Annotated in this window: 24 protein-coding genes and 1 tRNA gene (2 of these 25 cut by a window edge); 16 read left to right on the top strand and 9 right to left on the bottom strand. The window is 44.4% G+C overall.

Translation table 11 applies throughout. The annotated features are described in order from the left end of the window. Positions 1-1,203: the 5' portion of an EAL domain-containing protein gene (locus QNM18_RS18710; RefSeq protein ID WP_284138112.1), read on the bottom strand. 1,284 nt of this gene lie to the left of the window's left edge; 1,203 of the gene's 2,487 nt are visible here — the first part of the coding sequence; its start codon is at positions 1,201-1,203; its stop codon lies off the left edge, out of view. Positions 1,204-2,144: 941 nt separating this feature from the next. Here QNM18_RS18710 and QNM18_RS18705 point away from each other — a divergent pair. The 10 genes from QNM18_RS18705 (at position 2,145) to QNM18_RS18660 (ending at position 43,379) form a co-directional block, all read left to right on the top strand. Next, the gene (locus QNM18_RS18705; protein WP_284138111.1) at positions 2,145-12,164 is read left to right on the top strand and encodes a non-ribosomal peptide synthetase/type I polyketide synthase; all 10,020 of its coding nucleotides are present in this window, start codon (positions 2,145-2,147) and stop codon (positions 12,162-12,164) included. 2 nt (positions 12,165-12,166) lie between these two features. After that, the gene (locus tag QNM18_RS18700) at positions 12,167-22,057 is read left to right on the top strand and encodes a non-ribosomal peptide synthetase (protein WP_284138110.1); all 9,891 of its coding nucleotides are present in this window, start codon (positions 12,167-12,169) and stop codon (positions 22,055-22,057) included. Further along, the gene (locus QNM18_RS18695) at positions 22,054-34,131 is read left to right on the top strand and encodes a non-ribosomal peptide synthetase (RefSeq protein WP_284138109.1); all 12,078 of its coding nucleotides are present in this window, start codon (positions 22,054-22,056) and stop codon (positions 34,129-34,131) included. The genes QNM18_RS18700 and QNM18_RS18695 overlap by 4 nt, the downstream gene beginning before the upstream one ends. A 46-nt stretch (positions 34,132-34,177) precedes the next feature. Next, a complete protein-coding gene (locus tag QNM18_RS18690) occupies positions 34,178-35,146 on the top strand; it encodes a TauD/TfdA family dioxygenase (RefSeq protein WP_211013012.1) in 969 nt (322 codons plus the stop codon). 143 nt (positions 35,147-35,289) lie between these two features. Beyond that, the gene (locus tag QNM18_RS18685; RefSeq protein ID WP_247687548.1) at positions 35,290-36,612 is read left to right on the top strand and encodes a serine hydrolase domain-containing protein; all 1,323 of its coding nucleotides are present in this window, start codon (positions 35,290-35,292) and stop codon (positions 36,610-36,612) included. Positions 36,613-36,828: 216 nt separating this feature from the next. Continuing rightward, entirely contained in the window at positions 36,829-37,392 is a 564-nt protein-coding gene (locus tag QNM18_RS18680; protein WP_211013014.1) for a YcjF family protein, read from the top strand. A 79-nt stretch (positions 37,393-37,471) separates the two neighbouring features. Then, positions 37,472-37,648 (top strand): hypothetical protein, encoded by a 177-nt coding sequence (locus QNM18_RS18675; protein ID WP_023400712.1) that lies wholly within the window; start codon positions 37,472-37,474, stop codon positions 37,646-37,648. 140 nt (positions 37,649-37,788) lie between these two features. Then, on the top strand, positions 37,789-39,393 hold the full coding sequence (locus tag QNM18_RS18670) for a cyclic peptide export ABC transporter (RefSeq protein ID WP_023400711.1): 1,605 nt from the start codon (positions 37,789-37,791) through the stop codon (positions 39,391-39,393). After that, positions 39,390-40,592, top strand: a complete 1,203-nt coding sequence (locus QNM18_RS18665) for a prohibitin family protein (RefSeq protein WP_284138108.1) — start codon at positions 39,390-39,392, stop codon at positions 40,590-40,592. Before QNM18_RS18670 ends, QNM18_RS18665 begins: the two co-directional genes overlap by 4 nt. Positions 40,593-40,775: 183 nt before the next feature. Continuing rightward, entirely contained in the window at positions 40,776-43,379 is a 2,604-nt protein-coding gene (locus tag QNM18_RS18660) for a CHASE domain-containing protein (RefSeq protein ID WP_284138107.1), read from the top strand. A 144-nt stretch (positions 43,380-43,523) separates the two neighbouring features. Here the strand turns inward: QNM18_RS18660 and QNM18_RS18655 are convergent. From QNM18_RS18655 to cutA, 6 genes are all read right to left on the bottom strand, one after another. Further along, positions 43,524-43,600, bottom strand: a tRNA-Ile gene (locus QNM18_RS18655). A gap of 198 nt (positions 43,601-43,798) precedes the next feature. Continuing rightward, the gene (accC, locus tag QNM18_RS18650; protein WP_023400706.1) at positions 43,799-45,139 is read right to left on the bottom strand and encodes an acetyl-CoA carboxylase biotin carboxylase subunit; all 1,341 of its coding nucleotides are present in this window, start codon (positions 45,137-45,139) and stop codon (positions 43,799-43,801) included. Between the two features lie 20 nt (positions 45,140-45,159). After that, on the bottom strand, positions 45,160-45,621 hold the full coding sequence (accB, locus tag QNM18_RS18645; protein ID WP_284138106.1) for an acetyl-CoA carboxylase biotin carboxyl carrier protein: 462 nt from the start codon (positions 45,619-45,621) through the stop codon (positions 45,160-45,162). 19 nt (positions 45,622-45,640) lie between these two features. Beyond that, positions 45,641-46,102: a type II 3-dehydroquinate dehydratase gene (gene aroQ / locus QNM18_RS18640; RefSeq protein WP_284138105.1), complete on the bottom strand. Its 462-nt coding sequence runs from the start codon at positions 46,100-46,102 to the stop codon at positions 45,641-45,643. Between the two features lie 216 nt (positions 46,103-46,318). Further along, positions 46,319-48,151, bottom strand: a complete 1,833-nt coding sequence (locus QNM18_RS18635) for a protein-disulfide reductase DsbD (RefSeq protein ID WP_284138104.1) — start codon at positions 48,149-48,151, stop codon at positions 46,319-46,321. Beyond that, the gene (cutA, locus tag QNM18_RS18630) at positions 48,151-48,471 is read right to left on the bottom strand and encodes a divalent-cation tolerance protein CutA (RefSeq protein WP_036976846.1); all 321 of its coding nucleotides are present in this window, start codon (positions 48,469-48,471) and stop codon (positions 48,151-48,153) included. Before cutA ends, QNM18_RS18635 begins: the two co-directional genes overlap by 1 nt. A 241-nt stretch (positions 48,472-48,712) precedes the next feature. On the opposite strand from cutA, the gene QNM18_RS18625 reads away from it, so the two are divergent. From QNM18_RS18625 to QNM18_RS18610, 4 genes are all read left to right on the top strand, one after another. After that, positions 48,713-49,246: an FxsA family protein gene (locus QNM18_RS18625; RefSeq protein WP_211013019.1), complete on the top strand. Its 534-nt coding sequence runs from the start codon at positions 48,713-48,715 to the stop codon at positions 49,244-49,246. A 169-nt stretch (positions 49,247-49,415) separates the two neighbouring features. Then, positions 49,416-49,703: a co-chaperone GroES gene (locus QNM18_RS18620; RefSeq protein ID WP_023400700.1), complete on the top strand. Its 288-nt coding sequence runs from the start codon at positions 49,416-49,418 to the stop codon at positions 49,701-49,703. Between the two features lie 60 nt (positions 49,704-49,763). Continuing rightward, positions 49,764-51,413, top strand: a complete 1,650-nt coding sequence (gene groL, locus QNM18_RS18615; RefSeq protein WP_211013020.1) for a chaperonin GroEL — start codon at positions 49,764-49,766, stop codon at positions 51,411-51,413. A gap of 630 nt (positions 51,414-52,043) precedes the next feature. Further along, the gene (locus tag QNM18_RS18610; protein ID WP_284138103.1) at positions 52,044-52,511 is read left to right on the top strand and encodes a hypothetical protein; all 468 of its coding nucleotides are present in this window, start codon (positions 52,044-52,046) and stop codon (positions 52,509-52,511) included. On the opposite strand, the gene QNM18_RS18605 is transcribed toward QNM18_RS18610, so the two are convergent. Together QNM18_RS18605 and QNM18_RS18600 are read right to left on the bottom strand one after the other, a co-directional pair. Then, positions 52,512-53,069 (bottom strand): DUF4879 domain-containing protein, encoded by a 558-nt coding sequence (locus QNM18_RS18605; protein ID WP_284138102.1) that lies wholly within the window; start codon positions 53,067-53,069, stop codon positions 52,512-52,514. Between the two features lie 594 nt (positions 53,070-53,663). Further along, positions 53,664-55,808, bottom strand: coding sequence for a winged helix-turn-helix domain-containing protein (locus tag QNM18_RS18600; protein WP_284138101.1), 2,145 nt, complete (start codon positions 55,806-55,808; stop codon positions 53,664-53,666). A 279-nt stretch (positions 55,809-56,087) separates the two neighbouring features. Between QNM18_RS18600 and QNM18_RS18595 the strand changes: the two genes are divergently transcribed. Next, complete coding sequence (locus tag QNM18_RS18595) at positions 56,088-56,918, top strand: alpha/beta hydrolase (protein WP_284138100.1); 831 nt, start codon at positions 56,088-56,090, stop codon at positions 56,916-56,918. Positions 56,919-56,964: 46 nt separating this feature from the next. Further along, positions 56,965-57,671: the 5' portion of a serine hydrolase domain-containing protein gene (locus tag QNM18_RS18590; protein WP_284138099.1), read on the top strand. The gene runs 505 nt beyond the window's last position; only the first 707 of its 1,212 coding nucleotides appear in the window; it begins with the start codon at positions 56,965-56,967; its stop codon lies off the right edge, out of view.

Below are 57,671 nucleotides of genomic sequence, written 5' to 3'. Positions count from 1 at the left end.
AAGCGCTAAAAAGCGATTAGGTAAGTTGGTCAGAGTATCGTAAAATGCATGTTTAAGTATCACTTCTTCTTGGCGTTTTTTGTCTGTGATATCACGTACTGCAATGACGAGTTTGTCCGATTGAGGAATTGCGTTCAGCCGCGCTTCAAAGTGCTTTGTACTGCCCGTATTGTCCAGTTTATACTCGATTTGTGTAAGTTGGCTACTCTGCTCAATGGTTGAGATTGCTTTGGCAAAATGCTTGGCTGCATGCGATGGTAAAATATCGACTAGTTGCTGCCCTACAAATTGTTTTTCTGGTACAGGCAGATTATCGTCCCGACCATAATGACACTCTAAGATTTTGCTTTGTTTATCGATGATAAAAAAGATATCAGGCAGTGCTGAAAATATACCCTGCAATACGCTGTGCCTATCAAGCGCATTTTGTTCCGCGAGTTTTTGCCGTTTAAAACCGATATCTAATGTATGTGCAGCACGCGCAAGGTTATTAGCTAGATGTTTTAGTTCGCCATCTCCCTTAATTTGATGTTCGGCAATGAACTCAAAATCACTCAGTTTATTGCTGATCTGGGTGAGCTCAGATATAGGCCGATGAATAAAATAATAGGTGACAAGCAAAGCCAAGACCGAAATAAAAACAATCGCGAAAATAATAAACCATGCATTGTGATTGTAATGGGTAAGCAGTAGTGAAAATGTCTCTGTGAGATCAAATTGACTGTAGATAAAATAAAGGTGATCAGAATCCGCATTACCTGTGTTTTGCTGTGGTGCTGAGAGCGCTTGGTATGTAACTAGCATGTTTGTTTGCGAGTCGAAGAAATATCGGGGGGCTTTGGTCTTTTGCTGGTGGACTACTTGCGCAAGTTGAGGAAACAGTGTGTTAGCGCTTAAGCCAATTTGGCGTTTGTCAGTGCTATCACGCACAATAAGCTGTTTGTCAATAACGGCAACTGAGCGCAGTGAGTTTACTAATACACGGGGGTCACCAGTTGTGAAAAAGCCTGACGAGGTATTACTGGTTGCTGTATTTGCTATGTTTGCGGTGATTTGTGTTGAAGCGTGTACAGTTTGCTCAATTATAAAATCTTTTTTAATTTGATAGCTGAATACGATGAGCACAGAAGCAAACACTGCGGCTGAGATAGTCGAAAGGAGAGTTAACCAAACCTTTAGGTTGATTGAGTATGCTTTATCCATTTCTAGTCCTTCAATACCGCGCACCTTGTTGGCAACAAACAGCCTGTGACTCAAGAATTAATCCGTTAATGATGGCTGCTCGGGTTATTTATCAAACTCACTGGCTACAACCATAAGCTGCAAACACAACCTGATCATGCCAGTTTGTCGCAATCCTAGATTCAGTATAGTTTAATTCGAAAGATATCAATGGCCGATCTTTGTTTAAATAGCTGATAGATTGGTGTCGTTGCACCGTGGTAGGAATGTAGTTAGTAACAAAGCGAGTTTCTTTATCCGCAGTTAGCCGTCAAATAGCTTTAATACATCTCTGGTAGTCTGCTCATTCACATTGAGTTAAAGAATTAAAAAACATACTTTTTCACACCGAGAGATACGGCTGTTATTCGTATAAAAGGGCGCATCATATTAGCTGTGCGAATGCTTAATGCTCGATAAAGTTTAGGGTTTACGCAGGGTTATATCTTGTTCATTTGTTAATTTTTAGTAATTTTGATTTATTTTTTTATTTTGTGTGATAGCATCTTTATGATAGTAATAAATTAATAAAGAATATTCTGAATTTTAGGTAATGAGTTTCGTTGTCTGGTTGTCTTGCCTGCATGAGTAGCATTTTCTTTTATAAGTACTCAATATAAATCATTAGTTTATGATGTTTGAGTGGTAGTAAAAGGTGTAGTCTATTAACTTAACTTGCAGTGTTTAGTGGTTAATTAACCTTCAAATATTTACGCGCCTTAGAGCGTTTACATAGATTATATTTAATCTGTGTAGCACCTCTCTCGGTTCGTTGTGAATTTTAAATTGATTAGTTTTTTTCAATTTTTGTGGTTAGAGCTAGGATTGCTGCAGCGGCCTTCATTGCATAAATATAAAAGCCTAAAATTGCGCCTAGCTCCTAACTGAGAGATCACTTAATCACTCTTTTTTGTGGGCATGGCATGAAAACAGACTTAGTGACTACGTTAGTTACATTGGCAAACACGCGTGGTGATGACACTGCGTATCAATATTTCTTCTCTGACGACCTTCCTAGTCAAACTTTGACTTATAAACAACTTGATAATCGCGCTAGACAAATAGCATCGCAATTGGACAAGCAGTTCGAGCGAGGTGATCGCGCGTTACTTCTGTATAATTCTGGGTTTGCATTTATTGAAGCGTTTTTCGCCTGTTTATATGCTGGTATTGTTGCTGTACCTGTTTACCCTCCGAAAAAAAATCAAAATATAACTCGGCTGCGCAGTATCATTGAAGATGCTGGAGCAAAAGGTGTGTTAACTAGCAAAAAAGTCAATGAGATTGCACGGCCGCTTTTTGAGTCAGAATCAAGCCTTACAGGTTTATCGCTATATACGACTGATGCTATAGAAGCTGATCCAAGCAGTTGGCAGCCTATTGCAGTGAGAGGTCAGGATCTGGCTTTTTTACAGTACACGTCAGGATCAACAGGTTCACCCAAAGGGGTAATGGTGAGCCATGATAATATCACCGACAACGAAGAGATGATGAAAATTGCGTTTGGCCATAGTAGCGAAACGCCCATAGTCAGCTGGTTGCCTCACTTCCATGATATGGGACTGATTTTTGGCATATTGCAACCCATTTATATCGGTGCGCCAGCTTGTTTAATGAATCCCACCTACTTCCTGCAAAAGCCGTTACGCTGGCTTAAATTATTAAGTGAATTCAAAGGTGTGACATCAAGCGCTCCAAATTTTGCCTATGACCTCTGTGTGGACACGATTAAGGAAGAGGAATTAGAAACTCTTGATTTGTCACATTGGCAGTCAGCACTCAATGGTGCAGAACCTGTACGAGCGAAGACATTAGAGCGCTTTTATAACAAGTTTAAACGTTGTGGATTACGCAAAGGGAGTCTTTCCCCATGTTATGGGATGGCCGAAACAACCTTGTTTGCCAGTGGTGGTGCGTTGCTTGAATCACCAAAAGTACTCAGTCTAAATAACGAAAAAATGCTTGAAGGGCTGGCTAAAATACAGGAACACATCATTGATAATCGGGACAAGTCTGCTATTCCTGAATATCAGGCTGTTTCGAGTGGACATACTTGGTGTGATCATGAAATCGCCATTGTTTCGCCGGATACATTCCTGCGCTGCCAAGATGGAGAAGTCGGTGAGATCTGGGTTAAAGGTGCCAGTGTTGCAAAAGGTTATTGGAATAAACCAGAACTCACAAAAGAAGTTTTTCATGCACAGATTGCTGAAGAAGGGGATGGGCCGTACTTGCGTACCGGCGATCTCGGCTTTTTGCACCAGCAATCGCTGTTTGTCACGGGTAGATGTAAAGATGTCCTGATTTTCCGTGGCAAAAACTATTATCCGCAAGATATAGAGCTAACAGTGAGTGATTCGGATGACGCGTTAGAAAGTAATGGTGGCGCAGCCTTTTCAATTCATGCACAGAGCGAAGAGCGCTTGGTGATCGTGCAGCAAATAAAGCGCACGGCAATACGTAAAGTGAACAAAGCACTCGTGATAGAGAAAATTATCAGCGCGGTTGTTGAGCACCACGGTATTGCTCCCTATGATGTTGTGTTAATTAAGCCTGGTCGGCTGTGTAAAACTTCGAGCGGCAAGGTTCAGCGCCAAGAAAATAAAGCGCACTATGAGCAAGCTCGCTTTGAAGCATTGGCAGCCTTTAGACCTGAGAAAGAACAACAGTCTCAAGTATCTGAAGCCCCTGTGACAATCCACCCAGATGCGGCATTGTCTACTGCAGTTTGCAAGTTGCTGCAAAATATCATTGCAATGGAAGTTGGCATTGAAAGTACCCAGTTAGATATCGATGCATCATTTTTGTCATTGGGTGTTGATTCAATGAAAGCGGTGCGTATTTCTGGTGAATTGATGGAGCTGCATGGTATTGAATTGGAATCAACCATCTTGTACGAGTACCCGAATATTGCACAATTAGCAGGCTACTTGTGCCAATTTGATGAAGTAAAATCTCTACTAGATAGCAGCGGTGAAGGGCATCCAGCGCAAAAATTTGAGGCCGAACTACAGCCAAATTCAGAAATCACTGACTCTCAAACACAAGCTGTGGAGCAAGCGCCACAGCAGGAAACTGACATTGCGATCATTGGTATGGCTTGTCGCTACCCAGAGGCCAGTGATCTAGACTCATTGTGGCAAATATTGATGGATGAACACGACGCCATCACGACGCCCAGCGATGCCCGTCAGCAGCTTTGCCCACAGGTCAATGCCAATCGCTTTGGGGGATATGTAGAAGGTATCTCTGAGTTTGATCATGCCGTATTTGGTATTTCGCCAAGTGAGGCGCAGCACATTGATCCGCAACAGCGGCTGCTACTAGAAAACACATATCATGCCATTCAATCTGCAGGCTATATGCCGTCCGAGTTAGCAGAACAACGGATCGGTGTGTACGTAGGGATCTCACAAAGTGATTATTTTTCTGAATCTCAACAAGCAGAAAAAAGCAGCGCGTACCTAGGTACTGGAACGGCACTCAGCATTGCGGCCAATCGTTTATCTTACTATTACAATTTTACAGGCCCGAGCTTGGCAATTGATACCGCCTGCTCTTCTTCTCTGGTTGCCTTGCATCACGCAGTGCAGGCCATTCGTGCGGGAGATATAAAGCAAGCGTTGGTTGCTGGGGTGAATTTAATCTTGAACGACGATGTATCGCAAGCATGTGATAACGCACAAATGTTGGCTAGCGATGGCAGATGTAAGACTTTTTCTGATAGCGCCAATGGCTATGTACGCAGTGAGGGGGTAGGTTCAATATTAATCAAACCACTCTCGCAGGCCATAGCTGACAAAGATCCTATCTATGGCGTGATCAAGGGCAGTGCAGTTAATCAAGATGGTCGCAGTAACGGAATTACAGCACCGAATGGACGTGCTCAACAGCAAGTCATAAAGGCGGCGCTAGCGCATGCGGGTGTAGAGGCGCAAGACATCCATTATGTAGAAGCACATGGAACCGGTACTGAACTTGGGGACCCCATAGAAGTCTCAGCGTTGCAACAAGTATACGGTCAACAGCGTCAAAATAAACTTATTGTAGGCTCAGTTAAAGCCAATATTGGTCATTTGGAGTCGGCCGCAGGGTTAGCGGGTTTAATCAAAACTATGCTGTGTATGACGCATCAAAAAATACCGGCTCAGCGCTATAGTGAGAAATTAAATAGCCATATAGCTTGGGACAAATGTGCCATCACGGTCCCCAAAGAAGCTACGAATTGGCCTGTTTATAAAAACAAATTGGCGCTAGCAGCTGTGAGCTCATTCGGTTTTGGGGGGACGAATGCGCATGTCATATTGGCACCATCGGCACAAAGGACGAAGCCGAACCGCCCAGCAGAGCAAGCCAACTTTTATGTGTTGCCGCTATCAGCAAAATCACCACACGCACTATCACGGTGGGCGCATCAATATGCTGAGCAGTTGCAAACCCTAACGAGTGAGCAATTTGATCGCTTAGTTTATCAGGCAGCGACAGCGCCTGTTTTAAAAGGTGTAAAAAAGGCTTTTTATGGCACTGATCGTGAGGCTTTAGTGCAGCAACTCACGTTGTGCGCCGAGTCAGATATTGAGCAGAGAAATACAGCTCAGTATCAATCGGTAACAAAGGTATTTTTGTTTACAGGACAAGGTTCACAATATCCGGATATGGGTAAATCACTGTACGCGTCACAAGCGGTATTTAAAGCAGCCATTGACGAATGTGAAACTTTGTTGTCGCCATATTTTGATGAACGTTTAACAGAGGTTTTGTATCAAGATCAACACGGTCAATTATTAAATCAAATTCGCTGGACTCAGGTCGCTATTTTTGCGGTTGAATATGCGATGGCGAAGACGTTACTCAGTTTAGGTACCGTGCCAGACGTACTTATTAGTCACAGTGTCGGAGAATATGCGGCTGCATGTATTGCGGGTGTGATGTCTTTGGCTGATGCAACTAAGCTAATAGCAACCCGCGCACAGCTGATGCATGAGTTGGACGCGGGCGGTAAAATGATTGCGGCCAGATGTACTAAAGAGCGTGCTCATGCATTGATTGCTGCATATTGCCAAGATGCTGCTATTTCTGGATATCATGGTGAAGCGGGTGTGGTGTTTTCCGGTAGTGATAATGCCATTGCGCAAATTTCAGAAGAGTTAGCGCGTTTAGAAATTCGCGTGAAAGAGCTTAACACTGGGGCTGCGTTTCATTCGCCTTTAATGCGCCCTATGTTGGATGAGTTTGCAAAAGTGCTGGACACCATCACATTACACAAACCTACTGTGAAGTTTATTTCGTCAGTTACCGGAAAAGCAGAAGATACAAGGCTGACTCAACCTGAATATTGGTGCGAGCAAATTGTTGAGCCGGTGTGTTTTGATGCGTGTTTGAGCGAGCTGGGTGAGTTGGCGTCAATGTGTGTTGTGGAGCTTGGCCCTAAACCAATTTTGAGTGCTTTGGCACAAGAAAACCTTCCACAACTCGAGGGCGCTTATCTACATGTGCTGCATGATAAAGGGTGTGATCGCGCTCGCCTTGGAAATAGTATCGCAACATTTTATGAGCTTGGAATGGAAGTTGAGTGGGCGAAGCTTTATCCCTCACAATCTCACCATGACACTTTCCGAGAACCTCTTCCGCTTTATCCATTCGATCAACATACTCATTGGGTTGGGGCGACTGATACGGTCGTGCGACACAATCCAGTGCAGACGCAAGTAGCGAGCAATGATCTGCAAAGAACACAAGCGATTGAAGAGTTTGTATTGTCGACGTTGGCAAAAGAATTAGGTATGTCGACCGTGCAGATAGACCCTCACTTGGCACTCTTAGAAATGGGGGTGGACTCGTTAATGATTATGCGGGCGGTGCGCATCTTTGAAAAACAATTCGATTTAGAATTTAGTGTCAGGCAGTTTTATGAAGAGCTAAGTAATGTCACTAACTTAGTCGACTACATTGCACAGCACAGTGATTATTTAACCCAAGTCTCAGTTGATGAACAGAGCGAGCCGAGTGTATCTGTGCAACCCAGTGACAGTGTCGCGACTACTACGACACACGTTGAAAGTAATGTGATCGTGAGTATTTGCCAAGCTCAATTGCAAGCTGCAGCGAGCGTGAGTTGTGAAACCGCTCAGCAAAGTGTATCTGAAGTAACTGCGCAGCAGCTGTCTTGGCTCAGTCAACATCCTCAGAACACCAGGCTCAAAGTGGAAGCTGAAGCTAGCAACACTGAAGTTGATAAACTAAACAGTGAGCCACCAAAGAGCAGTTCAAAAGTAAAGGCAACGTCGGCAATACTGCCTGGTTTTCAAAGTAAACAATTGCATCATAGCGCAGGCACCAAAGCGATGCGCCAACACAGTGAGACATTGAGCGCACAATATTGCGAAAAGACCGCAACGTCTAAGCAGTTGATTGCTCTGCACCGTGCACAGCTTGCGGATTGTAGAGCCTCTGCTGGGTTTAGATTATCCAGCAAAGAAATGCTGTACCCCATTTATGCGCAGCGCTGTGAAGGATCTCGTATTTGGGATATTGATGACAACGAATATATCGACATCACCATGGACTTTGGTGTGAACTTGTTTGGTCACAAACCTGCTTTTATTACTGAGGCACTTTCACAGCAGTTAAATAGTGGCATTCAATTGGGGCTTGCCAGTCCGTTGGCGTGTGAAGCTGCTTCACTAATAAGTGAGCTGACAGGGCTCGATCGTGTGTCTTTTTGTAATTCGGGCACCGAAGCCGTGATGACGGCACTGAGGCTGGCCCGAAACAAAACCAAGCGACACCTTGTTGTACAGTTTGAAGGCGCGTATCACGGCCATTTTGACGGCACGCTGGCTGCTGCAGCCCCAGGAAGTGATGGGGTAGAGCCCATGTGCTCAGGTGTGCGTCAGGGCGCAATTGATGACAATTTGGTGCTCAAATACGGTGATGAGTCAGCACTGGAGCAAATTAAAGCCAATGGTCATAACATTGCGGCAGTACTGGTTGAGCCTGTGCAAAGTCGACACCCAGCTCTGCAACCCTTTGAGTTTTTGAAGCAACTTAGAGCGCTTACACAGTCGCTTGGTATTGCATTGATTTTTGATGAGATGATAACTGGGTTTAGAGCACATCCAGGCGGCGTGCAAAGGTTGTTGGGGGTGCAGGCAGATATAGCAACTTATGGAAAAATTGTTGGTGGTGGACTGCCAATTGGTGTGGTGGCAGGAAGTGCCGAGTACCTAGATGGCATTGATGGGGGAATGTGGCAATATGGTGATAATTCATTCCCTGAGGCTGATACCACATTTTTTGCTGGGACCTTTTGCAAGCACCCGCTGAGTATGGCCAGTGCAGTGGCGGTACTCAAAGAGATCAAACGTCAGGGTACTGCGCTTCAAGCTGCGCTTGAGCACAAAACCAGCTACTTGCGTGACACTTTAAACGTATTTTTTGCACAACATGATATTCCTATCTCTATCACATCATTCTCTTCACTGTTTCGTTTTCAGTTTAGTCAAAACCTCGATGTCTTTTTCTACGAGCTACTTAACCGAGGTGTGTTTATTTGGGAAGGACGAAATTGCTTTATCAGTGCATCGCACAGTGATGAAGATATTGAATTTGTTATTGATGCGGTAAAAGGCAGCGCTCTGGCGTTAAAAGGTGCTGGTTACTTCGGCCAGCAACACAGTGTAGTTGTCGAATCTGACGAGTTAGACAGAGTAAATCGAACAACAGATCCGGTTGCATTAACTCAGGGCCAAAAGCAGTTATTAGCTTTGGCGCTGCGCAGCGACAATGGTGCACTGGCATACCACCTTCAGGCCAGTATTGGATTGTCGGGAACACTTGATATTGAAAGGCTCAAACGTGCAGTGCAACATGTGATGCAGGCATTTCCGCAGCTTAGTTTTGGTGTTGATATTAATGAGTTGATGCATGTTGCACGCGCAACGCCCGAACTGGAATTATGCCGCACTGAGCATCCGTTGACTTTGCAAAATGCCCAGCGACAGTTGACAGAATTACGCTACCGGCACTTTGCGATTGAGCGTGATGCTTTATGTCGTGTTTGTTTGCTCAGCGATGGTGATCAGCAGCATTATCTAAGTGTTATTGCGCACCATATCGTCTGTGACGGCATCTCTTTGCAAATAATCTTGGCAAGTGTTGCACAGTATTACAGTGATGGGGAAGGCGCCCTATCAGTGGGTGCGCCTGATTATGGTGCATATGTACAGGCGTTAGCTAGTTATGAAAATTCTGCAACTCAGCAAAAAGATGAAGTGTATTGGCATGCGCAGTTAGCTGGTAGTGAGCAGCTCGCGTTGCCACTTAAGCGCGCAGCTAAAGCGCAGTCTAACTTGCAAACAAAGTCGCTGAGATATGCCCTGTCAGAGCACGCTATACAAAACCTGCAAGGCCTTGCTAAGTCTCAAGGGTGTGGGTTATTTGCAACCTTGCTAGCTTGTTATATGGTCTGGTTGCAAAGGTTGTCTCAGCAAAATCGTATAGCTGTGAATATTCCAGTTTCAGATCGTCAGTTATTGTCACCGGAATTTGATGCTGATGTGTTGGATGAACAGCTTGTGGGCTATTGCACAAACATGCTGCCACTCCAGCTAGACATTGATTTGAGTTTGACATTTGGCGCGCTGCTCTCGCAAGTACAAGCGCAATTATTGACTGCATTGGAGCACCAACATTATCCCTATTCACAATTGTGTGAGCAAGCTTGGACGCTACCCAATACAGTTTTTAACTTTGACCGCGTGCAAACCCTGCCCAAGTTTGCAGGGCTAGATCTTGCCCCCATCGCCAACGAGACGCACTTTGGTCAATTTGACCTGTCATGCAATATCTTAAATATAGGTGAGCAGTGGTGGCTTGAACTCGATTATCAAAGTGATCGATTCGATGAGGAGATGATCGGCAGTTATGCCCGTACTTGGCTGGCAATGACAGAGTTGATAACGATCGACCAAACACTCAGCAGTGATGTATTGGCATTACATAAATGTGAAGTACACCATGCTTTGAACAGTCGCCAGTTGGCAAAGTCACACTCGTTTTCAGATGATGCCTCGCTCATCGAGCTGTTGTCCGAGCAAGTCTCACAAACCCCGCAGCGAGTAGCGGTACAGGATGATATCTGTCAGCTCAGCTACCAAGGCTTGGCAACACAATCTAATCAGTTGGCCAACTATTTAATTCAACAGGGTATTGGCAAAGGTAGTTTGGTTGCGGTGGCGATGTCTCGAAGTGCGAAGCTGGTGGTGACATTGTTGGCGGTATTAAAGACAGGCGCTGCTTACTTACCGATTGATGTGAGTTATCCGCAAGCTAGAGTGAAAGAAGTTTTGGCTGATTCGCAAGCCAATTTGTTGCTGTGTGACGCACCGTGTGCAGAAATAAAGACCATGACTGACGCACATACTCACTGTATTGACATTGATTTTGAAACTGAGTCTATTGATTCATGCCAGAGTACACCGCCAAGTCGCAGTGTCGAGTCTGAACAGCGCGCATATGTCATATATACCTCGGGTTCAAGTGGTCGGCCTAAAGGGGTGGAAATAACGCATGGTGCATTGAGTAACTTTTTGGTTTCAATGCAAAACAAACCAGGCATAGCGCAGCACGATCGCGTCCTAGCAATTACTACAACGGCATTTGATATTGCTGCCTTGGAGCTATTTCTACCGCTAATTTCAGGCGCTTCGGTGGTTGTCGCCAGTGAAGCGGTATGTAGTGATCCGCTTGCTATCGCTGAATTGATTGAACGAGAGCAGATCTCTTACATGCAAGCGACACCGACACTTTGGCAACTGCTTATAAAAGCTGCACCAAGTTGTGTATCGAATCTGACGGTGCTCTGTGGCGGAGAGCCTTTGGACAAAAGCTTGGCAGGCAGCTTATTAGCTCAGGACGCAAACGTTTGGAATATGTATGGTCCTACCGAAACTACCATTTGGTCTAGTGTGGCATGTATAACCGATGAGCATGACATTACGATAGGTGACGGGATCGCCAATACTGGACTGTTGGTGATGCCTGAGCAGAGCAGTGATGATAGCGTGCCGTTGCCCACTGGGGTTTGGGGCGAGCTATGGATAACAGGTGCAGGTTTAGCACTGGGTTACCTTAATCGCAAGGCGCTTACTGCACAGAGTTTTGTCTCTCACTCCGTGTATGGTCAAGTGTTGCGTTGTTACAAAACGGGTGATCGAGCGAGGCGTTTACCAGACGGTCGGATAGAGCTTCAAGGGCGGCTCGATAGCCAGGTGAAGCTGCATGGACATCGTATTGAATTGGCAGAAATTGAGTATCAGCTGCGCAAATTGCTGGGTCAAGATGATGTACGTGTGCTGGTAAAAACCACCGAACAAGGCAGTGCGCATCTATGTGCATTTTGTTTATCGGGCACACGTCAGGATGTGCAGTGGGAATACAGTGCAATTAGACAACATTTGATGATGAAATTACCCAGTTATATGGTGCCTGAGTATGTTAGCTGGTTGAGTCAATGGCCTCGAACACCAAATGGAAAGATAGATACTCAAGCCCTGTTATTACCGCAACTTTCGACTGAACAAGAAGTACGCTATCGCGCACCTGAAACAGCGCTTGAAAAGTCTCTTCATGAGTTCTTTGTGGCATTGCTTCCTGTCGAAAAGTTGAGTGTGGATAGTAGCTTTTTTGATTGCGGTGGTAACTCTGTATTGGCTATGCAGCTCGTTTCGCGGGTAAATCGAAACTATTCGGTACGCTGTACTGTGGCAGACATATTTGATTTTAGCAGCATCTCATTGCTGGCTCAGCGCCTTACTGACCTTCAAAGCTCAGCACAGACTGGCCCAGATGCAACTCAGGTGGAAGTTATAAGTGACATAGTTAGTGGGCGTGATATTAGCGCGGCTTTTGATGATCAATCCATGACAGAGATGGACTTATAAAAATGGAAAATTCAGCGATTAAAACTTTGTTGGCCGAGTTGGATGGCCAAGGGATTTTTTTATATGTACAAGATGGGCGTTTAAAGCTCAGAAGCCGGCATAATGACATTCCGGCACAAAAGTTAGCGCTGATAAAGGAGCACAAGCAAGCACTTATTACTTATATGCAACGGCATCACCAAAAGCTAGGCAAACTATCCCGATCTCAACAAAGGATTTGGTTTATCGAGCAATATGAAGCACATTTATGTGCCTACAATATGGCTGGGCTCTTGCGGTTATCAAAAGCCTACAGTGCAGAGCAGGTTGAACAGGCTATAAATGCGGTATTGCAGCGCCATGATGTACTGCGAAGCCAATTTAAACAGCAAGGCGATGAGGTTGTACAGCTGGTTAACCCGGAAGCCAAGCTGATACTTCAGCAACAGGGTGCACCTGAGGCAGACGACTTTGCGTCAGCGTCATCCTTGATACAAGATGAGCTGTCATATCAATTTGACTTGGAACATGATTTGCTGGTTCGGGCACGCTTACTGGTGGATCAAGGGCAGGGCCACTGGCTATATGTGTGTATGCATCACATTGTTGCAGATGGTTGGTCTATTCGTCTCTTTACCCAATCTCTCGTTGACGAATTGGCGGGCTTGGCAAGCGAGCCCATGACATTGCAGTATTTGGATTTTGTTCACTGGGAAAACAAGTATCAGCAAAGTGATGAGTACCAGCAACAGCTCAACTATTGGCAGCAAAAACTGACTGGCCTTGAAGTATTCGAATTACCGACCAGTCAGCCCAGAGGGGTCCACAAAGAGTATCTCGGTGCACATGCTGAGGCGCTGATACCACAACCAAAAGCTGCGCGCTTTAGTGCGCTATGCAAGCAATTGGGCGTGACGCAATTTGCGGGTTTTTTGGGAATATTTTACGTACTGCTATACCGCTATGGACAAGCAAAGGACATCACCCTTGGAGTCCCTGTTTTGAACCGTACCCAGCCTGAGTTTGAGGATGTGGTAGGGTGCTTCATCAACACATTACCATTGCGTTTAACCCTGACAGAGCATTTATCTTTGCAACAAGTTTTAACCGCGACCCACGAATTAGTCAAAGAGGGATTGCGGTATCAAAGTGTTGCCGTTGAAGAGATCATCGACGCGTTAGATATCACCAAATCAACGGCACATTCGGCATTGTTTCAAATTCTCTTTAACTACAATGGTATTACTGGTCAAACCGTTGGTAACGACACCGTAAGCAGCGAACTGTTTGCACTTGATAATCACACCGCAAAGTTTGATCTCACTTTAAATTTGAATGACTGTGCAGAAGGTGTACAGCTTAGTTTTGATTATGCCAAACACTTATTTGATCCGCGTTTTATTGAACAGTTGAGGGAAGACTATCTTGCTCTAGTCGATGCTGCATATGACTCCTCACTGCAAGTGAGCAGTCAAGCTATTCTGCACTCCGCAGCAAGTTTAGCTTTGGCGCCAAGCGCCGATGGTGAAGAGCAAAGCTTAGGCACAGTATTAGACGCACTTTATCAAAATGCACAGGAATACAGTGAACACATTGCATTGATCCAGCCTAGTCTAGCATTTGAACATCAGCCTATTTCGATGACATATGCCGCATTGATCTCGCAGTTAGAATACGTCGCAGCGAGGTTACATGGATTAAATCAGCAAACTTCTACCCCAATCACCTTGTTGGTAAACAGGAGTATTCAAAGTTTTGTTTGGATGTTAGGTGCGATGCGTGCAAGGGTTGCCTACTTGCCCATTGATGATGCGACTCCTGCTGCGCGGGTTGCGGAGATCATGGCTCAAGCGGACAGTCAGTTGTTATTGTGTGCCAGTGAGCACTTGCCAGATATGCAAGTTCTTAAAAATAAGGGGATAGATGTTTTAGATCCGATTGCCCTGCATAAATTGAGTACCACTCAGGGCCTACCAGCTATGCCGTTAAGTTCGGATCTAGCTTATGTGATGTTTACCTCAGGCAGCACAGGTAACCCTAAGGGGGTGGTGATTTCGCATCATGCACTGATTAACTATGTCTCAGGCGTATCTGAACGTATTCATTTCGATCAGAGCACCTGTTCGGCAGTTGTGACTGGGCTTGCGACGGACTTAGGCCTGACAGGCGTCTTCCCCGTTTTATCTGGTGCGGGCTGTGTGGTGCTGTGTGATAGCGTTGAGCCCGAGCTGCTGGTACAAACTTGTGTCGCACATGACGTGAATTTGGTTAAATTAACCCCCTCTTTGGCTAATGCGCTGCTTCCTTGGTTGCAGGCTTCAAAACCTGCAATATCTCAGTGGGTGTTAGGCGGGGAGTCACTCACTGAGGCATTGACACAACAGCTACAATCTCTGAATAAAGAGGCGAAGATTTTCAATCATTATGGGCCGACGGAAGCTTGTATTGGTGTTTGTACCTATGAGGTATTAGAACACAGTGAAGCACTATGTATCCCGATTGGTAGGCCATTTAAACATGTACAGTTTGCTGTTTTGGATCCACAGCAGCAGCCAGTGCCGCAAGGCGTGCCCGGCGAGTTGTACATTGCTGGGGATAGTCTTGCAAATGAGTACATCAATGATCCACAAGAAACCGCTAAGGCATTCGTGTCTTTACCCTGTGATGCGGAGCATCAGAGACGTTATTATCGGACTGGCGACTGCGTTAAGCTCAATTTTGACGGCCAGCTTGAGTTTATTGGGCGGTTCGACAAGCAGTCTAAAATAAATGGCTTTAGGGTAGATATTGCTGAGATTGAAAGCAAGTTGCAGTCTCTGGATGATGTGCATTTGGCTGCCGTAATTTACCGTGAAGTAGCCCAACAAAATACCTTAGTAGGATATTTTGTAGCGAATGCTTCGGATACAGATTTGGCTCAGTGCGAGCAGCGAATTCGTCAGCAGCTCAAGGCATGCTTACCGGGGTATATGATCCCTGCGTATTTAATTCGCCAAGCCACTTTACCAAAACTTAGCAGTGGCAAAATAGACCGTAAACAACTTCAACACCGACAGCTCGTGGTGGCTGCTCCGACGCGTCAGCCAGAGAGCGCGTTACACCATAAGCTAATCAGTATTTTTGCGTCACTCACTGGATGCACTGGTATTGGTATCGACCATAGCTTTTTTGCAATTGGCGGCCATTCACTGCTTGCTATGCGCTTACTCAATGAGATCAAAGCGCAGTGTGCTGTGTCGCTCAGTTTGAAGCAGGTTTTTGCTAATCCAAGTGTGGCTGAGTTAGCCATGTGTGTTGAAGCTCAAGAATCTTCAATTGATACCACACCACTACATCACGTGGCTAACCAAGCTCAATCCCCGCTTTCTTTTGCACAGCAGCGGATTTGGTTTATTGACCGAATGCAAGGTCACAGCCAGCAATATAATCTGCAAGGCGCTTATAAAATTTCGGGTGAATTAGACCACCAGCGCCTTGAGCGTGCATTTAGGTCAGTAATAAAAGCCCATGCGATGTTACGTTTTACGTTTCATCAGGATGAACGGGGAGCTGCCTATCAAAAAGACAATATAGCGCGCGAATTCTCACTACAATATCGGGACATGTCGACTTCTGTGGCAGAACAACAACAAGCGAATATCGACCAATTTATTCGAGCAGATGCGCAGCAAAGTTTTGAGTTAGATAGTGATTTAATGCTTCGAGCTGCGTTGCTGCGATTAAATAGTAATGAGCATGTGTTGCTGATCACCATGCATCACATCGTCTCCGACGGATGGTCAATAGCGGTACTGGCAGAGGCGCTGAGTCAAGCATATCAAACCGGGGCTGGGCAAAATGAACGGCTGCCTGAATACAGCTATATTGACTATATTGATTGGCAGCAGCGGTTATCTCAAACTGAGCTATGGCAACAAAGTTTAAACTACTGGCGCGATGAACTAAAAGAGCTGCCTCAATTACATTCACTGCCAACCGATAGAGCTAGACAAAACCAGGTGATTCAAGGGGGCGAGCTCGCTTGCTTTGAGATACCACGGCAAATGCGAGAGGAGGTACGCTCATTTTGTCAGCAAACCGACAGCACATTGTTTCAGGTACTCAAAACGGCGTTTAGCCTGTGGATGAGCAGAGCACAACAGCAGCGGGATATTATTTTAGCAACCCCTGTATCAGGGAGAGAATTAAAAGCTTTTGAGCCACTGTTAGGTAACTTTATCAATACTCTGGTATTGAGGGATAAATTCACGCCAGAGACGCAATTTGACGCAGCATTGGCGGCGAGTAAAGAGCAGTTTTTAGAAGCGCAAGCGCACCAAATGGTGCCCTTTGATGTATTGGTTGAGGCGTTAGATGTGCCTCGAAGTCTTTCGATTCATCCACTGGCTCAAGTCGTTTTTCGAGTCAACAACGAAGTGAATGAAGCTTTGCAACTGCAAGGGCTAGACGTCCAATTGCTGCCACAAGGTCCACGCAGCGCCAAACTAGATTTGGAAGTGAGTATTATAGATGGGCAGCAACAATGCAGTATTGAGTGGCTTTATGACACTGCGCTGTGGGATAGCGCCAGTATTGAAGCTTTTCACCAGCAATATCTTTGCGTATTACGCCAATGTATTGAGCTGCCAAGTATTGCATTGTCGCAATTAGCATTATGGCATGATGATGCCCAACAAAAGTTTATTCGCGCGACCGCGCCTATCGAACTGGTAGACCCAACGGTTTCTTCGTGGGCAGCTCAGTTTTCCAACATAGCAGCTCAACAGCCAAATAAAACAGCTATAAGTTTTGCGGAGCAAAACTGGAGTTACGCCAAAGTTGAGCAAATAGCGAATCAGTTGGCGCACTGTCTATTGGAGATGGCGTTTGAGCCACAAACTCGTATTGCATTAGCGCTACCAGCTGGGCCTTTGGTGCCCATCGCCATGTTAGGGGTGCTTAAAGCCAATCATATTTATGTGCCATTACATCATGAAACACCCCCCCAAACCTTGCAGCATATTTTTTCAGATGCTGATGTGATGTTGACTTTAGCACTAAGCGAGGATGCAGAAAGGCTCATTGAAGCAGGTAGTGACTTTTTATTGCTGGACGATGCACTAGAGCAAGAGTCATTGCTCTCAGCCTATCCAAGTAGCGCACCAAACCAAGCTGATTTGCCTCTGTGTGCAGAACCAATTGCGGCGCAATGTTGTTACATCATCTATACCTCAGGATCGACAGGGCAACCTAAAGGCGTGCCTATTAGTCATGGCAATCTGCATGGCTACCTACACCATGCCATCAGTAACTACGCAATAATGGCACCGCTTACATGTGTTATGAGCACACCAATGGCTTTTGACGCAACGGTCACAGCTATCGTTCCAACGCTAATCAGCGGGGGCGAATTAAGTATTTTGTCGCAAGGAGCAACATTAATTACGGCGCTAATAGATAAGCTGTGGTCACCTAGGGCCACCTTATTTAAGTTAACCCCCGCTCATTTACGTGCTGTATTAACACTGACGAGTGAGGCGGCAATTTGTGAAACGGCCCATCGATTAATAGTGGGTGGCGAGGCGCTGAGCTCGGACGTGGTAGTTAAGCTGAAAGGGAAGCTGCCTAACATTCATATTGTGAATGAGTATGGACCGACAGAAACTACCGTGGGAGTGAGTGTGTTTGAGATCCCGCCAAATATGCCTGCTGAAGTATTGTCTGAAGCCCCTGATGTGCCAATAGGTTTACCAATTGATGGCGTGACTATGCTGGTGGTTGATGAGTTTGATCAACCTGTTGCGCGCAATATGCCAGGAGAATTGTTGATCGCCGGCAATATGGTGAGCACAGGCTATTTAAATCAGCCAGAATTAACAGCAAGCAAGTTTTCTAGGCGCGGTATTTTAGGGGCCCATTCTCAGCCCGTATACCGCTCTGGAGATCGAGTGAAATGGCAATTAGATGAATGTGGAGAGCCAGCTTATCTGCGCTACCTTGGGCGCGCTGATGAACAAATTAAATTGCGAGGGTACCGCATCGACTTAGACGCTATTGCGGATATTATTTTGGATGTAGAGGGGGTAGCCGATTGTGTGCTGACAGTAGATGACACTACGCAAACGTTAGTGGCACATATTATGTGGCAACAGGCGCCAAGTATGTCTGAGCGACAATTGCGACATCAGCTTTCGGAGCACCTCCCTGCGTATATGTTACCCGCTGTATTTCATGTAGTTACCGTGATGCCATTAACGCGAAATGGCAAAGTGGACAAAGCGGCATTAATGGCTGCACTTGAATCTGAGTTGCAACAAAAAAAGAACGTTGATACGGCTTCAAGTAGACAGCATGTACAGTTAACGGCGTTACAGCAAACGCTATTTACGCTCTATCAGCAAATTTTACCAGCGACCCAAATAGGGATAGAAGATAGCTTTTTTGAACTTGGCGGCCACTCGTTATTGGCCATCAAATTAATAAGCCAAATTCGACAACAAATGCAGCTGGATATTACCTTACCTCAATTATTTAAAACCCCGAGCATAGCAGCACTTGCAGAGGCATTACCGAAATTTGAAAGGCTCACAGTGGACGATGACATACCTGTTGTTTCACGCTCAATAACACTGCCTTTGTCTTTTTCTCAGCAGCGATTGTGGCTGATCGATCAATTACAAAATGGCAGTACGCAATATCAGATGCCCGCCAGTTTTACTTTTTCAGGGGATTTAAACCTAGCGGCGTTTGGCACAGCTCTGAAGCGCGTAATTCAGCGCCATGAAGTGCTAAGGACTATTGTATTGCCCGGCGCCAGTGGAGAGTCACCAGAGCAGCTAATTAGAGAGCATGTAGAAGTACCGTTGGTCGTTGAAGATATCTCAGCACTAACCCCTTCAGAGCAGCAACTGCGAGAAGCTCAGATCAAAGCGACATTATGCCAAAAGCCCTTTGATTTAAGCCAGGACGTTATGCTTCGTGTGGTTGTGGTGAAACGGGCTCAAAGGGAATATTGGGTGCACTTTAATATGCATCATATTGCCAGTGATGGTTGGTCTATGGCGATATTAGTGAATGAGATCATCGCATTTTATCGTCACCACAGTGGTGAAAATAAGTTTGAATTGCCGCACAAACTGACCCAGCCACTGGCTGTGCAATATGCCGATTTTGCTCACTGGCAAAGAGGGTTTTACACACCACAAAAACAGCAAAAAGCAATCAATTACTGGCAATCTCAATTGACAGATAGCCCGACCTTGCATCAGTTGCCGTTAGATTTTGCTCGTCCAAAGGTTCAGCAATTGGCTGGTAAGCGGTTAACGTTGAGACTTGATGCTGCAACAACTCAAGCAATTAAAGCACACTGTCAAAATGAGTCGGTGACCTTGTTTATGTGGTTACATAGTGTCTTTGCACTCTTGATAATGCGCTATAGCGGCGTAAATGATGTGGCAATTGGCTCGCCTGTGGCTGGCCGCGTTCAGCGCCAGCTCAATGATTTAATCGGCTTTTTTGTCAACACTGTTGTTATTCGCGCACAGGCAGATCACACGATGACGTTTAATCAATGGCTAGCGCAGCAAAAAACGGTGATCCTTGATGCCTTCGCTCACCAATCATTGCCTTTTGAACAAGTTGTTGAGGCGCTAAAACCACAGCGCAGTTTAAGCCATCAGCCACTGTTTCAGATTTTATTTGCACTGCAAAATAACGATGTTGTGGATGTGGCTCTTCCGGACCTACATATTGAAGAAGAGTGCGATGATACGCCTAATATGAAGTTTGACTTGGAGGTGAACGCCACGGAGCAAAGCGGAGAGATTGAAATTGAGTGGCGCTACAGTAGCGCGTTATTTACAGCGCATACCATTCAGTCAATGGCAGAGGCATATACCGTATTGGTGAATGCGGCGCTGTCGAGCTCAGATCAACTTGTCAGTCATTTGGATATTTTAACGGAAGAACAAAAACGTAAGCTGACGAAAAAGCCTGAGGCGGCGTGTGAGCATGATGTGCCCGTGTGTGTACATGAGCGCTTTGAAAATGTGGCGTACATGCACAAAGACCGCATTGCAGTAACCGACGCACATGGTCAGTCTCTCAACTATGGTGCGCTATGGAAACGAGCTGGATGTTTTGCACATCACCTGCTAGAGAGTGGCATCACGGCGGGCGATAAATTAGCTGTTTGTTTACCACCTAATGTGGATATGACAGTGACGCTGTTGGCTGTGCTTAGAGCTGGTTGCGCATATGTGCCGGTGGACCCAAAACTCCCCGCTGCACGGATGCAGTATATTATGCAAGACAGTGGAGCGACAGGGCTTATCACCAGTGATTGTTTACTGCGTGAATTGGCCAATTTATCGGACTCTGTTGCGCAGTCTCCTTTAACTTTGTTCTCAGTGAGTGACAGTGCAAGTTGGCCTGAAACGGTCAGTCAAGAGCGGTTACCTATTCCTCATGTTGATGCATTGGCCTACGTAATTTATACCTCGGGTACGACAGGGCAGCCTAAAGGTGTGCAGATCAGTCATCAGAACCTACATTACTATTTATCTTTCGCTATTCGTGAGTATACCAATGGCGCATTAAACCGCGCTGTCGTCAGTACCCCAGTTGCTTTTGATGCGACTGTGACATCTCTGTGGGGTGGACTGTTAGCTGGGTTAGGGGTCGAGCTGCTAGAAGACAATGATACTATGCTGGTTGAACTGGCTAAGCGCCTTTTTGATCACGAGTCTTGTCTGTTCAAAGTAACCCCTGCGCATCTTCAAGGTGCGTTGGAAGTGGCCAACCGGCTGTCTCTTAAGCGCCAATTTAATGCCCAGCACCACGTGATTGTGGGTGGAGAGGTGCTCCCGTGTAGTTTGTTGAGCGAGCTAGATACTTTTCTGCCAGAGGTGCAATGGGTAAACGAATACGGTCCAACAGAGGCGACCGTTGGCACGAGTATTTATCGATGCAACGGTAAAACTATTGCGCAGTTGAGAGCAGCCTTACTGCATGATGTGCCAATTGGACAAGGCATGCCATACAGTCACTGCGTGATACTTGATGAATTCCATCAGCCAGTGCCCGTCGGTGTGTTAGGAGAATTATATGTATCAGGGAAAGGGGTGACGATGGGGTATTTGGGTCAGTCACACCTTAATCAAGATAAATTTGTCAACTTAACGCTCGCGACGTCAAGTCGAGAGGAGCGCTTCTATCGCACAGGAGACAAGGCGAAGTGGCAGTGGGAAGCTGCGTCTCGGAGTTTACAGCTGGTCTTTTGTGAACGCGCAGATGAACAAGTAAAGCTGCGCGGTTATCGAATTGAATTGAGCGAGATTGCCCACCACTTAAAACAGCAAACTGGGGTGCGAGAAGCACGGGTACTACTTAATGATAAAAGGGATAACTTAGAAGCCTATTTGGTTCTCGAAAACACACCAAATGATATGGAGCAACAACCACAATTAATGGATGAAGTTTGCAGCATGGCCTATAGCGAAGAGCTCGCTTTACAGTTACCTGCTTATATGTTGCCCCATCGATATATTCAAGTGCCCCATTTACCTTTGACAAGCAACGGCAAGCTTGATGTTGCGCGGCTGTATGCGTGGGCGCAGCAATGCCGTGAAACGCAAAGCATTATCGCGCCAAGCACTGAGCTGGAAAGTGCATTACATACCATTTTTGCTCAAGTGTTGGACGTTGAAACATTTGGCATTACCGATAACTTCTTCACCCTTGGCGGTCATTCACTATTGGCCGCACAATGTGTCGGCTTGATGCAAGAGCAATTGAATATTACTGTGCCGATGCAGGTCTTATTTGAACGCCCAAGCATTGCCGCTTTGACCAAGTGGGTTAGGATCCATACTGCTTATGAGCAAACTCAACGTACTGATAACGAAAGTGATTCGTCAGAGGAGATGTTCCTGTGATAAACACTCAGTTACAAGAGATAGAAGAATTAATCACACAAGCGTTGGATGCTGGCGTTACCTTGTACGAAAAAGATGGCAAGTTAGCGTTTCGTCAAAAACAGGGGTTTCCCGAACAGTTGAAAGCCAAGGTGGTTGCCAATAAAGCCAATTTAGTCGCATATTTTCAAAAGCAGGCACAAAGAGACACCGCCACTGCGCCTGAACTGATCCCGCGGGCAGACCGCAGTGGACGCTTGCCACTCAGTTTTGCACAAGAGGGGTTGTGGTTTATTGAGCAGCTGCAAGGCGGTCGACAGTATTATATGCCTGCCTCTTTTTGTTTAACTGGTAGCCTCAATATAGAAGCGATGAAAAACGCCATTGAGTTAGTAATACAGCGACATGAAAGCTTACGTTGTCGCTTTGTTGCAGGGCCTGAATCCAGTGGCAAACCTTATATTGTTATCCAAGATACAGAAAGTGTACCGTTCGAATATGTGGATTTGAACCTCCTCGCTGCCCCAGACAAAGAGAGCCACAAAAATAAGCACATCGAGGCGTTTTGTAAGCGGCCTTTTAAGCTCGATAAAGACTGCTTGATCCGAGTTTTGGTTGTGTCTGATGTGCAGCAGCACAAACTCTTTTTCAATATGCATCATATTGTGTCCGATGGTGCTTCTATGACTAATTTAGTCGCAGAAATTGCAGCTATCTACAATGCGAATGTTAGCAATACATCGCCTGAGCTACCGATCCTTGAGCGGCAATACTTAGACTATGCTGCATGGCAACAATCACATTTAAATGACGATTACTTTATACCGCATATCAACTACTTTAAATCGCAGTTAGCAGGACTAGAGCCGCTACAATCTTTACCGAGCGATAAACCAAGGCAAGCGATACAAACTGATCATGGAGCGAGATATATTCAGCATTTGCCCGAGTTATTGAGTCAGCGAATTATCGCCGTGTCAGCGGCACAGCAAAGTTCGTTGTTTATGTGGTTGATAAGCAGCTTTATGCTATTTGTTGCTCGTATAAATCAGCAGTCAAGCGTTGTTGTTGGTACGCCTGTGCTAGGTCGAGATCACCCTGAACTAGAGCACCTTATAGGGATGTTCGTTAATACTTTGGTGATGCACGCTAAAATTGACAGTAATCTGTCATGTGAGCAGTGGTTTGCCGAGCAAAAAGCGCGAAACTTGGCGTCGCTTGAATATCGGGCTCTGCCCTTTGACAAATTGGTAGAACAACTCGGCCAAAGCCGAGATTTGAGCCACCATCCGCTAGTACAAATTTTGTTTTCATTGACCCAATCTCAACCCAGTCAGCTAGAGTTGAACGGTCTTGAAGTCAGTGAGTCCAAAGACGGCAATGCGCAACCTGTGGCCGTGAAGTGCGATTTGGAACTACATGCCCAGTTAGATGGCCAAGTGTTGAGCTTAACTTGGAAGTATGACAGCGATTTGTTCCACTTTGAGACGATTCAAAATTGGGCGAACAGTTTTGCTGTGATGTTAGAGGCCATTGTACAGAATCCAGCTATGGCTGTCGGATCGCTGCCACTGCTAGACGCTCAACACATGCAACAGTTACTGTCTCAGACGCAATGTCATGAGGTGAGTTGGCCACAACAGCACAGTATTGTGTCACTTTTTGATTACCAAGTTGTGCGTTGTTCAGAGCGTATTGCAATTACCGACGGCAAACAAGCTCTCACTTATGGTGAACTTGATCAGCGAGTTGACGCCCTCGCCTGTGCTTTGGTAGCACAAGGTATTCAGTCTCAGCAGCTACTGCCTGTGAGTATGATTCGCAGCAATGAGATGGTGATCTCTTTACTTGCCATACTAAAAGCGGGTGGGGCCTATGTGCCGATTGACCCAAGTTACCCTCAAGAGAGAATAGATTATATCTTGGCGGATGTAGGCAGCGAGTTATTGCTGTGTGACAGACAAACAGCCGTGCAGTTTTCTCATTTAGATGTGACATGTGTGGTTGCTGAAGATGCGATATCAGCGTATTTAAATTGTCGCTACGACGCACCTGTGATCAGACCTGAACAACTCGCATATGTCATTTATACCTCTGGCACCACAGGTAAGCCAAAAGGGGTGCAAATAGAGCACCGTCACGTGGTTCGCTTGCTGTTTACAGAGCCAAGTTTATTTGATTTCAATGAATTAGATGTATGGAGCTTGTTTCACTCTTTTTGCTTTGATTTTTCTGTGTGGGAAATGTATGGCGCACTGCTGTTTGGCGCAAAGCTGGTGGTGGTAGATCAGGCAACGGCTAAAGATACTCAAGCGTTTGCTCAGCTATTGTTAAAAGAACAAGTCAGTGTTTTAAATCAAACTCCAAGTGCGTTTTATGTATTGCAAAGTTGCATGCAGCGATTGCTGGATGAAACTCGCCAGACAGCTGCACTGCGCTACGTCATTTTTGGCGGTGAAGCACTACAGCCAAGTAAAATTAGGCCATGGCGTAAATTGCTGCCCAGTTGCCAGTTGATCAACATGTATGGGATCACCGAAACCACTGTGCATGTGACTTTTAAACAATTAAGTGACGATGATCTAACACTTGGACAAAGCAATATCGGCCAACCTATTTATACCACTTCCTGCTATGTGTTAGATGATAAACAGCGACTATTGCCTCAAGGAGCTGTGGGTGAGTTATATGTTGGTGGGGAAGGGGTTGCACGAGGTTATTGGCAACGTCCAGAGCTGAATCAGGCGAGATTTTCAGAGTTGAGTCTAGCCGCAGGACACTGTGAGCGTCTCTACCGTTCGGGAGATTTGGTACGCTTATCTCCAAATGGCGAAATGACATACATTGGTCGAATAGACGACCAAGTAAAAGTCAGAGGTTATCGTATTGAATTGGGGGAAATAGAAAATCAGCTGAGGTTGCACCCATGGGTTGATGAGGTGGTGGTAATACTTAATCAGCATCCTGTGCAAGGCGCCTATATCGCGGCATTTATTACCGAGCATCAAGGTGCTGAGTTTACTGATTTGAGGTCTCAGTTAACTGCTTTTCTAAAAGAGACGCTCCCTGATTTTATGCTGCCGACGACCTTGTCGTTGTTACCGCGTATTCCACTGACAGCCAATGGCAAAGTGGATAAAAAAGCATTGCGAGCGCAGCATCAATGGGAAGACAGCAAAGTTGAATTTGAGGTGCCAGTTACTAAAGTGCAATGTCAAGTCGCAGCGGCTTTCAAGTCAGTGTTGCAATGCCCGCAAACCATCGGGTTACACGATGACTTTTTCACCCTAGGTGGTCACTCTTTGCTTGCTGTTGAGCTGAGCCATTGTTTGCAGTCTCAGTATGCGCTGGATGTATCTCTGAGCGATATTTTTCAATATCCGAGTGTCAAAGCACTGGCCAATTCGGTCAACGAAAAGCCATTGTCGTCTCAGGAGACTGAGACATTAATATCACCCACACATCAAACTACAGGCCCCTTATCTTTTGCACAGCAACGTTTATGGGCGTTAGATAATTTGCAAGGAAGGTCACATAATCACGCTTTATATCATGTGCCTATGTCATTCTCACTGCAAGGTGAGTTAGATATTCCCGCTTTTGAGCAGGCCTGGCTTCAGGTGTTAGAGCAACATCCTATATTAAGAACCCTACTGATTGTGGACCAAGCAGGTGTGCCGAAACAGGTTATTCAGCCATGCAGAAAAAGCCCATTGGTTGTGCGTGATGTCAGTGGTCAATCGCCGCAGCAAATTGAGGTGGCTTGGCTTAAATTACAGCGTGATGATGGTCAATGTGCTTTTGATTTAGAACACGATCTGATGCTTAGGGTATTGCTATTGAAAACAGCTCCTACTCAATTTAAGTTGCGTATTAATTTGCACCACATAGCCTGTGACGCACAGTCTTTACGTCGTCTTGTTCAAGATCTCGCCCAAGCATATCAACAGGCACGAGGAGGGAGTAAACAGGTTGTCGGCATGGAAAACGAAGCTGCGCTTACATATGTGGATTATGCTGTTTGGCAAAGAGCGCATTTGCAAGGTCTCGCTGGTGAGTCACATAGAGAGTTTTGGCAAGCGCATTTGGCAGGAGCACCTAAAGTTCATAGCTTGGCACTCGATGGGGCAAGAAGCAACCAATCATTGCGGCTGGGGGCTCAGTATGAGAGTTATTTTGACAGGTCGCTATGCCAACAGATAACAGCCCAGTGTCAGTCATTGGGCGTTAGTCATTTTATGTGGTTACACACGTTATTCTCTTTGTGCGTAGCACGTATTAGCCAGGTTTCAGATGTGGTCATTGGCTCGCCGTTTTCTGGCCGCGAGAATGCACAGTTGAAGCATATTGTTGGCTTTTTCATTAATGTACTGCCTATCCGCACGCAGTTTACTGAGAAAATGTCTTTACACGATGTGCTGGCGCAACAAAAAGCGCACATTTTGGCAGTTCACACTCATCAATCGTTACCGTTTGAGCAAATTGTGGAATTGTGTGAGCAGCATAAAGATCTAAGTCACCACAGTCTGTTTCAAATTAGTTTCGCTTTTGATCCCAAAGAAGACAGTCAGTTATTGCTGGATGGACTTGAGGCCTGTTCACTTGAACAACCGCAAACCCACGCGAAATTTGAATTAGAACTGACATGTAGCGAACAGTCTGATGGGATCCGATTGAATTGGGTATTTGATTCCGAGCTATTCAATTACAGCAGTATAAAAAACTTAGCAGATGCTTTTACGACCTTTGTGCAGTCGGCTGTGACAGATATTATGCAGCCGATAGTTGATATACCTTTAGTGGCGGGTAATCGCTGGCGTGAGCATATGCTGTGTGGAGAGACACACGCAATTAATTCCCCCAGTATTTTAACACCACTTTGGGCGCATCAAAACTCTCAATTGGCCGACAAAGTGGCGCTAATTGACCCGCAAGGCAGTAGCACGAGCTATGGTGAATTACTGTGTTTTGCTGAGCAGCTGGCAGCGTATTTAGTGTCTGCTGGATTGCAAGCACAAGAGCGAGTTATGGTGTGCTTGCCAGCAGGTAGTATATGGGTAAAGGCGATGCTGGCGGTGATGAGAGCTGACGGTTGTTATGTGCCTGTTGACCCTGAATACCCCTTGGAGCGACTTCGTTATATTGCGCAGGATAGTCAGTGTAAGTTTGTACTTACAAACTCTAAATATTCTGATTTATTGAAGCTCTCAGGCATTGAAACACAAGCGCTTATCAATTTAGATACATTGAATTTAGACGCCTTTAAAGAATGCGCGTCGCGACCACTGCCAACTAATTCAGAGCAACTTGCCTATGTGATTTACACCTCGGGCACAACAGGTCAGCCTAAGGGAGTGATGAATAAACATCGAGGTTTGATGAACCTGTGTCAGTGGCATCAGCGCACCTTTTTGGTGAACGCACAATCGGTTTCGACACAGACAGCCAGTGTCGCGTTTGACGCTGCGGCTTGGGAGGTGTGGCCCTATTTGGTATCGGGGGCGACCTTGTTGTTCGTAGCAAAAGCACACTACAGTGACGCACGCTTGATGACTCAAACTATGGATGAGCATGGCGTAACACATAGCTTTTTGGCGACCCCAGTGGCACAAGCGGTGATGGCGGATCACGAGTTTTCACCTAAAACCTTGCGTTATTTGCTGGTCGGTGGCGATAAGCTGGGTCAAGTTGATATGACTCGTCATGGTTTTAAACTCGTCAACAATTATGGCCCTACCGAAAGCGCTGTTGTAACGACATCAGGGATAGTTAACCTTAATTTAGATGTACCGGATATAGGCCTGCCAATTGATAACACGCAATTATTGATCCTCAATGAACAGCGGCAGCAACAGCCCGCAGGGGCCATTGGTGAGCTGTATATTGCTGGTGCCAGTTTAGCGAGTGGCTATCTAAATCGTCAGGATTTAACGGATGAGCGGTTTGAACTGTGGACTGCGCCCAGTGGTGAGACGTTGCGCGTTTATCGCAGTGGAGATTTAGTTCGACAGCTTGCTTGCGGGCGTGTTGCTTATGTTGGGCGCAATGATGACCAAGTGAAGTTGCGCGGCTACCGTATCGAGCTCGATGAGATCGCGGCGCAGCTCAGTAAATTGCCAGGCATAGAGCAGGCGACGGTACTGCTGTGTGATGACGATGGTGCTCGACCTCGACTTATCGCATTTGTGACGCAAACAGGCCAATTGCAAGAGCGGGCCCTGTCCGCCAAGTTAGACGCTCAGTTGAGACAGGTGTTGCCGGCACACATGCTGCCCAGTGAATACCTATTGCTGGCCAATATGCCACTGACTTCCCATGGCAAACTTGATAAAGGTGCACTGCGCGCCCGAGTTGGCAAGGTCGTCACTTCCACTTTGCCAGTTGCTTCTCAGATGCAAACTACAGCTTCAGCGCATAGCGATATTCTGCTTAGTATTTATCGGGAACTACTCAAATGCCCCACACTCGGTTTGGAAGATGACTTCTTTGCTATGGGGGGGGATTCTATTCTCAGTATTCAGATCGCCACACGCGCCCGAGTTCAAGGGGTTGAGCTGGCTGTTTCAGATGTATTTACTTATCCTAGTGTAGCGCAGTTGAGCGCCCACATTGGTCAGAGCCAAACATTAAATGATGTTCAATCAAACTATGTGGCCAGTTGTGGAACAGCCACCTTGCTGCCTGCGCAGCAGTGGTTTTTTGAGCAGCAGTTTGAAGAGCCGACCCATTGGAACCAAGCAGTGATGTTGGGGCTAGACAAAGGCATTGAAGCAAGCCAATTAAGTGCAGTTATCACGGCTTTAATTTCACGCCATGATAGCTTGAGGTTAGTTGTGAACCACTCTAGTAGTCAGAACATGCATTTTAGTGAGCATGTATCGGCAACTTCTTTATTGCACGTGTCGGATTTAAGTAATGCTTCCCATTGGCAAGGTGAATTGCAGCGTTTATGTGAGCAATATCAGCAGAGCTTATGTTTTAATGGTGAACCATTAATTCGCTTTCTATTTGTTAAGAGTGGGCTTCACAGCGACAAAAACCGCTTGTGTATCATTGCACACCACTTGTTAGTCGATGGTGTGTCGTGGCGTATTTTGTTGGAAGATTTATCTCAGGGAATTGTAGCGAGTAGCAATGGACAAGCGACGACATTGCCGTGTCCGCCTGTTAGCCTTCAACAGGTCGCCAAGGCATTTGTAGATCATGCTGAACACACAGCAAAAAGCACTGATTGGCAGTTGACCGTGCAAGCGGCGCGAGCACAGGTGTTATTTGAGATAGATACCTCAATAACAAAACAATACGCCTTGGGTAAACGGCAATTGCAGCTGTCTAGTTCAATGACTCAAGCCTTGTTGACCCATGCTAATCAGCCTTACGGCACTAATATTCAAGTGCTATTGCTGTCGGCATTGCACTTAACAGTTAATCAGTTGTACGGTGCGCAATCACATGTGGTCATGATGGAAGGACATGGCCGTGATATATCGCAAAACAGTATCGACAGTAGTCAAACGCTTGGTTGGATGACAGCTATGTATCCGCTGCATTTGTATGTCAATTCGAATGCACTCAGCGATATAATATGCCAAGTCAAAGAAACACTGGCTGCAACGCAAAATAAGGGCAGTGATTTTGGCGCTTTACGCTATTTTCATCCTGACCCTGCGGTACGAGAGGCATTGCATCTAGACACCAATGGGCTGGTCTTTTTCAATTATCTTGGTCAGCTTGACAGTGTGATCCAAACAGGCAGTGTGATCAGTGATGTCACAGAGTCATCAGGGACATTGATAAGTGCAAACAATCACTGTTTTTATGCCATGCAAATGACCTCTGCCATTCAAGATGCTTGTTTATCCGTTCAATTTGAATTTGATACACAAAGAGTGTCGTCAGATGCAGCAGAAGCATTTGTTCAGCATCTACACCGTGCCATTGATACGGTGGTTTTACACTGTACGCAACAGCAAGTACGCCATTATACCCAGAGTGACTTCAGTTTATTGCCAGCGTGCTCTGAGAGAAAACTCAATCAGTTGATTGCGAAATACCCAATTGATTCGGTGGAAGATATCTATCCATTGAGCCCATTACAGCAGGGCATGTGGTTTCAGACTCAATTGGCCAAAGCTAATGATGAGTCTGTTAGTCCCTACCTTGAGCAGTGTTGTTTTACCTTTGCCGGTGAGTTTGACTGCGAGGCATTTGTGTATGCTTGGCGGCAGGTTATCAAACAACATAGTATTTTACGCAGTCGCTTCTCGATGGTTGATGGTCAGCCAGTTCAAGTTGTATTGCGCGAAAGTGAACTGCCCGTTGAAATTGTTGCGTGTGAAGAAGTCGCAGTAGACGCACAGGCTGAGTATATGAAGGTGAAGGCGCGTCAAGCGTATGACCAAGGACCCGCCTTAGATGGTGGTCATAGCATGCGGGTGCAACTTGTGCCCATGTCGGCGCAGCGCGTTGGGTTTATTTGGACTTATCACCATATGATCATGGATGGGTGGTCTTTACCGGTTTTATTTAGCGAGATTTTACGTTTTTATCGGGCGCGGATCGCTGGGTATCGCGCTGCCATTCAGCAGGATAATTTTGCCGACTTTATTGGTTATATACAGGCGCGCGACATAAAAAAAGAAACGTGCTTTTGGCAAAGCTATCTAGCGGAGCTTGATACGCCAATGTTAATCAGCGAGCATTTAAATTCTGGTGCGACGTCTGCCATAGAGTATATCGAACAGCATGAAGTGCTCAATGAGTCGCTGTGTAATGCCATTGGACAGAGCGCGGCCGAATTGGGTCTGACATCTAATCATATGATCCAAGGAGTGTTTGCATATTGGCTGAGTGTTTGTTGTGGTCGAAAGGATGTGATGTTTGGGCAGACCATTGCAGGGCGTCCAGCTCAATTGAGCAATATGGCTGATAGAGTCGGCCCGTACATCAACACTCAAGTGGTCTACACAGAGGTAGACATGAACATGAGTGTGGCGACCTTTTTACAGCAGTTTAAAGAGAACGTGACAGCTTTAAGTGAGCACCCTCATTCCAGTTTGAGTGACGTGCACCGCTGGAGTCGCATTGACAATAGCCAAGACCTTTTTGATGTACTTTATGTGTTTGAAAATTATCCGACGTCGCCATTGACGCAAGGGCCGGATCTACCTTTTGACATCATTGGTAGTGACTACCGGGATCAAACACACTACCCGCTGACCTTAGTTGTTGGCGGTGAGCAGCAGTTGTCGCTGACTTTGTGTTATCAAAGTAACTTACTTACACGGAGTCACGGCGCGCAATTTGTTGCGATGCTCAGCCACTTGCTAACACAAGTCTGTGCAAACCCGCAGCGCAAGCTGAATGAGTTGGCACATTGTCTGACGCCTCAAGACAACACTGCTTTTGCTACATTTGAGCTAAACTCTGGTCCATTCGAGTCCGACTCGAACACCTTACATCAAGTTGCACGAGAGCAAACACTACCTGCTGCATTTGCGCAAACGGCTGCGGCATATGGCGAAGAAACAGCTATCGCATATTTTGCCGATAAGCAAGATTCCTTGAGTAGGACGCTGAGCTATCAAGAATTGGATAAACGTTCTAACCAGCTCGCCCATTGGCTTGTCGAGCAATTTGGGCATCATCTAGAGCAACCCATTGTAGGCCTTTGTCTCGCACCGAGCCCTTCATTGATAGTGGCAATTCTCGGCGTATTAAAAGCAGGGGCGGCCTATGTGCCGATGACCTCGGGCCTACCTCAACAGCGAAAACAGCAGATTGTCGAGTCGTGCAATGCCTCTTTGGTTTTGGCTGATCAGGTGATTTGGCAAGCTGAAAATGTACCTTGCTCAACTTACCTGTACGGTGAATTAAATAATTTACTCACAAGTTATTCTGAGCTGCCAGTAGAGCGAGAGATGACAAGCGCAGACTTGGGCTATGTGATTTATACCTCGGGCACGACCGGGGTGCCAAAAGGGGTAATGGTTGAACAGCGTAGTATTTTAAACTACGTCAACTCATTGTCAGCGCAGTACGGTATTTCGCCGCAAGACAACTACCTCCAATTTGCCAGCTTTAGCTTTGATGTATTTGCCGAAGAGGTTTTTTGTACATTGCTCAATGGGGCCACTTTGGTAATGAGTGAGCAGTCTCAATTACTCGACACCCAAAGGCTTTGTCAGTTAACTCATGAGGCTGATATCAGTTTAATGAGTTTACCGACTGCCTACTGGCATCAATTATGTGCAGCCCCATTGCAATTTAATCCAGGCTTACGACTCATCACCATTGGTGGTGAGCAAATGCAGCTAGCAGCGCTTAAAGCATGGCAGCAGCACCAGAGCTCAAGCATACGATTGATAAACGCCTATGGACCAACGGAGGCAACTATATCTGCAACGTTGCAAGAAGTTACCCAATGGGAAGACGATGATATCGCGATTGGGCGGCCTGTTGCTGGGCTGCAACTACATGTGTTGGATGCTCAGCTCAGAGCGGTACCTGACTATGTGGTAGGGGAGCTCTACATCAGTGGGGCCGGACTCGCGAGAGGGTATTTAGGCGATGAACAAAAGACTGCTAAAGCGTTTATTCGTCACCCAGAATCCGGACTGAGGCTCTATAAAACAGGCGATCTGGTGAAAGTGAATACGCGAGGCGAAGTGGTCTTTTTAGGCCGTCGTGATGGTCAAGTTAAGGTGCGCGGCTATCGTATCGAACTCGCTGACATTGAAAGCCAACTTATGACAATTGACGGCATCGCAAGTTGTGCCGTCGTGGTGCGTCAAGATGGCAGTGATAATGAGCAGTTGGTTGCTTTTGTTGAAGGGCTACCCTCATGCCAAGACATGTCACAGGTTACTTTGGAGCTTAGTACTAAGTTACCTAGTTATATGGTGCCCAATATCATCGAGCCTATTGATGCATTACCACATACAGCGAGCGGAAAGTTAGATCGCCGAGCTTTGACTGTGCGAGCGCAAGCGTTGTCTCTTCACACTGATGCAGTAGAAGCACCACAAAGCATACTCGAAAAACGCATTGCAGCACAATTTGGTTTGTTGCTCAAAGTGGATAAAGTGGGCTTGGATGATGACTTCTTTGCACTTGGAGGTCACTCTCTACTGATCATGCAGTTGGTTGCTGAAATCCAGTCTCAACTACACTTAAATGTGCCAATCGCGGCGATTTTGCAGCATAGTTCAGTGAGAAAACTGGCGAGTTATATAGACTCACAGTTGTCTTCTCAGTCGCAGCAAAGCGATATGTCGAATACGTTAATGTGCTTACAACAAGGCGAAATCGGATTCACGCCGCTAGTAGTCATAGCAGGTGCAGGCGGTTTGTTATTGTCGTTCGTCAAATTGGTGAATATGCTCGACAAACGCATTCCTGTGTATGGTTTGCAACCTGACGCTATTGCCGATAACCCCGAACTGATTGGCAATATTCACTTGACCGGCAAACACTATTTAGATGCGCTGCAGAACCAGACCGAGTTTGCTCGTGCACATATTGTTGCACATTCATTTGGCGCATTTATCGGTTACGAGTTGGCTCAATTCTCACAAAGTAGCGGTTTTACCTGTGATTCCCTGACTATTTTAGATACACCACTACCAAGCAAAACCAAACCAATTGTGGATGCGCAACAAATTGATAAATTTATGTTGCAAGACTTGTGCACTTTTTTCTGTATTTCGCCGCGACAAAATGAAATTGAGCACTATATTCAAATGGCTGGAATGGCAAAGTTAGCGATTTTGTCAGAGTGGCTCGCACAAAAAGATGTGCAGATATCAGTGCAGCAGTTAAGCAATTTTTATCAAGTTTACAAAGCGCAAGTACTGGCAGATGTGGCAATTGATAAACCACTGATAGATACAAAAGTCACAGTAATCAAAGCCGAAAACACCACTGAATTTGAGGGGCGAGCAGTGAAATTGGACATGGGCTGGCAGCGCGTGGTGGCGAATTTAGATACGCTGGAAATCACAGGTGATCACCTGTCGATATTGCAAAAGACAACGGATATGAAAGCACTCGTTGAACAGATAGAAGATCACTACATACTGCACGGCAAAATGTAAATATTATGTTGTAATTTTATCTTACCTAGTTAAGGATGGGAATAGAATGGATCAGTTACTAGCGCTCGACAAAGAGGATATAAGGACAGGAATAAATAGTTTTGTGCATGATCTGTCCGCTCAGAAGCAAAGCGGGTTGGCTTGGGTTAAAGGTCACATAAAAGAGATCAATGAATGGGTAGACAGGGATGGTGTGGCATTGCTACGCGGATTGAACATCGTCAGTACCAATCAATTTAGCACTATTTTAGAAACCATTTTTCAAGAGCCTTTGGCCCAATATATTTATCGTTCGTCACCGCGAACAGCACTGAGAAACAATATTTATACCACCACAGAATATCATGCTGATCAGGTGATATTACAACACAATGAAAATGCTTACTCTAATTGCTGGCCAATGAGAATGGGGTTTTTCTGTGTGGTGCCAGCTAAAACGGGAGGTAATACGCCCCTTGCTGATAGCCGTGCCGTCTATCGACAGCTACCTGTTGCACTGCGAGACAAGTTTGAACGACTCGGTGTGATGTACGTGCGCAATTATGGGGAGATAGACTTGCCTTGGCAAGAAGTCTTTCAAACGCAAAATAAAGCAGATGTTGAAGCATATTGTTGGAAAAACGACATTATCTTTGAGTGGAAATCTGACAATCATTTGCAGACACGGCAAATCAGACCTGCGGTAGCAACGCATCCAAAAACGGGTGAAAAAGTTTGGTTCAATCAGGCACACTTATTTCATTGTTCAAGCATTGATAATCAACTTCCTGAATCGATGCGTGAGAGTATCGGAATGGACAATTTACCGCGTAATGCTTATTTCGGTGATGGCAGTGACATTGATGCCAGCGATATAGCAACTATCAATGAGGTCTATCAATCACTGACCTTTGCTTATCAGTGGCAGCGCAATGACATTATGCTGCTCGACAACATGCTGTATACACATGGTCGGGAAGCGTATACAGGCACCAGAAAGGTGCTGGTAGGCATGGCAAAAGCGGCATATGGCTAGGTAACAGGCTATATGTACGATTTTCGTGTCGAGAACGGGTTTGTTAGTAGTAAAGAAGTTGGCAAAGTAATTAAACAAAGCTAGGGAAACACACAATGAACGGGCTTTATCAGCAACAACTCAAGGTAGTATGCCTATGCTGTATGAGTTTACTACTAACCTCTTGTTTTAAAAATAGTGTGGCACAAGACAATACAATCACGGCTGAGCAGATTGAAAAGTTTAAAGTCACAGTGAGTGACTACTGCGATAAAATGGTCTTTTTTGGCAGTATTTACATAACCTCAGGCGAAGATGTGGTGTATGAGACCAATTGTGGTCCACAAAACATTCAATATGATGTCGCCAATACTTCTGATTCTAAATTCCGCATTGGCTCCAATACTAAGGAGTTTGCAGCTGCTATTTTACTGCGCACGCTGGCAGGTGAGGATCTACACAGCAAAACGATCCGCGACTACTTACCTTGGTATCCAGACAATCAGTGCGCGGATGTTTCGCTGCACAATTTATTGAGCATGTCGTCGGGGATCAATGATTATAGCGCGAACCCGGAGGTGTTTTTAAATTGGGGTTGGCGGCCCTATTTATACAATGACGTAACAAATTTAAATGGACCTGAGGGGTTTAGCAATCGCTTTTGTACATGTAAAGAGCAAGATAATAAACCGAGCTTTGAGCCAGGTTCTAAATTTGACTATAGCAATTGTAACTATTACATAATCGGTAATATTCTCGAGCAATTAGCTGCGGGCAAACAAGGTCAGATCGACTCAAACTTTTATTTTAGAAATATCGTGAAAGAGCAAATATTAGACCCGCTCAATATGCAAGACAGTGGCACGTTCAATGCCATTGGTATAGTCGAGAATATGACTACTGGGTATGTATTTGACCAAAACCAGTATTTGCCGCTTACGACTGGACGTCCACCAGAAACAGGTGGTCCAGCACCGTATGAAAATATCTTTAAAAACCCTTACAGCAATCCATTGGTGCTCTATTCGGCGGGCGATATGTACTCTACAGTGAAAGATATGTCTAAGTGGGACCAAGGCTTGTATGGGGATACGATTTTAAATGAAGCACAAAAAGAAATGGCGTTTGCGCCTTATCAAAATACCCAAAGCGAAGACGAATGTGAATACTTTGGCTACGGTTGGTTTGTGACGTATATCGATCCGAATCAGTACGGCAAAGTGCCAGATTGCCCAGATGACCCAACTAGTACCAATTTGAACAAATATGAAAAGTTTTTACAGTACTCTGGAAGCTACCCATATTCATGGGTGACGAGCTTTTCACGATTGTTAGAGCGTGACCAAACTGTGATGGCCTTTAGTAATTACAACAAAACTGGCTATGAGTCTGATTGTATTGCAGAAGAGCTTCGCAACATTATTTTTTATAACGATCGACATCGTACTGAACAGTGCCAAGGTGTATTGGATGGCACGATAAATTAAATGAAGTAACAAAATAAGAATAAGGCTGCCTGCGGTAGAGTGTTGGGTGTAGTGTGTCTCTGTGCTTTTGTCGGCCTTAAAGAAGCGAATTTCTGCTTTTTCACATGAAATTGCAGTGATAAGGGCAAGTAAATGCAAAGTTTAATGATGTTTAAACACTTCGCATGAACTTGGTGGGTTCACAACTGTTTAAATCTACATCATAGAGGATGAATTATGACAGCGACAAAAACAGCAAAGGACGACAAGGCAAATGAAGCAAATGCTTCTGCTACGGAGCCGCAAAGCACTGTAGTTCAGGCAGAAGACCGAGCAGCCGTGGCGCAGATCATTGTCGACAAGTACTCTAAGTGGTCGTTTGGTTCTGGGTTAATCCCAATTCCAGCGGTTGATTTAGTGGCTTTGACGGGCATTCAAATGAAGATGATTGGCGAAATTGCCAATGTGTATGGTCAGTCATACAGTGACAATAAATTGCGTGGCACGGTCAGTGCTGTGATCGGTGGGTCATTTCCGCAAACGCTTGGTGGAGCTGGGTTAAGCAGCTTCTTAAAAGCGGTACCGGTAATTGGCACGCTGAGTGCAATCGCATTTATGCCTGTAGTGTCTGCCGCATCTACGCACGCAGTAGGCAGCACTTTCATTCGTCATTTTGAAAACGGTGGCACTTTGATTGACCTTAATCTTGCGAGCATTAAGGGCGATATTGCAGATATTGCTGCAAAATATCGTAAAGATAAGGGTAATGCCAGCACACAACCGAGCAATGCCACTGTGTAATCACAGTGGCTGAACCATAATAAACCAACAGGCTAACTGTTGGTTTATTTATCAACATTGGGCTTTTGAGGAGTACATTATGATAGTGGCATTGTATTTGGTGTTATGTATTTTATCAGGTTATTGGGGACGCAATACATTTGCCGGGCCTGTGGGCTTTTTTCTTATCTCATTGTTTTTGACGCCAATAGTTAGTTTATTGATGTTGCTGCTGACACAGGGCCGCAAGCCAGAGCAGGATGCTGAAGACGACTAGTTTTAAACCAAATTATGTGCGCTTGGCGATAAAACTCGCTTTTAGGCCATCGAGCCGATAACAACAATGATAAGAAAATCAAAATGGTATTATACGATTTAATCAGTCGGAATATAAAAATAAAGAAAAGGACTTTCGTGATGTTGGGCTGTATCTCTGGCCTTGCTAATGCGTTAGTCCTTGCCTTGATAAACAATGTGTCTGAAAACATTTCAGATATCCATAAAGAGAATCATATTCTCTATTATTTGGTGTTGTTTATCCTGACAATTTCAATTTACGGTCTGACCCAGCAAAGGCTGATGACTAAAGCCGCTAAAATGGTTGAAAAAGCCATTGATCGGCTGCGTGTTGAGTTATTTGAATGCGTGCGTCATACCGAACTGTCGACACTAGAAACCATTGGCAAAGAGCGTATTTTTAATACGCTGAGCAAAGAGTTACAAACCATTTCGCAGTCCGCGCAACTGTTTGTGATCATCGGGCAGTCAATTAGTTTAGTGTTTTTTACCTCCCTTTATATTGCCTGGCATTCCTTTGTGGCGTTTTTGGTGATCTCCATCCTAATTTTAATGGGAGCCAGTATTCACCGATTGCGCGCCAATGAAATTCAACGCAATATGCAGCTGTCTTTTGAAAGTGAAAACATGCTGATCCAGCGCTTGTCTGACTTGCTTGACGGGTTTAAAGAAGTAAAGCTCAGTGTTCCCCGCGCTGATGATTTAGAGCATGAATTTGTGATGGACTCAGCGCGGGCCAAAAAAGCCAAAACGACCACACAAACGTTATTTGCGACCGACTTTGTGTTATCGCAAATAACTTTTTTTGCTGCAACTGGGGCCATGGTATTTATTGTTCCGAGCTTGTCTCATGTGTATACCGATGTGGTGATAAAAGTAACCACTGCATCGCTGTTTTTAATTGGTCCAATTACCAGTATTGTTGGTGGGATCCCTATTTACACCACCGCCACCGAAGCTGCGCAAAATGTCCTGACGCTAGAGGAAGACTTAAAACGTGCCAAAGTGGACAATCGTCATCTCGATACAGACCATTTTTCTCATGTTCATGACTTTGAGGAACTCAAACTCGAAGGGACATATTACCAACACGGCCAAAAAGGCGGCGACAGACCGTTTTTTGTTGGGCCGGTTGATTTGACCTTAAAACGTGGCCAAGTCACCTTTATTACTGGCGGTAATGGCAGTGGTAAAACGACTTTTATCCGTATGCTTACGGGACTGTATGAGTTGCAAGGCGGGCAGATCCTCGTTGATGGACAACCAATCACAGATAATCTTAAAGAGGCGTATCGCAGCTTATTTACCGCAGTATTTGCCGATTTCCATTTATTCAAACAGCTGTACGGTATTCATCATACCAGCCAAGAGGAAATCGACGATTGGTTGGCATTTTTAGAGATGAACACCAAGGTTAAAGTGGTAGACGGAGCGTTCAGCAGTATTGATCTGTCATCGGGGCAGAGAAAGCGGCTAGCGTTATTAAGTACTATTTTAGAGAATCGCCCAATTTATATTTTCGATGAATGGGCGGCGGATCAAGATCCCATATTTAGGCGGAAATTCTATGAGCAAGTACTGCCTAAGCTCAAAGCCAGAGGCAATACGGTCATCGCCATAACCCATGATGATGCCTATTTCCACCTGGCAGATGTACACCTAAAAATGGTTGAAGGACAGTTAATGGAACACCATGAAGTTGAGGGTAAAGGAGTAACATCATGAACATCATTCTCCCTTCTGATATAACACTGACGATAATCATCAGTGCCATAGTGGCGATAATCCTATCTAACATCTTAATGCGCATACTGAAGCGCTACCAACCTAAACTCAGACGACGGATTTTATCGTGGCGCTTTCGCGCCGGCTTAACTTTGTTAGTCACAATTTTTATTGTGATTGCATTGATCCCGGTTATTTTTATTAAGGTCGACTCGGGTGAAGTTGGGGTGCTATGGAAACGTTTTGCGGGCGGTACTTATTTAGATGCACCGCTACATGAAGGAACGGTATTAGTCTTCCCTTGGGATACGCTGACAATCTATTCCAGTCGTTATCAAACCGCACATACCAATGTATACGCCATCACCAATGAAGGGTTACGCATTACATTGGACATTACGGTACGTTACCGCCCAGAGGTAGACTTTATTCCCTATCTACACAAGTTAGTTGGCCCAGATTATGTGGATGAAATCATTCTTCCTGAAGTCAGTTCAGGGGTACGTATGATAGTGTCTCAATACAATGCAGAGCAGGTATATGGCAATCAACGTAAAGAGGTACAAGAAGAGTTACTAGGACAAGTACTCAATGAGCTAGAGCTTAAAGAGAAATCCATGTTGCGCCAAGAGGCACAAATGATGGCGGGCCACCATCTTGTAAACCTAGATGATGTGCTGATAAAGCGAGTTGATTTACCTGATAAAGTTCATGGTGCGATTATCTCTAAGGTTAATCAAAACTACATTTTGGAAGAGTACAAAATGCGTGTCGAAGTTGCCAAAAAAGAAGCGCTGCGCAAAGAAGAAGAAGCCAAGGGTATTGCTTTATTCCAAGAGATGGTCAGCGATGGGATCTCTGAGGCATACCTTAAGTGGCGTGGTATAGAGGCCACCATTGAACTGGCAAAATCTAACAATGCCAAGGTGGTGGTCATTGGTAGCGGCAAAGATGGCTTGCCCCTTATTTTGAATACTGAAAGCAGCCTCACCCCTGCAAACAGCAGCTTTAAAGAAACTCACAAACCGGGTGAGTTAAAAGCTGAGTCAAATGCGCCGGATGAAACACACAGCAAAGACGAATACCTAAACAGTGTCGATAAGTATGGCCATAAACTCAAACCTGATCTACGCCAGCCTGATAAAACCCTATCTGATAGGTCGCTGCAAACTGGCGAACCCATGGAGTATTTAAAGTAGAGACTAAAGCGCCTCTGGTAAAACAGAGGTGTTTTTATCTTTATTGCGCCAATTTAATTTATGAGTCATGGTTTAAGAGGCGATATACATATATTTAATTTATCAAAATCATGATTCTAAATAGCCTTTATGGTACTGCTAGTCTACTTTTAATTTAAGCAAAGTTACCCATAAAGGATGATTGTGAACAATAAATCAAAAATAATCTTCTTAGCTTTGTTTGGTACTCTATTTAATGTCACTGTATTTTTGCTCTTGAATTTTAATCAGGAGCAAAGTATCGAGAAAGATTATTATTTTGAGTCAGTACATGTGGTTTCAGCGCTAAAAAAAGAAGCTGCGTTAAACTTTGAGGTGCTCAGACAGTTACAGCAAATTTATTCAGAGTTTGGAGAAATATCTCCCGGTTCATTTTCTAATGTGACTCACTTTGCATTGGCAACATATCCGACTATTCAAGCGCTAGAATGGATCCCCAATATTTTGCACTCAGAGCGCGCAGAATACGAACTGCAACAGAGTACTATCTATACGGGGTTTCATATCAAACAGCGCAACGCAAGCGGCGAGTTTGAAAGGGTAGAAGAAAAAGAAAGGTATTTCCCGGTTGGCGTAGTGGAGCCTGTAGTGGGAAACGAAGCTGCTATTGGGTTTGATTTATCGTCTAGTCCAGCTAGAAGAGTCACCCTTGAAAAGTCAGCGCGTAAAAACCAAATGTTAGCGACTGCCGGTATAAACTTGGTACAAGTTGAATCTGAAGACAAAGGGTTTTTAGTCTTTTTACCGGTATATGCGAAAAAAGGCGCAAAGCATACTTTAGCCAATGTGAAAGGTTTTGTACTGGGGGTATATCAATCGACTGATATATTGAGAAAATCGCTCTCTGATGCTGCCAAAAATCATTCTTCTGTCAAAATATTTGATCAAACCGATACTGCCAATCCAACGCTAATTACAAGTTATGCACCCGCTAATTTTACCCCATCTGATCACAAAATAAAGTTTCCACCACTTAATATTGCGGGAAGAAGTTGGGTGGTTGAAGCATCTCCATCACAGCAGTATATTGATGAGAATAAAACATTCACACCTATGGTTTCTGCCATTATTGGCTTTGTTATCTTGTTTGTTTTTCTCAATAGCTATTATAGAACGGTTAATTATGCACAGTCTGTTGAAGATGAAGTGAAAAAGAGAACAAAAGAGCTGGAGCAAAGCCGCTACTTTATCGAGTCACTAACTAATGCTGTGCCTGTATTGTTGGCCTATATAGATAAACAAGAAAAATACCACTTTGTAAACCAAAAGTACTTGTCGCTTTTTAATAAAAATATTAGTGAATTTACAAACGTAAATGTCGCTCAAATGATGAATGAAAAACAGTACTCGTTAATAAAACCTGATCTAGATAGAGCACTTAATGGTAAAGCGGCTGAGATTATCGAAGAGTTTTTCATAACAGGGAAACAATATTGGTTACGGATCTCCTTTACGCCAAAAGTTGATGATAGCACCAATGTTGAGGGGATATTTATCTCTATCGAAGATATGACTCAGCAGATCAATGACCGCAATCAAATGGAAGAGTATGCACAAAAAATAGAGTTTGACTCATGGGCAATTGAAGATGCAAGAGATAAAGCTGAAGAAGCTACCAGGCTAAAATCAAAATTCTTAGCCAATATGAGCCACGAAATTAGAACGCCCCTGAGTGGTGTAATGGGGCTACTACAATTGGTTTCAGATACTGAGCTTACATCTGAACAACATGAGTATATTGAACTTGCACACTCCAGTGCTAATTCGTTGCTGACGATTATTAACGACATTTTGGACTTGTCTAAAGTTGAGGCTGGTAGGCTTGAGATAGAATCTCGGTCTTTTTGTATCTACGAAAAAGTAAAAGGGGTACAGCAAACCTATCAACTGCTTGCTCACGAAAAAGGTCTCGCATTTGAGTTTCAATCAAATCTGCAGCAAAAAGTTGAAATAATCGGAGATGAAGTACGGATCCTGCAAATTATAAATAATTTGATGAATAATGCGCTCAAGTTTACGAAAAGTGGAAAAATTAACCTGATTACAAATTTAATTGATCTAACCGGGCGGGATGCAAAACTTGAGATAAAGGTATCGGATACTGGCATTGGGGTTGATAAGCACTTGTTAAGTAACTTATTTGATGCATTTGAACAAGCTGACAGCTCTACATCGAGAGAGTTTGGTGGAACAGGGTTGGGGCTAACGATCAGTCGTAAACTAGCTGAGTTAATGAATGGTAATATTACAGTTGAGAGTGAGGTGGGGGTTGGAACTACCTTTACATGTACCTTAGCGACAGAGATGAGCCAAAATCAAAGATCAAATGAGCCTGCGACAGCAACGCAAAAAATCACATTGTTTGATGGAATAACGGGCTTGATTGTAGAGGATAATCCAGTCAACCAAATGATCGCAAAAAAGGTGCTAGACGGTTTGGGCGTTGAAACTGTTATTGTGGGTAATGGTCAAGAAGCACTAGACGCATTAAACAGCGCAGGAACCCATTTTGATATTGTGTTTATGGATTGCATGATGCCGATAATGGACGGTTACGAAGCGAGTCAGCTGATAAAAGCTGATGATCATCTCTCTTCTATACCTATCATCGCGATGACAGCAAATGCGATGCAAGGCGACCGAGAAAAGTGCATAGCTGCTGGTATGGACGAATATATATCCAAGCCATTAAACAAGCATGTTTTGGAAGCAGTTTTGCAAAACATATTTCAATCGTCAACACGGTAGTTCGAATATCTGGAGTTGATATTACGAAGAAACTTAGACAATCTTGGCAAAAAATTTTTAATAAGTGCGATTTTAAAGGGAGTTATATGCTCTTGATGTTGAGAAAACCATAGAAGCGATAGTAAATGAACAGCTTGGAAAAAATGGTGGCCCCACCTGGACTCGAACCAGGGACCTACCGATTATGAGTCGGGTGCTCTAACCAACTGAGCTATAGGGCCATTTTTTGTGATTGTGTGTAAACAATCTTATGAAGCGCTGGCAGTATATGAACTTTTTCGTCGCTTGTCACTAGCTAAAACTGAAAAATATAACTTATCTTGTTCAATTGATTAATAAAAACGCAAAAAGTCATGGTTAGGTCGGGTCAAAGAAAACAAAAAAGCCGGTAAATACCGGCTTTTTTACTAATACGTCAATTACAGACCGAGTTTCTTCTCTAGATAGTGGATGTTTGTTCCACCATTTTGGAAGTTTTCGTCTGCTAAGATCTTTTTGTGTAGCGGTGTATTTGTTTTGATACCGTCAATCACAAGTTCGTTTAACGCATTGCGAGCACGTGCGATTGCAACGTCACGGTTCTCACCATAAGTGATTAATTTACCGATCATAGAATCATAGTGCGGCGGTACTGTGTAGTCAGCGTAAATGTGGCTGTCCCAACGAATACCTAGGCCACCTGCAGGGTGGAAACGCGTGATCTTACCTGGAGACGGGATGAACGACTCTGGGTCTTCAGCGTTGATACGACACTCGATAGCGTGACCTTTGATCACAACGTCATCTTGTGTGATTGATAAAGGTTGACCCGCAGCAATTTTCAGCTGCTCTTTGATTAGGTCAACACCTGTAACCATTTCAGTTACTGGGTGCTCTACCTGAATACGTGTATTCATTTCGATGAAGTAAAATTCGCCATTCTCGTATAGGAATTCGAATGTACCTGCACCGCGATAACCGATTTCGATACATGCACGAGTACAACGGTCACCGATGAACTTACGCATTTCTGCTGTGATACCCGGTGCTGGCGCTTCTTCAACTACTTTTTGGTGACGACGCTGCATTGAACAATCACGCTCACCTAGGTGAATCGCATTGCCTTGACCGTCAGCAAGTACTTGTACTTCGATGTGACGTGGGTTTTCTAGGAATTTCTCCATGTAAACCATGCCATTGCCGAAGAACTGCTGCGCTTCAGTTTGTGTCAGTGCAATTGAGTCTAGGAGCTCTTCTTCTGAGCGAACAACACGCATACCACGACCACCGCCGCCGCCTGCTGCTTTGATGATAACAGGGTAACCGATACGCTTAGCGATTTGCACGTTGCGCTCGTTGTCTTCTGTTAATGGGCCGTCAGAACCTGGTACACAAGGTACGCCAGCTTTACGCATTGCTTCGATTGCAGAAACTTTATCACCCATTAAACGAATAGTGTCGCCCTTTGGACCGATAAAGATAAAGCCGCTTTGTTCAACTTGGTCAGCAAAGTCAGCGTTTTCTGATAAGAAACCGTATCCTGGGTGGATAGCAACAGCGTCTGTTACTTCTGCCGCAGCGATAATGCGAGGAATATCTAGGTAACTCTCAGCCGCAGCTGGTTTACCGATACAAATTGTTTCGTCTGCAAGTAGAACGTGTTTAAGGTCACGGTCAGCAGTAGAGTGTACTGCAACCGTTTTAATCCCAAGCTCCTTGCAGGCACGCAATACGCGAAGTGCAATTTCACCTCGGTTTGCAATGACTACTTTATCTAACATAGTGTTTGCCTTCTTGGGAATTATTCGATGATGAATAGTGGCTGATCAAATTCAACTGGCTCGCCGTTTTCAACTAGGATAGCTTTAACAGTACCGACCTTGTCAGATTCGATCTGGTTCATCATCTTCATCGCTTCTACGATGCAAAGTGTGTCGCCAACGTTTACTTTTGTGCCAACTTCAACGTAAGCCGCAGCTGTTGGAGAAGACGCTGAGTAGAAAGTACCAACCATTGGAGACTTAACTTGGTGGCCTGCAGGAGTTGCGGCTTCTGCCGGTACGTCAGCTGCTGGCGCGGCAGCAGGAGCAGCTACTGGAGCAGCAGCTGGTGCAGGAACAGCGAATTGCTGAGGCTGAGCCATAACAGGAGCACTGCTGTGACGGTTAATACGTACTGACTCTTCACCTTCGGTGATCTCTAGCTCTGCAATACCTGATTCTTCTACTAGTTCGATTAGTTTTTTAATCTTGCGAATATCCATAACTTGGCCCGCCTGTTAGTTAATTTGAGTTATCTTGTTTGCGCAACTGGTCAATCGCTGCCATTAAAGCAGCTTGATAGCCAATTGCACCTAATCCACATATGACGCCTTTCGCTACATCCGAGAAGTAGGAGGTATGTCGAAATGGCTCACGTGCGTGCACATTTGAAATATGCACTTCATAAAATGGGACGCTAATACTGAGCAAGGCATCGCGTATGGCGATACTCGTGTGTGTGAAAGCCGCTGGATTGATGATAATACAATCCACTTCGCCGTAATGGTCATGGATGGTATTGATCAGCTCTGCTTCACTGTTGCTCTGAAAATGAGTCAGCATCACATTATGTTGTTCTGCGCACTTTATAAGTGACTGCATTATTTCCGCTAAGGTCTGTGTGCCATATTTATCTGGCTCGCGTCGGCCCAACATGTTCAAATTTGGACCATTAAGTACTAAAACCTTAAAATTTGCTGACATAATGCGTGAAATTCCTTTAAATGGGAAATAACGAGACTTTTCGTCTTTTACTTTGTCTAACTTAAGCGCTTGCGCCTTAAATAGCAAATATTTCTCACGTTCGTGAACTATTATAGAGTGTTCGAGGTAAATAGCAGCAAAATACTGGTCTAATCAGAGATAAAGTACAGCCTATTTGACTTAAATATTCAAATAGGCTGTGGGTAAAGGGGAGGATTAGTAATAGTTACGGACTTTTTGTAGGTGCTTGGCAAAGTCTTCCGCACTCATAAAGCCAGTTACGCGTAATTCAGGGATCTCTTTTCCGTCTTTGTCGAAGAATAGCATGCTAGGTAAACCAAACACAGTAAAGTACTCCATGATCTCGAAAGTGGTGTCGTTACTCTCTGTAAGATCCAGCTTCAACAGTTCAAAGTGTTGGAACTCTTTTTGTACTTCAGCCTCTGGGAAAGTGTACTTTTCAAACTCTTTACACGCCACACACCAGTCAGCATATAAATCAACGACCGCAATTTGCCCCTGCTGATTTGCTTTAGCGACTTCGCTATGTAGTCCATCAAGTCCTTCTATCAATCTAAACTTTTTCTCTTCGACAGGGCCTGATGCAACGCTTATTTGTGTCACAGGTTGTGGGAAAAGGACTGACTTACCCATGAAAAAGGCGCTGACAAATAAGGTCATCGACAGTGCCCATAAAAATGTTTTCCCTTTGCCTTGCGTTTGTGCGCTCTGCCAATAGTGCAGATAAAGAGCAGTGGCAACGGCAAGGACAGAGGCTAGCATGACGATAATATCGAAATCCAAGATGCGCTCTAACAAAATAAGTGGCACAAACAGCATCAAGAAACCAAATAAGGTCTTAACTTGCTCCATCCAGCCGCCTGCTTTTGGCAGTAAATTACCGCCAGAGGTGCCAAGTAATAACAGTGGCAAGCCCATACCTAAGCTCAGTGCATACAAGGTTAAGCCGCCAACTAGGAAATCACCACTTTGCGCTACATATAACAGCGCCGCGGAGAGAGGGGCTGTGGTACAAGGGCTGGCAATAAGGCCTGACAATACACCCATCATAAACACACCGGTGTAATTACCTCCTTTTTGCTGGTTGCTGATCTCAGTAAGTTTACTCATCATGCCGCTTGGCAGGCGCAGTTCAAACCAGCCAAACATGGCAAATGCTAAAATCACAAATAAGATACTAAAACTAATAAGTACCGCAGGGTGCTGAATGTAGCCTTGAATATGGCCGCCAAAATAGGCAACCACAAGACCGAGTGCCGCATAGGTCACGGCCATACCTTGTACATAAACAAATGACAGTGAAAACGCCTTTTTAGTCGATAGGTTGCTTTGACCGGCAATGAGGCTCGACAAAATAGGGAACATCGGAAACACGCATGGTGTAAAAGCCAGCAGCACGCCCACTAAGAAAAATGCGCCTAAATTGGCGATAAAGCTTTGCTGGGCAAGTTTTTCACTGAATGATAAATCGCCGTCGTCACTATTGTTGAATGTTTTTGGTTGTGAACTGGGTTTAACAGTGTTTTGTTGTGCTGACTCCCTTTCTGTGTTGTTGGTTGGATCACTAGCTGCGCCAGCTAAGGCTGTGAGCGGGATCTCAATGATCTCAGGTGGGTAACAGAGCCCGGCTTCTGCACACCCTTGATAGCGAATTTTTACCACTGCGTTTTGGCCAATATTCGAGAGTTTAGAGACCACAGAGAGCTCATCAAAATATACTTCGGTGCGACCAAAGAATTCATCTTCAATCATTTTACCGTCGCTTAACTCAGGCACCTTGATGTCGGCATCTTTAGCAATAAATTCGAGCTTGTGTTTATAAATATAGTAGCCCGGAGCGATATCCCAACCAGTAAAGAGCACGGTGCCTTGCTGGTCAAAATCAAACTGAAATGCTTGATCAACCGGTAAAAATGTTTGTTGTTTTGGTTCGAGTAAACTGTCCAAAACTGTGTTATTGGCCGAAGCCTGAAAGCTGCCAATCAGCAGCAGCGATATAAAGGAGAATAACAGCGTCGTCAGTCGCATTAATTTAGTACCTCTTCCATCCAGTTAAAATATTGCTGCGAGCCTGCTGTTACCTCAATCACTTGGACTTCGGGCACATCGTAAGTGTGCTCAGCTTGTATCGCTGCAATGACTTTACTAACCAGTGCGGATTTTGTTTTGACTAGTAGTTTAACTTCTTCATCTTGTGTGACTTTTCCTTGCCACACGTAGATTGACTCTATTTTAGGCAAGATGTTCACACAAGCGGCTAATTTATTTAAAACTAAATGCGCCGCGATATGGCGGGCATTGTCTTGACTATCACAAGTTGTCATAACCATTCTATAGGGGGTACTCATCGTGTTATTGCCGACAAAATTAGTTGTGCCCATATAGTAACGAATGACAACCGGGATCCCAAGGTGTGCTCGTTGAGTTGCATTAAGATACTCTGAACTTTCAATCTCAGTTTTGCTCTAAAGAGCATTCTTGAGAAAAACCGAGACAGCAATATAAGCCAGAGTGCGATTAGATGCTGACTGTAAGCTTGAAAATAGACCAGACAAGCCATACATCTATTTCAGTTTATTTGGAGAATCTATGTTTAAAGTTCTTTTTTTGTTATTTATCGTTGTACCCATTGTTGAAATTGCATTGCTGATCCAAGTCAGTGACGTCATTGGTGGGTTTGCTACCATCGCCTTGGTGATCGCCACTGCTATTCTAGGTGCAAAGTTGGTAAAACAGCAGGGACTCGGCGCATATTCTAATGTGCAAAAGCAAATGGCATCTGGCCAGTTGCCTGGACAAGATTTGTTTACAGGGTTATGTGTCATTATTGCAGGTGTATTTCTAATGACGCCCGGGATCATGACAGATGCAATCGGTTTTATGCTGTTAACACCAGCGATCCGAGGAAAAATTGCCAAGTCATTAATAGAGCAAGCGAGTGTAAAAATGCAAAGCTCTGCTCACGGCAGTATGTTTGGCCAAGGTTTTGGTCAACAACATTCACATCAAGATACTCAAGCACCTTTTGAAGAGCAAAAGTTTGACCCATTCGAGCGCAAAGCACCTCAGTCGGAATCTCAATCTTCAAACACCATTGAAGGTGAATATCAGAGAAAAGATTAAAAATTTTTAGTTTTTTCACTTGGGTTTTAAATATCCACCCCCATCTAGAATTGCAAGTTAAGTTTTAATCCAGAGAGTCGCACTTCAAGTCACATTTGTTGGCAGCGACTCACTCTGAGTAGAAAGGTTATTTCTGTCATTGTTCAGAAAAGTTAGGAGAACTAAATCTATGAACATTCGTCCTTTACATGATCGCGTTATTGTTAAGCGTCTAGAAGAAGAAACTAAATCTGCTGGCGGTATCGTATTGACTGGCTCAGCAGCTGAAAAATCAACTCGTGGTGAAGTTGTTGCTGTAGGTAACGGCCGCGTTCTGGACAGTGGTGAAGTAAGAGCACTAGAAGTAAAAGCAGGTGACACAGTGCTTTTCGGCTCATATGTTGAGAAGACTGAAAAGATCGAAGGTCAAGAGTACCTGATCATGCGCGAAGACAATATCCTAGGTATTGTTGGCTAAGCATTAGCTTGTAAAAAAACAAAGTAGCTTTTAACGAAAAGAATTTAGAGGAATAAAAACATGGCAGCAAAAGAAGTTCGTTTTGCAGGTGACGCTCGCACTAAAATGCTTCAGGGCGTAAATGTATTGGCTGACGCAGTAAAAGTAACACTGGGTCCTAAAGGTCGTAACGTTGTACTAGACAAGTCATTCGGCGCACCAACTATCACTAAAGATGGTGTATCTGTAGCGAAAGAGATCGAACTTGAAGACAAGTTTGAGAACATGGGCGCACAGATGGTTAAAGAAGTTGCGTCAAAAGCAAATGATGCAGCAGGTGACGGTACAACTACAGCGACAGTACTAGCACAAGCAATCGTAAACGAAGGTCTTAAGTCTGTTGCTGCAGGCATGAATCCTATGGACCTTAAGCGTGGTATCGATAAAGCAGTTGTTGCTGCGGTTGAAGAACTAAAAGCGCTTTCTGCTCCATGTGCTGATACAAAAGCAATTGCACAGGTAGGTACTATCTCTGCAAACTCAGATAAAGAAATTGGTGACATCATTGCTGAGGCAATGGAAAAAGTAGGTCGTGAGTCAGGTGTTATCACGGTTGAAGAAGGCCAATCTCTAGAAAATGAACTAGATGTTGTTGAAGGTATGCAGTTTGACCGCGGTTACCTATCACCTTATTTCATCAACAACGCTGAAAAAGGCCAAGTTGAACTAGATAACCCACACATTCTACTAGTAGATAAGAAAGTATCTAACATCCGTGAACTACTTCCTACACTAGAAGGTGTTGCTAAGACAAGTAAGCCACTACTTATCATCGCTGAAGACCTTGAAGGTGAAGCACTGGCGACGCTAGTTGTGAACAACATGCGTGGTATCGTGAAAGTAGCAGCCGTTAAAGCACCTGGTTTTGGCGACCGTCGTAAGGCAATGTTACAAGATATCGCTATCCTAACTGGTGGTACTGTGATTTCTGAAGAAATCGGTCTAGAGCTTGAAAAAGCAACACTAGAAGACCTTGGTACTGCTAAGCGCGTTGTTATCACTAAAGACGACACGACAATCATTGATGGTGTTGGTGAGCAAGCAGCTATTGACGGCCGCGTATCACAGATCAAAGCACAAATCGAAGAAGCAACTTCAGATTACGACAAAGAAAAACTACAAGAGCGCATGGCAAAACTTGCTGGCGGTGTTGCAGTAATTAAGGTTGGCGCAGCAACTGAAGTTGAAATGAAAGAGAAGAAAGACCGCGTTGAAGATGCACTACACGCAACTCGCGCTGCGGTTGAAGAAGGTGTTGTACCTGGTGGTGGTGTTGCACTAGTGCGTGTTGCTAGCAAGATCGCAGGTCTTGAAGGTGAAAACGAAGACCAAAACCACGGTGTTAAAGTTGCACTACGTGCGATGGAAGCGCCTCTGCGTCAAATCGTTTCAAACGCTGGTGACGAAGCATCTGTTGTTGTTAACTCAGTAAAAGCTGGCGAAGGTAACTATGGTTACAACGCGGCAAACGGTCAGTACGACGACATGATTGAAATGGGTATCCTTGATCCGACTAAAGTAACGCGTTCTGCACTTCAGTTCGCAGCATCAGTAGCGGGTCTTATGATCACAACTGAAGCTATGGTTGCTGAAATTCCTAAAGATGAGCCAGCTGCTGCACCTGATATGGGTGGCATGGGCGGTATGGGCGGTATGGGCGGCATGATGTAATCATCCTTTAGCCTAAGCTAATACTGAAAAACCCAAGCAATAGCTTGGGTTTTTTATGTTACTGATTTAGCACAGCTCGTTAGTAAAATGACGCTGTCTCAAGATAGTCCACTGGAATTTGCTCTCAGAGAGTATCATGGGATCGTTTATAGTGATAAATACCTAATCACTTGTCTGTAATGTCACGAATTTGTTGAAGTGACTCAAGCTGGCATAAATCCAAGCTTTATACACTGTTCAGTGGCCAAATTCCTACCGTACTTGATGCCAATTCTGGCTCATGGTACCTATTGAATTTGTTTTGGCATTCCCCATCTAGGATACAGCTCAACACGCATGAAAAATGTATCAATCACTTCGTCATCAGGCTGTGGTTTATATCGCGAGTAATAAACGCCGCGACTTATTCCTGCTTCATTACAAGCAATTCCCACGCTGACTTCAAACCGTGCTCGTAAGTGCTTGAACTAAGTTCTGCGCCTTCTGATATTGATAGAAGCTTTATTTATGAGTTGTTTCAGTCTATGTAGGGGATGCACTTTCATCTAAATCAGGCCGAATAAAAAACATATGTGAGATAGGCATAAACTTTGCTTAGTCTGTACAGCCACTAATAGAAGGATTTATACAATGAAGGTTCAAAATCAATCGCTTGTATATAGTCAGCAACAAGTTCAAGCTCAGCAAAATGTGTCTGGTGAAAAATTAGGCAAAACATTGCCACCATCTCAGGCGGCAAGTGGTCATACGGAAAATGATAAATTTGACTTTACTAATATGACGATGAAAGAGCTTTCTCAAGCATCAAAGGCTTTGTATGACGAAGGTGTGCTGACTTTGGGGCAACATGCCTCACTTTCACTGCATTATACTGCGACGGCGACAGGGCTAAATCAGGGGGATGGAGAAGTTTCCTTGAGTGCATTATCTAAAGCTGAAAATGAGAAAGTAGATGTCATTGCAATGCAAAAAGAACGGCTAAGAGAGGCCACTGCGAACGGTGCACCAGCCTCTCAAGTTGCGTTCTCCAAAGAGCTTCTCCATACACTAGAAGCTTATCATTTTGGAGGTGCGGGGAGATTCCACGCAAGTGCCTGACTATCGGATATACAGGCGATCATCTTCTTGGTTGTTTGGAAAGTTTATCGAGCGAGCACTGGCCGTTGCTGTTCCCGAAGTGAATGTGCCAACAGAGTACTTCCAAACAACTAAATAGCCAACAACACTGCTGCCTGAAGTGACCGGATGTGTATCAATTACTGATAGTGAAGAACCATTCAGTTTTGCTATACGAGACGACGGGTTCGCGTAGCCGATCTCGCGCGTTAAAATATATACTTCCCTTCCACCATGGTCTTGTGTGGTGGAAAACGAATTTGGAGCAATACCTTCCCATTGTGGGTAGTTCGAAGAAATAACCCCTCTGATCTCAAAAGAGCTCAAAGGTGCAGCCGGAGCCATAATGTGAACAGAACCGGATTCGTTTATCATTGTCTGATAGCTTGTGTGTGTGTCTTTAATTTCTTGGATAAGGGAGTTTTTATATTGTTCAAATTCCCAGGTATTAGAGGCATTGTTGAGTAGTTCGCTACTTTGCGCAGCCATTGATGCACCAAACATTGAAGTAAATAGTACAACGTTCTTTAAATGTTTCATTTTTCATGTCCTTTTGTTTATTTGTTGAACAAAACACTATCTATAATATGGATATGAGTCAATGGGTTAAAAAGTGAGCATGTTGATTTTGAGAGCGGGTTATTTTATTTTTATAAATATGATATGTTGCGAAAACTAATTTGATTCACACGTTTATTTTTTGTATTTCTCAACAACAAACTCTGAAATACCTAAGCATGAAGTATATATAAGATATCGACATTGCCTTTCGAATGCCTCATTTAGATAGTATAAGTTGTCGTCTGGGTAAGCAGAGCGACTGATGTTTTTTCTTGCTGTAGAGCTGATGAGAGCAAGGGAAAGTTGCTAAGTTTTTAATAGTACGAAATTAGGGTTATTCACAAAAACCTCTCGCCATCACAGGTGTTATCCTCAGAAATAAAATGTTCATTTTTTTCGAGATGAGTTTTGTTTTTCGGGTTAAGAGTACGTTTACTATTGAGCTCCTGTGTTAGGGCGTATTTTTGAAATGTTGTTGACCTTGAGCTCTACTAAATCGCCGTTCACAAGGTCTTGCTCTGATCAGAATAAATGCGTTTTTTACGTACTCAGTAACAACTCTAAAGATTAGGCCTACTGATCAAGTACCAGCTCTGCTAGTTCTTTTTTGGCATTAATGCGCAGTGATATGAGTGCATGTGATTGGCGTACATCGGTAAGGTAATCGAGGTTTTTTGGCAGTTTTCCGATCACTTTAAATTGTTTGTTACCAAGTTCATAGTGCCATAACTCATATTGTTCATTGATACCATATAGGCGTTCTCCATCAAGTATAAATCGCTTGTCACTGCCTTGGTTTATTAGCGTCTCTATCAGGGTATCTTCAATGGCGCCTGATTGCCAAAATCTATCCAATTTGTCAGTGTAGATGATTTTCCCTGTGGCATTTTTTTGCGCCCAGTTTACAGGTGTATCTCTCAGCTCTGTATAAGATAGGTTTGCTAAATCAAGTTGGGCAAATTTGAGTAAGCCGCCAACCCGGATATTGGCCAGTGCAGTTTGAGCGCCACTGTCCCAGTGGAAAAGTTGATCAATCGGGAAGGGGAATGCAAAGTGCTGGCTGTTTCCGTTGAGGTTAATTTGATAGATTTCCTTCGCTGAATTGGCTAACAGGCTTTGTCCATCTTGTGCCCAATAAAACCCATCAATATAGCTATCCATAGCAAAATGTGAGAGCTGCTGAGTTGTTTTCCCATCACTTATCCAAACTTGGTCGATACCAGAGCGCTGTGAACTAAAGGCCAGTTTACTGCCGCTAGGCTGAAATATCGCGCTGTCTTCTGCAGAAATAGAACGCTCGATAATATTGTAAACCTTACGATGATTGTCGTGCATTGGGTCTTGAGCTGCGCTTTCAAGTTCATCCAGTGGCACCGAAGCAATGTCACTGTCGTAGAAGCCTTTGGTTACGAGGATACGGTTGCCACTGGGGTGAAAGTTTGGTGACCCCATAGGCTCATCGAGAGGAAGACTCACATTATCAATTTGACCATCGTAAGAAAGAGTAAATAACTGCCTACCAGTGCTGAACAAAAGCTGCTCATCAAAAGGGGCAAAGTTAGGATAAATAAAACGGTATTTTGCAATTTCACTTGGATAGTTAATAGCGACTTTTGAGTGGACCCCTCCGTCTGGTGACAGGATTTGCAGATGGTACTCTCCCTGCGTATTGACGCTGGTGAGGGCGATAAGATCTTCTGAGGGTGAATAAGCAAATTGAATGACGTTGTCATCAAGGGAGCCGTAAATTTTTTGGCTTTGTTGGGTATCCAAGGCATAACTGATCAGTTGCCATCTATTTTGATGTTGTTGCAGCAATGCAAGTTGATTGCCCTTCATCCACTTAGGTGAGCGTATCCGAGAGTTTTTGCACTCCATGAGGGTTTTAGGTTGTTGTGGCGAGACAAGCGACTTTTCAAAGTCGAGACTCATTAGTTTGTAACACTGCTTTTGTGTAACTGGTTGTCTGCAATCTTGCTCTTGTACAAAGTAGAGTGTGCGGCCATCTTCTGAAAAAGTATGCCTACCGTGTGAGCTTAGACTTTGTGTTAATTGATACTCCGCCTGAGTACCTGTATGTTTTGCCCATATATTGTTAATACACATGCGTTCTTCATAGCGATGAAAAACTACGTACTCGCCATTTGGTGAGTATATCCCGGCATTTTCCCTATCATCGGTTGCTGTCAAAGCCGTCAGCTTGGCGACCGATAAAGAAGTGGGCTGCGGCTTAAGAAAGGCAATAGAGGCGCCAATTGTAGTAAATAGCAGCGCACCAAATAATAAGATTTTTTTGCTGTTTATAGGTTTGGCATTCAGACTGTCTTTTGCATGTACCATTGGCTCATTTGATTGAATTGCTGTGTTTAAAGGCTCCGTTACTGTTGACGCATCGGTTTTTTCACCCCACTCAACTTTAGCCTCTAAGCTGTAGCCTTGTTTTGCATGAGTTTTAATTACAACTTGTACTTTACCATCGTCGCCGAGTGCCTTTCTCAGTTGGGCAATACTACGTTGCAAAGTATTTGGGGATACAATGGTATTTTGCCAAACGCTGTCGAGCAGCATGTCTTGGCTGAGCACTTCTCCTTGATGTTTTGCTAAGACCGTAAGCACGGCTAGAGCTTTTGGTGCCAGAGTTTGGGTATGATCTTGGTGTGAAATTTGGTTTCTGGACAAATCGATATAAAAGTCGCCTACCCAATACTGTTGTTGCATAGCCCTTCCTACTGATAGTCAGCAATTGTTGTAATTATCTTAACTCGTATAAAGCAAGGTTAACATACGCATTTGATAGTTAAATATCAAATCATAACCGATTGAAAATTTTGCTATTTTATTTTTCATTGCAAAGTCAAAGAGACGTCAGCAAGACATCAAGCATCTCGTTCCAAGTGCGTTAATCTCATCGTCGAGTTAGTCAAAGACACGCAGTGGGCAAGCTAAAAAGCGGCTGTTTTAGTCGAGCTTACTTAGTATAAATAACGAGGAATAATGATGAAAAAATATATGCTGACAGTGATATACATGATGATACCGCTGATGAACATACAGGCAGCGGAGTTTGAATCGTATACCATGCCGAGAACGCAAGTTGTGCCAATCACTAATTCAGTCAACGGCGGCCAGTATGAGTTATTGGTCAAGCTACCTGAGGAGTATGGACAAGATCCAAAACGTCGCTACCCAGTTATTTATTTCACCGACGCGGTATGGCAACTTGATCTGTTGTCAGCGGCAACCACATTTTTAATGGATGAAGTTATCTTAGTTGGCATATCTTGGCAAAAAGACATGCCTAAGATCAATGGTGAGGCCGCTGCGCCACATGCCAGTCGATTTCGAGATTATACGGTCACGCCTTCATCGGATCAGGCTAGGCAGGCAAAATATCATTTTGGCCAAGCTACAGAACATTTAACTTTTATTCGCAAAGACGTTTTTAAGCGGGTTGACGCACTCTATAACACCAAGCCAAATCAACGTGCCTATTTTGGTTATTCACTTGGCGGTCAGTTTGGTATGTATGCATTGATTGCACAGCCAGATACTTTTAATCACTACATATTGGGTAGCCCAGCTCTTGGCGGCAGCGTGGATTACTTAAGCGAACTACTGAGTAAACAGAAGCAGCTACATGCAAATGTGTTTATTTCATATGGCGACCAAGAGCCGCGACTGAAAAAGCATGTTGATAAACTGATATCCAAGTTGAATGACCATAAACAGGGCCAACTGTCTTTGACACATGAAGTAATGGATGGTGATCACTCTCAAGCTGTACCCATGACAGTTGCCCGTGGCGTGACATGGTTATCAAATCTATAAGAAACAGTTTTCAGCACTGATAAATGTGAGTGTATAGGAGTGGCTTATGATATCTCCCATTAATTTAATATCGAAAAGGTTATTGATTGTATTAAGTTGTTTGTTGGGCCAGAGCGCTGCAAATGCCTCTGCGGTGGTGGGTACATCAATTGCACCAAAGGCTGCAGAGGCGGAGAAACAACTGCCATTATCAGAATTACCTAGCTTGGAAATGCCTTACATTAGCTTTTTACCAGAAAAGTTAAGTGACGGTATTCAAGTCGGCAACTTTGGCAGCACTCATGGCGATAAAAAAAAGTTGAAAAGATTGGCTGAGGAAATAAGCGCCCAAAAACTAGGTAAGTACGATAGCTTTTTGGTGGTGAGGGGCGACGAACTTATTTTTGAGTCTTATTATTTAAAGGGACGAGTTGATCAACCTCACCGCCAAGCATCCGTTACTAAAGCAATACTGAGTTTGGCTATTGGCCGAGCTATCGCACTAGGCCATCTCAAAATGGCAGATCTACATAAACCTATTGTGTCATTTTTTAATGATTTGGACTCTAGCCAACTTACTTCAGGGGTTAATAGCATCACATTGCATCAAGCTTTAACGATGCAATCAGGGTTGCGCATAAGGGATGAGCTATCGCCTGTGCCTAGTGCGCAATTGGCTCACAATCAATTGCAAATATTGTTGTCATCTACATCGCCAGTTGACCCCACTAACCGTACTTTTAACTATCAAAGTGAAGATCCAGCGTTGGTAAT

Source organism: Pseudoalteromonas obscura (genome assembly GCF_030135505.1).
Classification (GTDB): Bacteria; Pseudomonadota; Gammaproteobacteria; order Enterobacterales; family Alteromonadaceae; genus Pseudoalteromonas; species Pseudoalteromonas obscura.
Note: the sequence above shows the minus strand (reverse complement) of the source record. Positions and strands in the feature narration are given on the sequence as shown.

Coding starts and splice junctions, on each gene's coding strand:
- QNM18_RS18705 (WP_284138111.1), top strand. CDS start 2,145: ATGAAAACAGACTTAGTGACTACGTTAGTTACATTGGCAAACACGCGT.
- QNM18_RS18700 (WP_284138110.1), top strand. CDS start 12,167: ATGGAAAATTCAGCGATTAAAACTTTGTTGGCCGAGTTGGATGGCCAA.
- QNM18_RS18690 (WP_211013012.1), top strand. CDS start 34,178: ATGGATCAGTTACTAGCGCTCGACAAAGAGGATATAAGGACAGGAATA.
- QNM18_RS18685 (WP_247687548.1), top strand. CDS start 35,290: ATGAGTTTACTACTAACCTCTTGTTTTAAAAATAGTGTGGCACAAGAC.
- QNM18_RS18680 (WP_211013014.1), top strand. CDS start 36,829: ATGACAGCGACAAAAACAGCAAAGGACGACAAGGCAAATGAAGCAAAT.
- QNM18_RS18675 (WP_023400712.1), top strand. CDS start 37,472: ATGATAGTGGCATTGTATTTGGTGTTATGTATTTTATCAGGTTATTGG.
- QNM18_RS18670 (WP_023400711.1), top strand. CDS start 37,789: ATGTTGGGCTGTATCTCTGGCCTTGCTAATGCGTTAGTCCTTGCCTTG.
- QNM18_RS18665 (WP_284138108.1), top strand. CDS start 39,390: ATGAACATCATTCTCCCTTCTGATATAACACTGACGATAATCATCAGT.
- accC (WP_023400706.1), bottom strand. CDS start 45,139: ATGTTAGATAAAGTAGTCATTGCAAACCGAGGTGAAATTGCACTTCGC.
- accB (WP_284138106.1), bottom strand. CDS start 45,621: ATGGATATTCGCAAGATTAAAAAACTAATCGAACTAGTAGAAGAATCA.
- aroQ (WP_284138105.1), bottom strand. CDS start 46,102: ATGTCAGCAAATTTTAAGGTTTTAGTACTTAATGGTCCAAATTTGAAC.
- QNM18_RS18635 (WP_284138104.1), bottom strand. CDS start 48,151: ATGCGACTGACGACGCTGTTATTCTCCTTTATATCGCTGCTGCTGATT.
- cutA (WP_036976846.1), bottom strand. CDS start 48,471: ATGAGTACCCCCTATAGAATGGTTATGACAACTTGTGATAGTCAAGAC.
- QNM18_RS18625 (WP_211013019.1), top strand. CDS start 48,713: ATGTTTAAAGTTCTTTTTTTGTTATTTATCGTTGTACCCATTGTTGAA.
- QNM18_RS18620 (WP_023400700.1), top strand. CDS start 49,416: ATGAACATTCGTCCTTTACATGATCGCGTTATTGTTAAGCGTCTAGAA.
- groL (WP_211013020.1), top strand. CDS start 49,764: ATGGCAGCAAAAGAAGTTCGTTTTGCAGGTGACGCTCGCACTAAAATG.
- QNM18_RS18610 (WP_284138103.1), top strand. CDS start 52,044: ATGAAGGTTCAAAATCAATCGCTTGTATATAGTCAGCAACAAGTTCAA.
- QNM18_RS18605 (WP_284138102.1), bottom strand. CDS start 53,069: ATGAAACATTTAAAGAACGTTGTACTATTTACTTCAATGTTTGGTGCA.
- QNM18_RS18600 (WP_284138101.1), bottom strand. CDS start 55,808: ATGCAACAACAGTATTGGGTAGGCGACTTTTATATCGATTTGTCCAGA.
- QNM18_RS18595 (WP_284138100.1), top strand. CDS start 56,088: ATGAAAAAATATATGCTGACAGTGATATACATGATGATACCGCTGATG.